Below are 57671 nucleotides of genomic sequence, written 5' to 3' on the forward strand. Positions count from 1 at the left end.
CCTGTGCGAAAGTAGGTCACCGCCAGGCACCTACCTCAAGCCCCTCCCGCTCCAACGCGGCAGGGGCTTTTTATTGCACACCACTTAGACCATACCCTTCACAGACCTCTCATCATAGCTCTGGCTCGCCGCCGCCATCGTTTTGCCTGAATCTCCTGCCTCAACACGCGCCGCGTTGGAACGTTTACAGCTGATCCGGACGACCGGGCTCGAAGGCCTCCAGTACGCTTATCGAGCCCAACGCGTAGAGGAAGGGACTACTGACGCTTCCCCGGGGCTCCTTCCTTTCTGGCAGTGCCGCTAGTTGTGGTTTCCCCGCGCGTATCGGCAATCTCGGCTTCGGCCTGCAGCCAGTCGATTAGTTCGGGACCCGTTACGCAGCCGCGGGAGTGGGCCTTGAAGTAAGCCAGCCTGGCAATGCGAACCCGGCAGAGTTCAGCATCGGGATCGCCACGCGCACGGAGTTGCTCTGCCAGTCCACTCAGAGCCCCTGTGTCGTGTGTCAGGGTATGTGCGTCAGTCATGTTCGGCAGCCTCGGCACGCAAGGGAATAAAAGGCTGATGTCGTGGACGGCAGGTACCGCTCGAACGTCGCATCGATGTCCCGGCCACATTCGTATCATGCACACGGTTGGCATCGTCTTGATATCCGTACGACTACCTGGGTATGCCCAAGGTTGGGATTCTCCCGCCGCGACGCGGGGTGTTACCATTCCCCGGACCCGCATCCAACAACAAGGGTGGCGGTCCTTGGCTGCGTCTAGCGGTCTTCATTTCTGACCAGCGGCGCACGGGGGGCGAGTTGACTTGCGGTGCGGCAGCGGTCAACTGTCACCAAGGGCGCTATGGGCGGAACCGCCGAGAATGACATGCGGCATGCGCTGTACTGCACCGATTCAACCGTCTATATCGTGGACGACGACGCGGGGGTTTGCGACGCGCTAAGTACTGTGTTGCGGGCTGAAGGCTTCAAGACGAGCTGCTTTCAGACCGGCTCGGCCTTTCTCGCGTCGTGTCACCCCGGAATGCGAGGTTGTCTGTTGCTCGATCTGTGTATGCCCGACTGTACGGGGTTGGAGATACAAAAGGCGCTTGCCCAACATGAGGTTCAAATCCCCGTCATTTTTCTGACGGGCTACGGCACCCTTCCGACCTCCTCCGAGGCCTTCCGCGCGGGTGCCCTCGACTTTTTGCAGAAGCCCGTCGAGCGCGACCTCCTCGTGACAAGGGTGTCTGAGGCTATCAACATGGATGTGAAGCACTGCGCTCACGGCTTGCAGGCCCTGTCGGTCAGGCAGCGCTATTCGCAACTGAGTGGCCGGGAGCGGGAGGTCCTTCGATTCGTTGTGAACGGCTTGTCTACCAAGGAAATGGCCCGGGAAATGGGTCTCAGCCACCGGACCGTGGACACGCACCGAGCTCACCTGATGCGGAAGATGGGCTGTTCTAACCTGTTGCAGCTGATGAGGGAGATCGGGCCTCTGCTGCAGGAAGACGGACTCTTTGAGTGATCCTCGGTCATGTCCGGGAAAAGTCCCAATCAGGAATGATGACTCCTGAAGGCGACGCAGGAGGCTCGGCGGGCATCAACCAGGGATGCAGCCGGCAGTCACTGGAGGCCTTGCTATGTGCGATCCCGCTGCGTCTGGGCCTGCTTGACCTTGAGCTTCGTTTTGTTTGGGTGGGGCCCGGTCTGGGGCGTGCCCTTGGATTTGACGCCGAGGACTGCCTCGGGCGCTCGATCCGGGAAGTCGCGCCGGCTCTCGCCGATTGGCTGGAACCGCTGATCGCCGAACTCCTGGCGACCGTGCCGGCTGTTGGTGCGCGCGCGTTCACGGTGGGGAATTGTCCCGGTGACGAATCCGATGATGCAGGCCGCGTCGAGTTGCGACTCGTGACTGCTGCCGGGGGTGGAATCATCGGAGTCGCCATCGTTGTTTCGCCCGCGGCCAGTGCGTTACTGGATGCAAGGAGGCTCGTCGCAACCCGCGAGTCTGCATGGTGTAAGTTCGTCGAGCGCTTCGCTCATGATCTCAGGAACCCCCTGACCCCGATTTTGGCGGCCGCACAGTTGCTGCGTCGGCATGGCGTAGCAAAGGCCGAGATCGTGGAATGGGCAGCGGTTGCGATCGAGCGACAGGTGCGGCAGTTGAATAGCCGCCTTGACGATGTAGTCGCCTTGGCGCAGGCAAAGCAGGGAGCGCTCGTGGTAACCGAGGGGGATCTGGATCTCGGAGCTATCCTCGAGCAGGTCATCGCCGAGTTTCTGCCTCTGGTGCAAGCGGGTGGGCTGATGCTGGAAACGGATTTTCCCCGGAGTGGCCTTCCGGTTCGTGGAGAAAAGGTGAGGCTTGAACGGATTCTAGGGGTTCTGTTGACGCGTGCCATCGACACCACACCGAGCGGTGGAAACATCAAAATCCAAGCGGTCAAAAAAAATGACCAGATCCTGGTGCGGGTCCACGATAGCGGTGTTGGCTTTGAAACCATGATGTCCGAGTCGGTGTTCGATCCATTCGGCCCTGAAGATCCCTCATCCCAAACGAGGCGGAACCATAATGACCATGTTGGACTGGCGCTGGCCCGGGCGCTCGTCAGGCGAATGCAAGGCAGCCTGACGGCGTTTAGTGCAGGCATGGGCCGCGGTGCCGAGTTCGTGCTGCGGCTACCGATCGCCGATACGTCCCACTTTGGGGAGGCTCTGCAAGATGCACCTCAGGGCAACCTCTCGAGCCGATGCTGAGCTTTGAACATTGAAGAGAGTACAGGCTTTTCCTCCGAATCCGGCGTGGTCGTACGCACCCACCTGACTGGTGTAGGTAGTCTTGCCCATAGACTCTTCGGGGTGGCACTGGCAACCTGCCACTGCAGCCGCGCTTGAATTCTCTCATGCCGGCCGAGTTTGTAGGGTGACAGGCAACGGCAGAAAATCGAATGACGATTAATCACGGTTTGCAGGATTGGCAGCTTGGCTTCAAATCTGCGGTGTCCGGATGGGCGGATATCCCACCCGCCGGAGTCGACAGCGCGCAGTGGCTATCCGGTTGGCGAGAAGGACGCCGGATGCGTCTGGAGACTGAGCGGCAGCGACCTGACGCCAGGCCGGAATGCTGCCCACGCCATCAGGTGCCGGTAAACTAAAGTGCGCTGCATAGGCTTTGCCGGGATCCCTGAGGGCCGAATCTCGAGAGCGTTTCGTGCCCGCGGGAGAGACTCGGTACGACTCGCAGCCAATCCGTTTCACCCCGCGACCTCGTCAGCTGGGGCTGACTGACCCGCCGCAGTTGCGCGGGATCAAGCGCGCATGCCCCCGTGCCGATGGGGATCGATAGCTCTGGGTCCCCCGGTATTGCTCCTCCGGCCTGTATGGGCACGCCCTCCTTCGCTGACAGACATCCTTGGTCTTACCGAGATCCAGCCTTACGATTTCGTCGTGGCTTCAGGTGTCCTGGCTCTGGATCGAATCTGTGACGCGTCTCTCAGAATAGTCCCTATGGAAATCTCGCGGCGGGCCGATGTCTAGCCCGAACGGAACAAAAAACTGTGACCGCCTCGGGAGAAACCTCAATGGACGCCGACCCCCGCTTCAGCACAACCGGCCCGGATGACCCCGACGGCGACCCGATGGTCTTCGAGGCGGCACCCGAGGAGTCGCACGTGGCGGTCGAGCGGGACGCTGGGGTGATCGGCGCCTTCTCCACGGAGAGCGTTGAGCGGGATCTGACGCAGACCTACTTCCATGAACTGGCCCACGCGCGGCGGTTGACCGCGGACGAGGAGAAGCACTATGGCGCGTTGGCGCGCGCGGGCGATGCCGCGGCGTTCCGGGTGATGGTGGAGTGTAATCTGCGCCTGGTAGTGAAGTTGGCGCGACGCCATCGCAACCGTGGTCTGCCGTTGTTGGACCTAATCGAGGAGGGCAATCTGGGATTGATACACGCGGTAGAGAAGTTCGAGCCGGAGCGGGGGTTTCGCTTTTCGACCTATGCGGGGTGGTGGATACGGCAGGAGATCGAGAAGGCGATCATGAACCAGTCGCGGACGATCCGGTTGCCGATTCATGTGGTGAAGGAGCTGAACAGCTATTTGCGCGCCTATCGGCAGTTGACGACGTGTCTGCCGCGGGACCCCGTGGTGCGGGATGTGGCGGCGCGGGTCGGGGCGCCGGCGGCGGTGGTGCAGTATGTGCTGCATCTGAACGAGCAGCCGGTCTCGCTGGACACACCGGTGAAGTTGGGTTCGGAGCAGCCGCTCGTGGACACGCTGGCGGACGAGGCGCAGGTGGACGTGACCGAGCGGTTGCACGCGGCGGCGGTCCGGCGGCAGCTACCGCTCTGGCTGGGGCAGTTGTTGCCGGTGCAGCAGGTGATTCTGCAGAGGCGCTTTGGGCTGGACGGTGGCGATGGGGCGACGCTGGAGCGGATTGGTGCCGACTTGGGCCTGCCGCGCGAGCGCGTTCGGCAGTTGCAGAACGCCGCCCTGAAAGACCTGAAGCAACGAGCCGAGCAACAAGGCTACGACGCCGACCTGCTGTTCCACTGAACCAAGATGTGAGATCGGAGCGAAGACAGAAGCTCAGTTTCCGGCATCCGGGAATGATAACAATCGAGGTGAGCACGAATGAACGCCAAGCCGCTTTTGTGCGCCGCGCTGTCGCTTATGGAATCGGTTGCGATGGCTGGCAGCTTCATTTCCGCTGGAGGACCTGCAGTTCAGGGCCAATACATCGTCAAGCTCAGAGACGACATGCCCAGCTTCCAGGCACGTGAGGCGCTTCTGCAAAACTTGGTGGAGACGCGAGAAGGCAGAATGCGGCGTGCGTTCGCCGCTGTGTTGAACGCCGGGGTCGTGACGCTGACCGAACCACAGGCCCGCGCGCTGGCGCGGCTGCCCATGGTCGACTATGTCGAGGAAGATGCCCTGATCTGGGCGAGTGAGATCCAAAGCCCAGCGACTTGGGGTATCGACCGCATCGATCAGCAGGAACTTCCGCTGAACAATAGTTATGGATACTCGGCCACTGGACGCGGGGTAACCGTATACGTGATCGACACGGGCATTCAACTTGATCACTTGGAATTCGGCGGGCGTGCACGGATCGGTACGGATGTCATCGGCGGGGACGGCAGGGACTGCAATGGTCACGGCACCCATGTCGCCGGCAGCAGTGGCGGGGCTGTCTATGGGATTGCGAAAGATGCTGCAATTGTGGCGGTGCGCGTGCTGGACTGCAACGGCGTGGGAACCATCAGCGGCGTGATCGCCGGGGTCGATTGGGTGACGGGGAATGCAGTGAAACCCTCCATCGCCAACATGAGCCTGAGCAGTGGAGCAAGCGCTTCGCTCGATACGGCCGTACGTAATTCACTCGCGACAGGAATCACTTATACCGTGGCCGCGGGTAATGCAGGTGCCAATGCCTGCTACTATTCGCCGGCGAGAGTCCCGGGTGCGATTACCGTCGGGGCAACCACTGCTAACGATGTACGAGCCTCGTACTCGAATTTCGGTAAATGCCTGGATTTGTTCGCGCCCGGTTCGTCTGTTAAGTCCGCCTGGGTTGGTAGTGAGTCGTCGACCAACACGATCAGTGGCACATCGATGGCCGCCCCGCACGCGGCTGGGGTCGCGGCGCAGTATCTGCAAACACATCCGGCCGCCGGGCCGACTGCCGTGCGCAACGCGCTCGTCGGGGCGGCAGCGTTAAACAAGCTGACACGTATTGGCTCGGGCTCGCCAAACGCGCTGATTCAAACCATCGTTCCCTGAATCTGGCCGAGTGCAGGAGAGTCGGCCCGCGCAGATGCAGGCCGACCTTCAAACGAGCGTACGAGAGTTACCAGGCCCAGACCGATGAAGGCGGCAGCTGATCGAAGACCTTTTCGGGAACCTCGCTCGCAAACCAGTCCACTGCGTTCTGCCCCCGGGATTCTACGAACTTGGTAAATGCGGGATACGCCGTCGTAATCTTTTCCTGTTCCAACGGCCAACGCCACTTCTCGCTAGGCATCAGCATGCCGAACGGGTTGCCATTCGCATCCTTGAAGTCTGGGTTAACTTCGAGCAACTGAATGTTTTTCCCGGTGTTGCGCACGTACAAATAAGGATCGAAGGGAGCTGCGCCGAGCGTCGAGGGGTCAGCCGGCTCAGCCAGAACGATCAGGAAAACACTGCGGGGACCCGTTACCGGGGGACGGCTCGAGTGGGTGTTCAGCATGGACGAAGCACCCTTCGGATCCGAGAAGATTTTCACGGTATCACCGAACATTGTGACGTCGATCGTGCCGCTGAATTCGCCCGGATTGCGGGCGCTGCAAGGGCCCTCATATTTCGGATGCTGTAGCGTGACGGTGCACGACAGTTTGCCCCTAATCGCGTCCGGGAGGGGCAGTCGCAGGTGCCAGTCGTGACTGTACATGGCTCCGCGCGCCAGGATATATGCCGACCCGCCGATGGCCACGACTTTATTGTCGGCATTCAGCCCGTGTTTCACCTGGTACGCGACGACCAAGTCATTGAAGTCGTAGTCACCCACGTTGGGGTAGAGGTCTTCGTAGGCCGCTATATAGAACGTATCGGCTGACGGGAAGTAGTTCCAGCTTTGAACGGTTGCAGCATCGAGCGGGGTTGTGGGGTTGCTTGGTACGCTGGGGTCGCCGATCGGCTGGGTCAACTCGACGATGGGTGCGTCGAGGCGGCCAGGTGCGACTTTGTTCAGATAGGCGGCGTCCTCGGGTACCAGGATGGCCAAGTCTTCAAAGCCGCCACTGAAGTCGTAGAAGGCTTCGGGATCACCCTGGGCACTGTCCGTGGTCAACAGTGTGACCGATAGTATCGCCGAGGTAACCCCCCGTATGTCGTCGGGTACCTTGATTCTGATCATGCTATCGAAGGTCGCTTGAATACGATTTGCTGCGGTGATCCGGCTCGATCCGCTGTCGCCAAGCAGCGTGTAATAGGGTCGTCGCTCGGGATCACCTTTCTCCATGACCCAGGACTGCGTCTCGGTGGAGACATGGCCGTCGGCGAGCGTATAGGCCTTACTGGCTCCGTCCTTGTAACCCAAAATCAATGCGATGTCCTTGATTGCAACGCCCTGGCTGGTCGATTTCTCCAGTCCCTTGCTGTTCTCGTTGATGTCGGCCGCCAGAACGATTTGGTTGTCGAACCGGTAGGTCTCGAGCTGCTCGGGCGTAACATCCTTCATCAGATCGATCTTCCCGATGCCTTGCTTGATGGTGTCGGTCAGCCGTAGGGACTCGATCGCGTTGGCGTTTACGCTGAAGAGGCTTGAGGCGCCTAACAGCAGTCCTGAGATGCGGGATAGGGTGTTCATGTCAAGAGTTCCGTGTTCGAGTGGGAGCGGGGCTCCGCAAGTGAATTGGGGGGGGGGTGAAGCGGCGTTCGTGTCAGAGAACGACAGGGATCGTGCCCGACGCATTCAGGCCTTGTCCGAACACTTCATACTGAATCGCCTGCGCCGTGGAAGGCAGGCTGAGCTTGATAGCCAGCTGCGCCACATCCGTGACGCGCCCCAAGAACAACAATTTCTGGCCCGAGGTCGAAGCTGCGTCGGCCACGTAGAGCTTAACGAATGTCGCCATGGCGACTAGGTCCCTCGTGAAGAGTTCCGGAAGGTGGTCCGCAGTAATGGTCATCTGGTTGCGGAAATTGCCGAAGCGGAACTGGCGTTTGAAGTCTAGGCCACGGATATCCTGGTCGCGGGTTTTGATGACGGCGTGGGTTGCAACGGCATTCCAGACGTATGTCTCGAACCGTTCATCGCGAATCTCGATAGCGTAAGCTCCCGGTTTGTTCATGCGGAAACGGTAGCGGCCTTGTCCGTTGCTGGCGTTTTGTCGCAGGCAGACTCGATCCGATCCGGGCACGGCCCCTGCGGGCAGCAGACAGACATTGACGCCCGATAGTGCCCGGCCGGACTCGTCGGACACCTTGCCGGCGATGATGCCAGCGTGCGCGGCCGGTGCGATAGAGAAAAGAAGGAAGATCGTTGTCGCGAGCAGAGTCAGAGCTTTCATACTGGTTCCGTTGGGAAGGTGGCCCGAAGACCGGTCAAAATGGCAGATCACGACCTGCATAGCGCACGGGCCGTGCCAACTTAAATAACCCTGAAAAACCAGTGACCTGAAAATATGTGCATTCTAGAAGACACTCATGAGACAGTTTGGAACTGTCTCATGAGTGTCTCGCGGATGTCTCGCAAGACAGGTATATCGAGGCCGGGCTGGCCCCGAAAGCACCTAACAGGCTAGTCTTCGACGTTGAGTTCGAGTTCTCGCAGCCGACGATAAAATGTCGCGCGGCTGATTCCTAGGCGTTTGGCCGCTTGACTGCGGTTGCCCCTTGAGGCGTTCAATGCCGCCAAAATGCGAGATCGTTCGTCGGTTTCATCCGCAAGTTGAGCAGGGAAGGGCTCCGTCGTGGCGCTGACGCACGCCTGCCGCAGCTCCGGTGGGAGTTCGTCGGGACGGACCCGGGGACCGGCGGCACAGATGACGGCGTAATCAACGCAGGACTTGAGCTCGCGGACATTACCGGGCCATTCGTAGCTGAGCAGAGATTGCAGGGTCTCGGGAGCAAGGCCTGAGAGGGACTTGCCAGCCTGACTGCACGCATCGCGGAGGAAGTGTTCAACCAGCAGCGGAATGTCGGTCCTCCGGTTCCGTAGCGGTGGGACGGTGATCCGGGCGACTCGGAGGCGAAACAGGAGGTCCTCGCGAAAACGCCCGGCCCTGACCTCGGCCGCCAAGTCCTTGTGGGACGCCGCGATGACTCGCACGTCCACAGGGCGGGGGCGGGTTTCGCCCAGTCGCGTGACCTCGCGCTCTTGCAGCACCCGCAGCAGGCTAGCCTGCATGGAAAGCGGCAGGTCGCCGATTTCGTCCAGGAACAAGGTGCCTCCGGAGGCGGCCTCGAAGTAGCCTTGCTGGTCGCTGGTGGCGCCGGTGAACGCACCCTTTCGGTGACCGAAAAGCTGGCTGGCCAACAGCGATTCGCTCAAGCCGGCGGAGTTAACGGCTACGAATGGGCCTTGCTTGCGAGGCCCCCCGTCATGAACGGCGCGCGCGACCAACTCTTTGCCGGAGCCGGTTTCGCCTTCGATCAATACGGTCCAGGCGCCGCGCGCGATGTCGGCAATCAGGCGATGCAGCCGCTGCATCGGTTCGCTGTCTCCGATCAGCGCGCCCCGGGTCCGCGCTTCGAGCCGCTGACGCAATCGATACAATTCCGTTACGTCATAGACCACTGCGATCCGACGGGAGGGGTCCCGGGGATCATCCTTGATGCTGCATTCGGTCCAATGCTCGGCGCCAGCGTCATCGGACCAGCCCAACTGCACCGACCTCCGGTTAACGGGAGGCGCACCGAGGTTATGCCACAGTTCGGCGACAGTCGATGCCGGTAATGGCAGCAGGTTGGGCAATATCTGGCCGGTTACCTGTGAAGGAGGCAGGGCCAATACGGTTTCACAAGAAGCGCTCGCGAACGTGATCATGCCATTGCCGTCGACGATCAGCGTCGCGCAGGCGAACTGATTCAGGATTGCGGTCAGGTCGTCCCTATTGCGGAGTAGTTCTAGACTCAACTGTTCCAGGCGCGAGACGGCTTCCCTGCGCTCGGAAATATCGGCCTGGATGGCCAAGTAGTGGGTTGGATGGCCGTCGTCGTCGAATACCGGCGTCAACGAGAGTTCAACCCAGAAGCGGGTGCCGTCCTTGCGAAACTGGGGCGCCTCCATCCGTGCTTCTCTACGCTCGGCGATCGCCGACTCGATCGCTGCTGCCGTTGCCGCATCATGATTCGCGGCATGCAGGAAATGCCAGCTCTGGCCCAGCACTTCCTCTGCGGTGTATCCGGTGAGGCGCTCGAATGCTGCGTTGACATACACCAGAGGCATGTTCGAGCGTCGAGCGTCGATGATGGCGATGCCGTTCAACACCGAATCCAGGGCGAGTATGCCAAGAGGTGCTGTTTCCAGGTGTTCGAGAAGACGGTCGCGTTGGACTGCCAGTGCCCGGAGTTCCTGTTCTCGTCGCGATACGTCGCGATGCAGAGCCACCAGATACACCGTCTCGCCGCCCTCGGCAGGTAAGCGTGCGAGGTAAAGCTCGTCGTCGAAAAGGGTTCCGTCGCGGCGCAGGCCGGTAGCGGCCAGACGCTGCGGTTGCCCATCGCGTAACGCGTCGCGGGCTGAGCCCAGAACCCGCTGGGCGTCAGTTTCGTCAAAGAACCGGAGGATGCTGTTGCCGTCGATTTCGGAACCGCTGAAACCGGTGAGTTCCTCGAAGGCATGGTTTACGAACACCACGGGGCAGGCCGGGTCGCTTGCGTCGAAAATGGTGATCGCCTCGGGTAGCATATGGCAGACCCGACGAAGATCAAACGGATCGGATCGACTCATTGCTGTCCACCGCAAGTCTGCGGCCTTCCAAGTCCGGCCGGGCACTCCCGGCATGATGGCCTTACAGCGAAAGGATGCCTCAGGCTCGGCACGTCCGCTTCGTGCCACAGTGTGAGGGTACGGCGCAGCGGGCGCAGCGTTGGTTCACTGTGCCGGTGGCAAAGGCTGTGCGTACTCCCCTGGACTGCAACCGGGGCGGCACAGCGGTAGCTCCGTTGCATTGTGACAATCGGATCCCACTTCAGTCTCATCCGCTGTGTCGAGCATGCAACGGCGGATCGCTTGCCGCGGAGAGGCGGAGATCCGGTGAGAGAAGGCGTCCGCGGCCGAGCGTGCAGCCAGAGTAGGGCGTCCTCTCCGACGGTCCGTTTTCCCGATGATGCGTGATCCAACAGCGCCGCAGGAACGCCGCACGATGGCGCTAGACCTGTTGGTCTGCAGAGCCGATGGTGGATTGTCCTTGATCCGAAGGTAATCACGGAGTATCCTTACTGGCTAAGTCTATCAGTGTGCGAGTCGAGACGTCGCCTCGCTACGCGGGTCGCGCAACTTGCGTTGCGGCGGTCAAAAGGCGATAATAATCACATGGCTACGTAGCTCAGTTGGTTAGAGCACGCGATTCATAATCGCGATGTCGGTGGTTCAAGTCCACCCGTAGCCACCACAGTCTAACCTCACTGCCATTTGCTGCCTATTTTTCTCCGGCGTGCCGCCGCGCGGCTACGCTCGTCGAGATTCGCGTAAAATTCGGGTTCAAGATCCGCCACAAGCGACCTGAGAGTTCCGTATCACACGCAAGGCTTCCTCCACGGTCCCGACCGGGTGCAGGAAATCCACGTCTTCAGCCGCTATCGTCCCTTCGCCGAACATCGTGTCGCGCATGAACACGCTTAAGTGATCCCAGAATTCCTCACCCATCGCTACGACCGGGAAACGCTCAAGTTTGCCGGTTTGCACCAGCGTGATCACCTCGAAGGCTTCGTCGAGTGTGCCAAAGCCTCCGGGCATCACCACGAAGGCACAAGAGTACTTGACGAGCATGACCTTGCGCACGAAAAAGTGCTCGAATTCGATGAAGCGGTCCAGATACGCATTCGGCTTCTGCTCGCGAGGGAGTTGGATGTTGCAGCCCAGGCTCAGCCCACCGCCCTCGCGCGCTCCGCGATTCGCGGCTTCCATGATACCTGGACCGCCGCCGGTCATAACCGCATAGCCGGCCCCCGCCAGCCCTTTTCCCAATGCCCGCGCCAACTCGTAATAGCGGTGCCCCTCGGCGAAGCGGGCTGAGCCGAATACGGTGACACAAGGTCCCTCGAACTCAAAGCTTTCGAAGCCTTTCAGGAATTCCAGAAAGAATTTGACGGCACTTTCCAGATCTTCACCACGCTTCTGCCGTCCGCGCAGAAAGAGCTTTTCCGCGCCCTGGATCTTCCCCAGCAAGGAGTAAGGGTCATTGTCGAAGGGCTGCACGCGATTTTCCCTCTTCCCCGAGTTGGGGCGGACATCGGAGCCTCACAGCAGGCCGCGCCCGGCCCTTTCCAATCCGCCAATCGAAAACCTTTAAAAGGACTTCTCCGCCGCCTTCAGATGCGTCACCGCGCCAAACGCTGCTTCTTCTGCGGCGCTGGCGTTGCCCTTCTTCCCCTCCGCAATGGCGGCGTCCAGATTCTTGATCGCCGCATCCAGGTGCGGGTTCGGGCGCTCTTGCTGTGCCGCTTCCGCATGGGTCTTGGCCGCTGCCGCGTGCTCAGCGACGGCGGCAGCATTTCCCTGCTTGCCGCTATCCAGCGCAGCCTGCGCCTGTTTCATGGCTTCCGCTTTGTGGTCCTCGGCCGCTGACGTGACGGCGAAACCGAGAGTGAGCACGGTAATGATTACCGGCAGGAGCCGCTTGAATCGGGTTTGCATGGAGATCTCCAAGTTTGTTTGTTCTATCGTCAGCCGTTCGCCACTTCAGCCACCGGAAGGAACGTAGAGGCTTCGGACAGCCCATCCGTCCGCTATCCGACACGGGATGGCGCGCCGTGTTCGCCGTGTCGCTCGTCTTCATCCGGCGGCAGCGACGGGCTGAGCAACTACACTTCAAGTCGGTTCAAAACACAATCCCTCACCGAATGGGACCTCGCAGAGTGCACCCGCTCCGCGTGGCGACTCAGGAAACGACGATGGACGGCTTGCTGATCGTGTCATTCGGGCTCCTTCAGATCGCGGATGGAGCCATCACCTATATCGGGCTCCACTGCTCCGAGATCGACGAAGCGAATCCCTTGGCGAGCTTTTGCTTCGAAACCTTCGGTCTCGGAACTTCGATCGCGACGATGAAACTCCTTGGGCTGGCCTTTCTCGCCTTCGTTTTCATTCGACGCCATCGGATACGCAGTGCCTGGGTTACCGGAACACTATGCGGTGTGGTCGCTGCCTATTGCTGGGTCGTCGCTCAGAATCTTTCTCTGGTCCTCGCGACCTAAACCTGTGCCGGTCTAGCCCTGGTCATGCGGTCCCGGCGTCCAGCGGAGCGACCGCGGTGCCTGGATCACAATACCCGGGTCACGCTCAGCCAGTCTCCGCCGAGTGCGGCGTTGGCCTGCTCGATCGCCTGGAGCGACCCAACGGCCACGACGTGTCCGTGGCTGGCCACGTCGTCGAGCACCCTCGCAAAATCGTGAAAGTGCCGTAGGTCCGTGGCCAGAACCTCATCCCTGATTTGCTGCCTCAGCGGATCGTTCAATGCGGCCAGATGATGTCGCAGCGCCGTATAACCCTTCGCATCGGGGAGCATGTAGCGGTCCAGGCTGCCGATCACGCCAATGATCGCGCGTTCGACTTCGGCGCGGTCAGGTGGTTGGGTGCGCAGGAATTCCGCTGTTCGATCGTAGATCTGCACGGTTTGGGCGAGATTGGGATCGCGGTAGGAGGAGTACATGAAGACCCCACTAAGCGGGTCGAAGCGACAGCTACCGCCATAGGCCCCGCCGCGGACACGAACACGTTCCCACAGATAGGTCGTCGAAAGCCAGTTCTGAACGACCAGCCAGGACCCATGCAAGGCATGGCCGAGCGCATAGACATCAGCCCCCTTGGCCACGAAGTTCACTTGTGCCGGAACGGTAAGTCCTTCGTTGTAAGCAGCCTCGGGAATTCGCGAAATGCCGGACATTCCGGCGGCACCGCTCGGTAGGAGATGAATGAAGGCCTCGAGTCGTGGCTGAATGGCCATTCGTGTAGCGGTATCGGCAGTCGCATTCATCGTCAGCCCAGCGGCTGTGATCAGGGTATCCCGGACACATTCCAAATCCCGGAGGACACCCTCCCAGTCGCCGTCGACCCGCGCGGCGAGCTGTCGCAGGAAGAACAGGTAGCTGATGCCGTCGGTCTGTTCGGCGACCCAGTCTGCGGCATTCAATCGGGCCCGCAGACGCAGTTCGGCAAAGGCGTTGCCGTGAGGAACCAACTCGCTTTCAATACCGGCCTTTTCCTCAAGGACGATCTGCCGGAACCGTTCCCGGTCGTCGAATCGCGCGGTCAGCAGGATCTCGCTCAGGAGGTCCAGCAGATCTTCCACATGGGTCGCGGTGCACTTGCTGCGAAGGACAAACAGCGATAGTCCGACGCGGGTATCGAGCCGCAGCGTATTGATCGCCGTCGCGCCGATGCCCCCGGTTTTGCCCCCGATGCTTTGGGTCAGCGTGACGAAGTCCTTTCTCTCGGTTCCCATCTCGAGCAGCGCAGAGCCGAACAGGCCCAGGTAGGGCGTGAGGCTTGTGGGGACGCCGCGGATATCAAACGCGAGATCCAGGTAGACGATTCCATGGGTTGGAAGCTCGTGGTAAAGAATGCTGGCGGTAGGGTGGATGTCGATCTCGGTCGGGATCGTCTTGATCAGCGGCTCAAGATCACCCGGCCTCAGCGTCGGTACCGTCGCCAGCGCATCCGGGGTGTCAGGCGTGGTCTGCAGTGCCTTCAGCGTTGCGGTGTCCGCGGCGAGCCGCTGCAACTCCTCGGCGCTGAGACTGGCAGCGACTTGTTCCAGTCGGCGTTGCTCCGCTTTCTCCCGTTGGGCCAGCCAAGTATCGTCGGGGAGCATCACAACGGTAGTGCGGTGCGTGTTCTCGACGAACATCTCACGGATTATTTGCCGAAAGGGGTCGTCGCTCGTCGCCAGCTTTTTCTTTAGGGCCAGAAGTGGGGCCTCGAAGGCAAGTGGTGCCAGAGGATCACCGTCGTATAGCCAGTATTGGAGGGACTGGATCAGGTAGGCGATGCCGCGTGGGAAGCCGCCAAAATTCGCCTCCCGCAGGTTGAACTCGACCGTGTTCAGCGACGCCTCGATGAGACCCGCTTCGAAGCCGGCCTCCGCCAAGTCCCGCAGGGTGTCCAAGATCAGCGCTTCCGTCGCCTCGACGTCGGCGGGGTCCACGCCCTTAAGCCCGATCGGGAAATAGGCTTCGCGGCAGTCACTGTCGACATAGCCGCCCGTGACATCCTCGCCGAGGCCGCTGTCGGTGAGGCGCTTGCGCAGCGGTGAAGCGGGCGTGCCGGCCAGCATGTGGGACAGGATCTCCAGCGTCAATGCGGTCTCGGGGTCACGCAATTCGCCCAGCAGCCAGTTGACCGAGACATAGGCCAGCGGCGCCTCCGCATCCTCACCGGGATCGTAGGCCTCAACTTGTCGCCGCGGTGCAGGCCAGCGGGGCTGCAGGGGCAGCTCCGGTGTTAACTCGATAGCCTGGAATCCGCTCAGCCACGCGTCCAGATAGCGCAGTCGCTCCTCGGGGTCGTCATCACCGTAGAAAAAAATACGGGCATTGGATGGATGGTAAAACGTGGCGTGAAAGGCTTTGAAGCGGTCGTAGGTGAGATCAGGGATCACGGCCGGATCGCCTCCGGAGTCGTGTCCATAAATGGTGTCCGGGAACAGTGAACGGCGCACATACTCGCCGAGCATCGAGTCAGGCGAGGAATAGTTCCCCTTCATTTCGTTGAAGACGACGCCCTTGAAGCGGAGTGCGTCCGACGGATCTTCGAGTTCGTAATGCCAACCCTCTTGCATGAGGGTCCACCGCGTCAGATTCGGGTAGAAGACCGCATCGAGGTACACGTCGATCAGGTTGTAAAGATCCTTGGCATGTTGCGAGGCGACTGGATAAACCGTGTGGTCGGGCCAGGTCATCGCATTGACGAAAGTATTGAGCGAGGCCTTGATCAGTTCCACGAACGGTTCTTTCAACGGATAGCGACGGGAGCCGCAAAGCACGCTGTGTTCCATGACATGCGCGATGCCCGTGCTGTCGTTCGATGGGGTCGCGAATGCAATACCAAACACCTTGTTTTCGTCGTCATTGATGAGGCTGACGAACTCGGTGCCGGTAACCGTATGCCGGTAGACACGGGCCAGGGCGCCGATCTCCGGGATCATTCTTTCTTCGCACAGCGCGAAGCGGTGATGGGTTGTTTTCATGGCCGGTAGCATACCATCGACCGTGCCCGGCGGCCCCGGATCGACGCTCTTGCCAGGGCCAGTAGGTGAGCCATGAGGCGTCAAGATTCTTTACAGTCCCCGATTCGGTGCAGTGGCAGTGTCACCTTGTATCGGGGAAGCTCTTGCGAAGCTTTTTGTTATCAATGACCTAGCGCGGGGGTAAAAGATATGGCGCGTATCGTGCTAAAGTATCTTGGACAGACGCGTTACAGTACCGGGTGGGGGGTAATTGTGAATGCTGAACATCGGCGTCAAGGCCGTGCGACGGAATGGCTGTCGTTTTCCGGGGGAATAATTAGAAATAGAAACCTCGAATGAAAGCCCTCTCATCATGGCTCGAATCCGGTATCCGTTTGCTTCAGTCGTTAGGCAGTTTAGGCGGCGCCTGCGTCACTCCACCGTTCGCCGCTCGGCCTCGGCTCCGCGGTTCGGCCTGGGGAATGCGGCAGGAGGCGCTTCGGCCAGATGCTTCGCAAATCGTGAGCGAGACGGGCAGCGAGCAGGTTGGCACCGATCCTGAACTGGACGGTGTCCTTTCCCCTCCTCGGGGGGATGGGCTCCATCGACTCGCCTGCTGGCTGTTACTGTTCGGGCTCGCCTGGTTCGGTTATTCGGTGAGCTTGCCCCCACGGTCCGAGGAACTTGCTCGCATCGAGGCGGCCTTCGGCATACGCGTTGAACGTCTCAAGCTGGCTGCAGGCGGGCATATTCTCGATTTCCGCTATCGGGTGCTGGACTCCAGCAAGTCAGCGGGTCTGCTGCAACCCGGTGCCAGTACCTATTTGATGCCGGACAAGGCACCGGTTCGCCTGGACCCAATACCCCTTGAGCCAGCCCCCGTACCCCCGCAGGCGCTCGATCGCAGCGGCGGCGAGAATGCGGCGCTCTTCGGGAATCCCGGGCGGTTGCTGCGGCGGGGCGACCGGGTGACACTCGTGCTCGGGGGATTCAGGGCAAGCGGATTGACCATTCAGTAGTGGTTGCGAGGGTACCTGGATCGCGCCGTGGTCAACGGCCGCCAGCCGCAACAGGGCGCTCCGGCTACATGGGGCGAGCAGCGCGTTATCATGAAGGACATGGGCGCAGTTCAACAGGTTGACATCGACCATCTCATCGAGCGATATGCCGTCATCCTCCTGGATGCCTATGGCGTATTGGTCAATGCCGAGGGGGCCTTGGCAGGTGCCGCCGGGTTACTGCGACGGCTCAACGAACTCGGCAAACACTATTTCGTACTGACGAACGACGCCACGAAGCCGCCGGAAGTCGCCTCGCGGCGCTACCGAGGGTTTGGTTTGCCGATCGAGGCGGACCAGATCATCTCGTCCGGTAGTCTGTTGACGCCGTACTTCGAAGAGCGCGGCCTCGCCGGCAAGGCGGTACGGGTGCTTGGGCCATCCGGGAGCCTCGCGTATGTGCGTGCTGCGGGGGGGATCGTTGCCGACGTGGACGAGCCATTCGAGGTACTCGTGGTCGCCGATCAAGAGGGGTTCCCGTTTCTGGAGACGGTGGATGCCACACTGACGGCATTGTTCGCGCGGGTCGATGCCGGCATGACGGTTGAATTGATTCTGCCGAATCCGGATCTGATTTTTCCGAGCGCGACCGGTTTCGGGATCACCTCAGGCAGTATCGCGCTGTTGCTGGAGTCTGCGCTGCGCTTACGCTACCCGGACCGTGATGACCTGAAATTCGCGGTGCTCGGCAAGCCGCAGCCCGGCCTCTTCCTGGCCGCGCAGCGCCGTTGTCCAGGGCAGGAAATGGTGATGATCGGGGATCAACTGGCGACGGACATCGCCGGAGCTAACGCTGCGGCCATTCCGTCGGCGCTGCTGTTGGGTGGTGTGTCGGCGATGTTATCCGACTTTCCGGCCGTCGGCCCGCGACCCGATTATGTCCTTGCCTCCATCCATCCCGCCGGTTGAGGCTCCGCAGCGGCCGGTTGGCGCCGTTGTAGACGCCGCTTTCCGGCGCTACATCGCGGAGTGCAGGGTTCGACTTGCTCCGTTTTGCGCACGTCATTTCTCGCTCCGGGGCGCATGGGAAATCCACCGCGGGGCCTGGGGGCACGACTTATGGAAAGTACCGGCCAACGCGCTATGGGCCGGACCTTATCTGCTGTCCCGCGGCGCCGCGGTGCTGCTCGTCCGTTTTGGATGCCGGGGCGCCGGCAGGCGCCTTGCACAGCTGCCGCCCGGATTCAGAACAGCGGTCTCTCGTGAACTGGAATGGCTGGTGTATACCGAGCTGCTCGAACTCCCAATTGTCCAGGGGGAGAGACGGTCGGAGCACGACGCCTTGTTGGAGGCCGTCGCTTCGGACGCCGTCATCGCTCAATTGGCCGGACCGGAGCTATCTGAAATGGAACATCTCGCTGCTAGCCCCGGGGCGCGTCGAAAGCTCGAGGATTTCCTGGTGGTCTATGCCCAAAGCCGGACGGCGGCAGCCGACCTGTCGGGTGCCTTGCTCAGTCTCGCGGCCGGAGCAGGCAGTCTGGGGCAATTCACGCCGGGCTCCGCGGCGCTGGGACAGGCTACCGCTGCAGCAGTGGCGCATCAGGTCGCTGTCGCCAATTTCGCGCTGGGTCCTACGCTGGGACAGCTCTACTACACCTTGTTTCCCGCTGCCGCATCAGCCACTTTGGTGATTGCGACGGTGGGTGGTTTGATGCTGGCCCTGGGCACCATTACTGCGCTGACCGGCATCGTGACGGATCCGGTGCAGCAGGCGCTAGGGCTCCATGAGCGGCGGCTGCATCGCCTGCTCGGTGCTCTGGAAAAGGAGTTGCTCGGGGAATACGGAACGCTGCAACTGCGCGATGCGTATGTGGCCCGATTGATCGATGTGATCGATCTGGTTCGAGCGAGCGTCAAGGCGATGCATGCGTGATCGGCCGTCGGGGGTAGGGCCCGTCGACGGACCGGCGATCCGGCCCGGAACGAAACCCCTTATGGCTTGCCAAACCCCTGTAGCGTCAGGAAAATACGGGATTATTAAAGGGCTGCCGAGCCTTTAACTATCGACCGAGGTATTTATCGATGGCGGCACGTAGATCGCTGATCCGGTGGGTTGCCGCTCTTGCGGCTGTGGTAGCGCTGGGCGTGACCGCCGTCCAGCTTGCGCAACAGCGGCTTGCGGCCTTCGGCGTTGCGATGAATCCCCCGGACCAAAGTCATGAGGTCGATCCGAGGGAACCGCTGAACTTCGAGCCCATTGGCGTGGGATCCACCCTCAGCGCTCTGACAATCATCGATGCCGATGGCAGGGCAGTGGCAACCCGAGGTGATGGGAGTCACCAGGAATCGGCGAATCCTCTGGCTTTCGGCATGCGTTATGACATCAGTGTCACCGTCGAAAGGCCGTGGCTGCGGCAACGCGCCGAACACCATTTTGTCATCCATACGGTGGCCCAACCCCGCCTCGAAGGTCGTGCCGAGCGGATGCTGGAGGCGGATGGTAGCGTGACGGTGAAGTTCGACCAGCCGGTCGGCAGTTTGGAGATCAAGGGGGACGTGCCATTTCGCGCACAGGCGGACGATGGGCGCCGGAGCTTTAAACTGTCAGCGGAAAGCTATCCGGCTGGGCAGACTTTCCCGCTCGAACTCAGCCTGACAACCGTCACGGGCGTTCCGGTCCCGCCCGTACAGCTGGCGATCACGACGGCCCCGCCATTGACAGCGAAGATTACGCCGCACGACATGTCGGATCTCGGTGTAGGGCTTCCAATCGAGGTAACTTTCAGTGAACCCGTCGCCGACCGCGGTGCCATCGGGCAGCATTTCGTCGTCCAGACCGCGGATGGCAAACCGGTTGCAGGTCGTTGGTTCTGGTATAACAGCACCCGGCTCAGATTCGCCCCTAGCCCGACGTGGCCGGCGCATGCCGCTATCGAAGTGAAGTTTGATACGGAGGGTGTCAAGTCGCAGCAAGGTGGCATGATTGCCGGCCCTCTGTCGGCCCGTTTCAGCACGGGCGCCGACAAGCGCATCTTCGTCTATCTCGATAAGCAACAAGTGGCTGCGGTCGAGAACGGTGAGGTCGTGCGAACGTTCAAGGTGAGTACGGGTAAGGCCAAAACGCCGACTGTCACGGGTTCGTTCTATATCTACGCACGCTTTCCGCTGAAGACCATGCGCAGCCGCGCGAAGCCGGGCCAGCCTGGGCATTATGTTGTCGAGAATGTGCCATTCGCGCAGTATTTCCACTCGGACTATGCCTTCCATGGCGCGTGGTGGCACAACGGCTTCGGACATCCCGCGAGCCACGGCTGCGTCAACATGTCCACCCGCAACCATAACCGCCGTTGGCCCGGCGTGCCAGAAGACGCGGGATGGCTCTACCGTTGGGCCGCGCTGGGCGTTCCGGTCACCGTGTTCCGCACATCGCCGACCCAAACTCAGGTAGCGTTGAACAAGTGACGCTGCCGGAGCGGCTCAGGTTGTTTCCGGCGGCCCCGCTCTGAGCGACGCGGCGAGTCCGCGCTCCAACTCGCCATACCGGAGTTTTATGCCGAGTTCGCCGAGCATCTTGCGGTTATCGAGTCGCCGCGACTCTTCCAGGAAGGACAGCATCGCGGGAGAGAGTCTTTCCCGGGCCTCGGTCATCGAAATCTCCGGCGGGTGCGGTAAACCCAGCGCATCGGCCGCTTTCAGGAAATAATCGGTCATCGTCGTCGGCTGACCGTCACTGGCGTTATAGACGCCGCAGGCCGATGGAACATGGCCCGCAGCTACACATATCGCTGCCAGGTCGTCGACGTGGATCCGATTGCTGAAGGGCGACTGATCGCGGCGCACGACGGGTACGCCTTGGCGCAGGCGATCCACCGGCAGGCGGCCCGGCCCATAGATTCCCGGCACGCGCAGGATAACCGCACGCGCCCCCCGTTCGGCGCACCAGATCTGCACGTTCTGTTCGGCTGACCACCGGCGCACCGCACGATCCGACTGCGGGTTTGCCGGGTGGCTTTCATCCACCCAGTTCCCATCACAATTGCCGTAAACGCCACTAGTACTGATGTAAACGACGCATTCCGGCGCTCGCTTCGCTGCCACTCGTTCCAGAAACGCGCGCAGACGGGGGTCGGCAATGCCACTATTCGGGGGCGGAGCAAAGTAATAGAGGATGTCCGGGCGGGATCCCTCTATGTCAATCGATGCTGGCACATCCAGGTCTGCCACCACTACGCGATAGCCCAGGTTGCGCAAACTATTGCAGGTATGTTCCGTCCGGCTCAGACAAATGACCGTGTTGCCCTGGGCGTGCTCGAGGGCAGCGACTCGTCGCCCGACATAGCCACAGCCTACAATCATCGTTTCGCTATTCGCCATTGGGGGTCGGATTCATCTCTCGCAAAGCAAGACCGGCTAAGTCAGGTTGGCTCGGCCTGCGAATGTCTAGAAGACCTCATGTCGTGGTCGACGGAAAGCGAATGGCCGAAAGCTCCTCCGGCGCTTTGGTCCTGGCCGGAACCCAAGGCCTGGCCAGAGCGACTCGTTCCAAACTTTCCGAACTTTGACCATCACCAGTTGCGGCAATGATGCGCCGAGTTCGACCGGGTGCCTGTTCAAAGCGCGCCCTCGACAAATGGCCGGTTTTTCATGCACGAAATGAGATGGCTCAATTGGCCCAGCGCCCGACGAAGGGCTAGCGAGGGCTTTGGTGGACGATTCGCGGGGGACTACGACTGGAATTTTTCGTGCGTGTCGGCATGCCGTCTTTCTTTAACTGGCGACCAGCAGCGAGCAAAGTACCCAGAGTGAGACTCATCAGGTACTGATCCTGACCGGCATTGATCAAGTGAGAGTTATGCAGGGAAAAGGGGATCAAAACCAGCGAGATGGCGGTCGCGGCGCGCAGCAGTTGGCGATCTTCCTCGTCACCCTGCCAGCGGTAGCGACGCACACCGAAAACCACCGCACCGAACAGAATGCCGAGATAACTCAGGCAACCGAACAGGCCTTGATCCCAAAGCAATTGGGCGATGGCTGTTGAGTTGATGGTCCAGGGGATGTAACGCTTCGCAACGTTGCCGATGGCAACGGTACTTTCGGCCCTACTGGCGCCTGGGCCATAGCCGAACAGTCGCTGCAATGGCGTGTAAAGACGGTCGCCCCACCAGATACTCAGCGAGGCGCCGCGGCCGACCTCGCCGCCGGGCTTGACATTGTTCGGATCGAAGAAGTATTCCAGTCTCTCGGTACCTTCCCGACTGCCGATCTTTTCCGCATCGTAATAGAGCGCATTGTAGGCTTTGTACATGGTGCCGAGCGCGACGGCCATCACCAGGGCGACAAGTACGAATCGCACCGGATTGCGCAGATGGGTGTCGAGGTCGAACAGGAGGAAGGCTGCAGGTAACAACACGAATGCGGACTTGTTCTCGGACAGAACGATGGCAAGAAAGGCCGCCACGATCACCGCCACCTGATACAGCGACGAAATCTTGTTGCTGCGACGCAGAGCGACAGCGGTCAACATTGCGCCAACCATGTAGAGCATCAAGGTGGAACTGTGTCCGCCCCCCTCGGGGTTGCCGCCAAAAGTTCCGACCACCGCATCGAATCGGGTCACCGCGTCAATCCTTCGCGCGGCAACGATGAAATGCTGGTACATGACAATCGGGAAGCAGATGATCGGAATCGCGATCAGCCACATCCAGAGTCGCTTGACGAAGCTCCAGGGCACGAAGCCGAAGCCGATCGCGATGAAGACCGCCCAGGATGGAAGCAGATTTTTCAAGCCGACGACCGACTGGAGTAGCGGCAAACGGTTCGCGAAGACCGCGATCGCCATCCCGACCAAATAGGCTATCAGTGCCATTACGAAAAACGGCATACCCGTCGAGGCCGACGGTTGTCGGCGGGCAGTAAGGTAGGTCAGAAGCACCTTCGCGCCGACCAGTAGCGCGGAGCCGAACGGTAGCCAATGGCCCTGTTGGATTCGCAGAAAGTACACGACACACCCGGCAATGATCGTCGCCGTGACGAAGTGGGCCGACATGAGAAATTCCAAGGGCAGCAGGAGCAGCACGAAGCCGACGATGGCAGTGAATGCCAGCGCATCCAGCGCATAGTTCCCAAGTCCGATGGCCATGCCGGCGACCAGCGCGACGAGCAGCGCGATAACCAGCATCAAGGCGTTGATGATTACAGGGCTCATGCGGGTTTCGGTCACGCTTCCGAGGCCGAAAGGGCGCGCACTGGTGATTCGCTCGTTCATATCGCAGGGAGGCCGTTCTGGCGGTTGGGCTAAGGTGCGAGGACAGTGTGAAAGTCCGCTGTCGCCTGGGCGAGAATACCACTGGACGGCCGGTAGCGCAGGCGCCGATGGAGGTCACTGCGTAGCGACTGCGAGCGGACATCGACAGCGCATCACGTCCCGAAGGTGCCTTCGGACCATGCTAGCGGTGGCTCTGGCATCCTCAGGGTTGGACGGGCTATATATAACATATGCGGGCGGAGGACACCCACGCTCCGAGCGAAGGCACGCCCGTTGCGGTGCGCGAGGTGAGTCGCAGCCAGTCAGTGACGACCTCGCTGACATGATGGGCTGTAGCGCAGGCGTTGAGGGTTGCATTGGTGTTAAGGTTGCCGTCCGCCGCCGCGGATAGGCGCCGGGCGCATGGAGTGTCAATGCTGCGACAGTAGGACAGGAGTAAGCGTAAGCAACCGAGAAGGCGATCAAATGAACGGAGCGACGAGCATTACCACTAGTCCACTGATCTGGGCACGCCTCTGGCATAGCGTCAAGAATCTGGCGGCCTCCGAGGTAGGCGGCAAGGCGAAGATGATGGCCGCCGCGCTGGTCCTCATGTCGCTGTCGATCAATGGTCTCAACGTGCTTGCCAGCTATGTGGGCCGCGATTTCATGACAGCGATCGCGGGGCGCCAGACCACCGAGTTCGTTTGGCTGGCACTGGCCTACGTCGGCGTATTCACTATCTTGACAATTGTCGCGGTGGTCTTCCGCTTTGCCGAGGAACGGCTCGGGCTGTTGTGGCGGGAATGGCTGACCCGGCGAATCGTTACCTTTTACCTCGATCACCGGGTCTACTATCGCCTGGACGAAGCGGGCGCATTGAGCAATCCCGACCAGCGCATTGCCGACGACGTTCGGACCTTCACCGTTACGACATTGTCGTTCACTTTGATGGTGCTGAACGGAACCTTCACGGTGATTGCGTTTTCGGGTGTGTTGTGGAGCATCAGTCCGCTGCTGTTTCTGGCTTCCGTTGCCTACGCCGCTGGCGGAACTTGGTTCGCGATCAAACTGGGTCGTCCGCTTGTGACATTGAATTATCGGCAATTGGACAGGGAGGCCAATTTCCGGTCGGATCTGATTCACATAAGGGAAAACGCCGAATCCGTAGCGATGCTGCACCGCGAGGCGAGTTTGCAGTCACGGCTGCAAGGACAAATTGACGCGCTGGTGTCGAACTTCAAGAGCATTATCGCCGTCAACCGTAACCTTGGCTTTTTCACAACCGGATACAACTATCTCATTCAGGTCATTCCAATCCTGTTCGTGGCGCCGATGTTCATGGCCGGCGAGGTCGAATTCGGCGTGGTGACACAAGCGGCGGTGGCCTTCACCGCATTGCTTGGTGCGTTCTCGCTCATCGTCAATCAGTTCCAGTCCATCTCTTCCTATGCCGCTGTCGCATCGCGGCTCAGCGATCTTGCCGAGGCCATCGAGCAGGCCGCACCGGAAGCAGTCCGCGGGAATATCGCTGCCGTATGCGCGATTTGCGCTCACCCCAGCGCCGCACGTTCTGATCTGAATCCGGCGGACAACATCGAAGTCATCGAAGAGCCGCAGCGGGTGGCGTTCGAGGCACTGACGCTGCGCTCGCCGCGCGACGGGCGAGTGCTGGTTGATAAGTTCACTGCAGAAATAGGTGCAGGCCGCCCGGTGCTGATCAAGGGCCCCGATCGCGCCAAGCTGGCGTTGTTTCGCGCTACTGCGGGCATCTGGGACGCTGGCGAGGGCCGGATCTTAAGGCCGGCCCTAGAGGATATTCTCTTCCTGCCCGAGCGTCCCTACCTGCCTCCGGGAAATCTGCGGGAGATCCTTTTGACGCAGGCAGCAGAAGGCACTACGAGGGATGAGGAGATCCTGAGGGTACTGGATTCAGTCCAGGCTACAGCGGTACTGAAGAGAGCAGGGGGGCTGGATAGAGAACAGGACTGGGATGATCTGTTGTCGCTCGGCGAGCAGCAGTCGCTGGCCTTCGCTCGCCTGTTGCTGGCACAACCGCGGTTTGCCCTGCTGGACCGTCCTGGTACGGCGCTCAGTGTGATGCAGGTGCGCCATATGTTACGCCTTTTGGCGCACCAGGATATCAGCTGGATCACCCTCGGTGACGGTGATGACCAACTGGCCGACTACGCGTTGCTGTTGGAGTTTGATGACTTGGGACAGGGTCGCTGGCAGGTGCTTCCGGAGCCGGATTACGACTCAGTTTGACTGAAGATCTCGTGGTGTGGTGATCACCTTGCTCAGTGCGCGGGAGCGGCTGGGGTTTCGGGTCGGGCTTTCGCTCGCGTGTGCAGCGTTTCAAACAGAGCCTCAACCGCATGCGTCGCCTCCTCGCATTGTGGTACCGCCTCAGGCAGGCCGCTCTCCGTCCAGAAGTCCGCATGCTGCGATACGGCTTCGAGAGAAGCGACCTCGTTCAGGCTGTCACAGGCTTCGTTCATTCGTTCTTCGGCATCCGATAGATTGTCCGTGTCTTCTTCCGATAGGGACAGGCTGGGAAGCTCCATGATCAGTTCGTTCGTGATCCGGTTGTGGTAGCGGAACACGCGTTCGAATTGGGCCGCAAACTGTGCCTGCGACATATTGACCTCGCCTTCTTCCAGGGTTCGCGTCCTGACCGAGTCGCAGGCCGCCAACGTCAGAACGAGCGCGGCGATAGCCACTCCGCGGGATGGTGCGAAAGGGTCGGCCGGAGCCGAGGGATGTCGGGTCGAAAACGGCTGTTCTCCGCGAAAGGCAGGGGGCTCCTCGGGGCAAGCCAGCGCAAGTTTCCTCCCTGGCGCTTGGTGATGCCTGCTCATGTCGTTCTCTTCGTTGTCTCCCGGTCGGTTCGGAAGATTGCAATGGCTCGCATGCAGGCATCACTGAGATTGCGTGAGGCATAACGACAACGCGGGAAGGCCGATCCCTTTTGCCGTGCTAACGCCGGGCGCACAGTTCCCGTTGAATGAAAGACCAGGGTCGCGGCGGCAGGCCGCGGCGCGTAGCGGCAGGAACACCTTTTCCTCGCCAGCGGGAAACGGTAGCAGCTCACGGGGTCTTGCGGTCAGGTCGACTATGGCGTTCGGCTGGGCCGGTCCAAGGTCGCTGCTTCCTCCGGCTTCGGCATGTCTACCCCGAGGCTGATGACAAAACTCGAGGCTTCTTCGATCGTCATCGACGATGGTATCACGCGCGATTCGTGCAGGATCACGGTGAAGCCGGACGTAGGGTTGGGTGAGGTTGGAACGTAGACGACACACCGGTCGCCGGTACGATTGGTCACAAAAGCCGGAACCCAGATTCCCTCGCGAGGGTATTCGACGTAGACGACGTCTCGCAGTCGGGTGTCCTCGTCGCCGCGGAACAGGCTGAGGATCTTTTTCGTGACGCGGTACAGTGTGCCGAGCACGGGGATACGATCCAGCAGTTTTTCGAGGTAGTAAAGCAGGTGGGCCTTGTCCTGCTTGAGCAAGTAGCCGAAGTACACCAGAAACGCTACCGAACCGGCGAACAACAGCACCGGCAGCAACGGCTTGTCCTCGTAACGGCCGTAAATGTTGACTACGAAGTCGCGCAGGAAACGCTCGACGTACAACACGACCTGCACCACGATCAGGACGGGCAATAGACCCAATACGCCGATCAGAAAATAGTCGAAGCTCCTTTGAAGCGAAAATTTCATTTTTTGTTCTCTCCGAGCCATAGGTTGCGTTCACGGGGCCGTGGTCTTGCCGACGCCCTGGATCAGGCGTGACTCGTGAACGAGCGTCTGACCTGACCCTGCGGTCGGCCCGAGTGCCCCACGGTGGGCAAGATGGTTAGCGAGTGCCCGCTCCGTTGCCAGCAGTACCCATCAGGGCGGCGGGTTCCAGGCGTACGATCCGCCCCGCATCGCCGCCGGCCAACAGGTAGGGCAACCCGTCGGGACCAATCCGCACATCGCGGATCCGCGCGAAGCGTCCGTCCAACAACCGCTCTTCATGCACGACGCGTCCGTCGAGGATCTCGAGCCGCACCAGTTGATCGAAGGCCAGGGAGCCGATCAGCGCATTCCCCTGCCATCGTTTGAACGGTTCTCCCATATAGAACGCGAAGCCGGAAGGCGCAATGGATGGTACCCAATAATGCACGGGCTGCGCCATGCCGGGCTTTTCAGAGCCTTCGCCGATCCGCGTGCCCGTTACATAATTCCTTCCGTAGGTGATCACCGGCCAGCCATAATTGCTTCCGGCCTGCAGCAGATTGAGCTCATCACCGCCCTGTGGGCCGTGCTCGTGCGCCCAGACCTTCCCGGTGCCCGGTTGCAGGGCGATGCCCTGCACATTACGGTGTCCGTATGAGTAGATTTCAGGGCGGGCGCCACCTTGGGTGATGAATGGATTGTCAGCAGGAATGCTGCCGTCCTCCTTTAGACGGATGATCTTGCCCAGATCGTTGGCCAGGTTCTGTGCCTGTTCGCGCTCCGTGTAGCGTTCGCCCAGTGTGATGAAGAGATTTCCATCGGGGGCAAACAGCAGACGAGAGCCGAAATGAGCGTTGCCGGGCAACTTGGGCGTGGCGCGAAAAATGACCTGCAAACCGGTCAGCGTGTTGCCCTCGAGCCGGCCACGCGCAACCTCGGTGCCGACGCCTTCGGCCGCCGGAGCGACGTAGGACAGATAAAGCAGGCGATTGGCGGCAAAATCGGGATGCAGCGCCACATCGAGCAAGCCACCCTGGCCGCCGGCGACGATGTCAGGCAGCCCGGCGACGGGTTCCGGCTGCAACGCACCTCTGACTACGCGGCGTAAACGCCCGGGTCGCTCTGTCACCAAGAGTTCACCATCCGGCAGGAAGGCCAATGACCACGGCTCAACCAGGCCTTGTACGAGCGTGATGGCACGCAGCGCGTAGTGCTCGCTGGCGATCAGCGTGCTGGTTGCCGCCGGGGGCGGTGTGCCGCATCCGGTCAGCAGCCCGCAGAGGATCAGCCAGCAGAAGGAGGACCGGCTTGGGAAACGGCTGGAGCCGTTCGGTGGGCGATACTTTCTCTTGGCAACGATCACGGCTTTAGGGCTTTCGGTAGGAGTGATTTTTCAGGGGGCATGCACTGCCTGTCCCCATGTCCACTGTTCGTGCTGTCGCGACGAGCGGATCTTCCGATCACGCTCAGGGCGCTGAGCCGTTGCTGTCGCGACAGTGGGCGCGAACGCGCTGAACCGCGATCAGTGGCAGTATCAGTCCGACCACGGACACAGTGATGAACAGCGCGCCGAGCTCACTGTAGTCGGCCGGCACCGTTATGGCACCCGAGGCATCCTTGACCTCGCGGTGCACCGTAAAGACCTGGTTCAGATACTTCGTCAGCAACTGCGACAGGGACAGGGCCAGATTGGTAAAAGCGGCCATCACGGCGAAAAACGTCGCCTTCAGTCGCGGTGGGGCGGAGTTTGCGATCCAGGCCAGCATGGGGATCATCGCGATCTGTCCCAGGGGCGACTCCAGCGCGGTATCGATCAATGCGATGAAGCGTTGGTCGACCAGCCCGCCGGTCAGCTTCGCCGTCCATTCGTGCAGCCCGTAGAACATCGCAACGTTGGGCAATGACAGCACAGCCCCGGCGATGGTCAACATCACAATCACGTCGGTTATCGGGCGTTCTGCCATGTAACGCCGGAACAGGAACATGCCCAGCAGGGCCAGCGTGCTGGCCAACAGCGACAGGCGGGAGAGGAAACTCTGGTCGAAGCCGAGGACGTCGATCATCCACCAGCTCGATCCGGCGCCCGGCCCGGGCATTGCCCGAAACACGAAGATTACGAGCGCCGTCGCCAGCAGATCGCGGCGCGCGGTCGGGCTCAGTTCACGGGTAAGCCGCAACATCAGAAAGAGCACGATGCCGATCGACCCGGCAAAGACGATTTCTTCATTGAAGGGAACCGCAGCCAGCCCCATGACTACCGAAAACAGCAGGAAGGCGAGCCCGCCGCCCAAAATCCACCAATTGACCGGGGGAGGCTCCTCAGCCCGAACGTCGATGAGTTGAGCGGCCTCGGCAGACGTGTAGCCCTGTGCTAGGAGCTGCTGCATGTGGCGTCGCCGCAAAAAGCCGGCCAGCAGGGATCCTCCGGCCGAAATGGCGGGGATGATCAGAGCAAGCTGATAGATGTCGAGATACACGGCTACTTTGCCGGCGGTATCGAGGGATTCTGCATCGGCGAACATCAGCACGTTCACTGCGGCGACCAGAATCGTTCCACCGATTATGGCGACCCGTCCGAGGGTCTGCATGGTCGTGTGCCCGAGGCGAATCGCCTCATCCGAAAGTGGCAGACCCTGCTCGTCCACCCTCGGTACGGCTTCAACCGTCATGGCGTCGGCGACGGTGTCCTGCAGGACATAGCCGAGTGGCGCGAGTAACGACGACAGCACGTACCATTTTTCTGCCGTCATGACATCGCCCATCATCCGGGGTTCGGCGAGGAGCCCGACCATGATCAACAAGCTCACGGCAACCAGGGTGGCCCCCAGGTAGATCAAACCTGCCTTGTGCTTCCAGACCAGATCCACGAGATGTCCCATGGGCATCTTCAGTGCCCAGGGCAGCATGGTCCAGAATCCGAGCGCCGCCAGAAATTCCGCCGACAGGCCGAGATACTCCTTGACGAAAAAGGTACCGACGATGGCGGTGAGCCCCGAGATGCCCGCGGCCAGATATACCATCAACGGAGGGAGGTATGACAGGCGCAACTCACGACCGAGTTCGAGGACGTTCCGGTCGAACCAGCGATGGAGCTGCAACAGAATATGAGGCGTGGTGCCGGAGGCGAAAGGGTCTTCGGCGCGTTTCATGGGTGATTCGAATCCAGCAGCTGAGGGTACGGTTTCCGCGCTCACGCCCCAGGCCAGTCCCGGGGCCAGACGCATCCAGACGCGTAGCATACAGCCAAATTCCATCCCGCTGCCCCCGCGGTGTTGCGAGGCGCTGATCTGCGCGCTGGCTGCGGAGCAAGGAACATTGGCCGGGAAGCCTGCGATCGCGGGCTCAAACGACGTGGGCGCGTGCGGCCGTGAGCCGGCCAGCGTTCCTGCTCGGAAGCGGCCACGAAGATGCTTACCTCAGTGAGCGGATCTGGCGCACTCCCTTGGTGTCAGTTGGGTAGACGTCCGGTCGCCTGCATCGAAGAGCCCTCGGGGACGGGTCCCGATGAGCGGTCATCTTCCCCCGTGCATAGCGTGAAATTCGCCCGCGTCCGGCAAACGACGGTGTGCCCCTTGTGTCCTCCTGCCGCTCGGACGCTCCCGCCGGGAAACAGTCCTGTCCAAAGGCTAGCCGTGCGACTTCATATCTCAGCAACATCCGCACGTTAGAATGTAAGCAACGCAGACGACACTTGTGACGCGGCGAAAAGCTGCCTTAGTGTCGTAACCTCAGCCTCCAGCCGATAGCAGGACCCACATGACCGACCTGACCATTGCTTCGACCAAGCCGCTAACTGCCGATCGCCTGCAGCAACTCCATGCCTTTTGGCGTGCCTGCAATTATCTGGCGGTGGGCATGATTTACCTGCGGGACAATCCGCTGCTTAAGGAGCCGCTGCAGGAAGCGCACCTCAAGAGCCGCCTGTTGGGGCACTGGGGTGCCAGTCCGGGCCTGTCCTTCATGTACACGCACACCAACCGGATCATTCTCGAGCACGGGCAGGAGGCGATCTTTCTGGCGGGGCCGGGGCACGGTGCACCGGGCGTCTTGGCGCCGGTCTATCTGGAAGGCACGTACTCGGAGATTTATCCCAACACCAGCGAGGACGCCGAGGGCCTGAAGGCGTTTTTCAAGCAATTTTCGTTTCCCGGCGGGATCGGCTCGCACTGCACCCCCGAGACCCCGGGCTCGATCCACGAGGGCGGCGAACTCGGCTACAGCCTGTCGCATGCGTTCGGCGCGGCCTTCGACAATCCCGAACTGTTGGTGGTGGTGGCGATCGGCGACGGGGAAGCGGAAACCGGCCCGCTGGCGACCTCGTGGCATTCGAGCAAGTTCCTGAATGCCGCGCGCGATGGCGCGGTGCTGCCGATCCTGCATTTGAACGGCTACAAGATCAACAACCCGACCCTGCTGTCGCGGATTCCGAACGACGAACTGGCGATGCTGCTGCAGGGCTATGGGTGGACCCCGCATTTTGTCGAAGGGAGCGACCCGCTGGAGATGCACCAGGCCATGGCGGCGACCATGGATGCGTGTTACGCGCAAATCCGCGCGTTCCAGAGCGAGGCACGGGCCAAGGGCGCCGCCCATGTGACCCGATATCGCTGGCCGATGATCGTGCTGCGCACGCCGAAGGGCTGGACCGGGCCCAAGGCCGTCGACGGCCGGAAGGTCGAAGGTTTCTGGCGTGCCCATCAGGTGCCACTGTCAGGTCTCCATAACAACCCGGCGCACCTGAAGCAGCTGGAAGACTGGATGAAGAGCTACCAGCCGGAGGAGTTGTTTGACGAGACCGGGAAATTGAAACCTGAAATCCGGGCCATGGCGCCGCAGGGGCGCCTGCGCATGAGTGCCAACCCGCATGCCAATGGCGGCTTGATCCGCCGCGCGCTGCGCCTGCCGGATTTCCGGGAGTATGCCTGCGCGGTCGAAAAGCCCGGCTTGATTCGCGCGATGAACACCAAGCCGCTGGGTGCCCTGTTGCGCGACGTGATGCGCGACAACCTGACCAACTTTCGCGTGTTCGGCCCGGACGAAAACACCTCCAACAAACTCGACGACGTTTACCAGGTCAGCCAGAAGCTCTGGCTGGCGGATTACTTGCCCGAAGACGCCGATGGCGGCGAGCTGAGCCCCGATGGCCGGGTGCTGGAGATGCTCTCCGAGCACACCCTCGAAGGCTGGTATGAAGGTTACGTGCTGACCGGACGGCACGGCTTCTTCGCCACCTACGAAGCCTTCGTGCACGTCATCGACTCGATGTACAACCAGCATGCCAAGTGGCTTTCCATCTGCAACGAGATTCCGTGGCGCGCGCCGATCGCCTCGATCAACCTGCTGATCACCTCGACCGTCTGGCGCCAGGACCATAACGGCTTCACCCATCAGGACCCGGGCTTTCTCGATGTCGTCGTCAACAAGAACCCCGAGGTGGCGCGGATCTACCTGCCGCCCGACGTCAACTGCCTGCTGTCGGTGGCCGATCACTGCCTCAGGAGCATCAACTACATCAACGTCATCGTCGCGGACAAGCAAAACCATCTGCAGTACCTCGGCATGGACGAGGCGATCAAACACTGTACCAAGGGCGTCGGCATCTGGGACTGGGCCAGCAATGACGACGGGTGTGAACCGGATGTCGTGATGGTCGGCTGCGGCGATATTCCGACCAAGGAGGCGCTGGCGGCGACGGCGCTGCTGCGCAAGGAATTTCCCGACATCAAGATCCGTTTCGTCAATGTCGTCGACCTGATGACCTTGCACCACGAGGGTCCGCATGCGCTTAGCGACCGCGACTTCGACAGCCTGTTCACCACCAACAAGCCGGTGATCTTCAACTTCCACGGCTACCCGTGGCTGATCCATCGCCTGACCTACCGCCATGCCAACCACAGCCAGTTCCATGTCCGTGGCTACAAGGAGAAGGGCAACATCAACACGCCGCTGGAACTGGCGATCCAGAACGAGATCGACCGCTTCAGCCTGGCCATCGACGTGATCGACCGCGTCCCGCGGCTGTCGGTGATCGGCGCGCATGCCAAGCAGCGTTTCCGCGACCTGCAGATCGAGGCGCAGAATTACGCCTACGAGCACGGCATCGACATGCCGGAGCATGACGACTGGACCTGGCCGCTCTAGGCAATAGCGGCCTTCTACGAGCTCCATGAGGGGATTAAATGAGCTTGAACCTATATCTGCTGCGCCATGGCGAAACCGAAGCCAGCTTCAAGGGTGGCTACTGCGGTCGCATGGACCCTGATCTGACGCCGATCGGTCATGAGATGGCCAAGGACTTCGCTCAGGCGTATCGCGATCATCCCTTCGAGGCCGTCTACGTGAGTCCGCTGTTGCGGACGCGCATGACGGCTCGCCCGCTGTGCGAACTCGCCGGCGTTGACATGCAATTGCGCGACGGCTTGCGAGAACTGGATTTCGGCGACTGGGAAGGCAAGTCGCCGGATCAGGTGAATCGCGAGCATCCGCTAGATTACGTTCGGTGGCTGGCCGATGCGGGCTGGAATGCGCCGACCGGCGGGGAGCGGGGTATCGACGTCGCACGGCGTGCACTTGCCGTTCTCGATGAAATCCAGCAAGAGCACACGAGTGGGGATGTCCTGGTGGTGTCCCACAAGGCGACGATCCGCATCCTGACCTGCGCGTTGCTGGGGATCGATATCGGCGGCTATCGGGACCGGATCGGCATCTCCGTCGCCTCGCTAGCGGTCATGGAGTTTCATGACAATGGCCCGCGCCTCGCGCGGCTTGGGGACCGCTCGCATCTGCGTGAGGAACTGCGGCATCGCCCCGGTTCCTGACGCGGCTCCGGCGGTCGATGGCCGATCGGCTTCACCGACATTCCGGGCCAGATGGACGACATCCAGGCGCAATGCGCACGGAGTGCAGTGATGGCAGAGGAAGCGAAGTCTCCTGGCGTGGAACACATTCGTACCGGACTGAGTGCGGAACGCCTCCGCGCGGCCTTCCAGGACAATCTTCACTATGTTCTAGGGCGTCCTCTGGAACTGTCGTCGACCGAACAGCGCTATCAGGCCTTGGCACTGTCGGTACGCGACCGGCTGATGCAACGCTGGGTCAAACAGGTCGAGTTGCAGAACCAGGCTGAAATTCGCGACGTGGCCTATCTGTCGGCCGAGTTTTTGGTCGGGCCCCATCTGGGCAACACCCTGCTCAATCTCGGCATCACCGAAAACGCCCGGGCCGCAATGGCCGAATTGGGTCTGGACCTCGACGCGCTGATCGGACACGAGGAGGAACCGGGGCTCGGCAATGGGGGGCTGGGCCGACTGGCGGCGTGTTATCTGGATTCATTGGCAACGCTCGGGTACCCCGCGACCGGCTATGGCATTCGCTACGAGTTCGGCATCTTCGATCAGATCATCCAGGATGGCTGGCAACGCGAGGTCACCGACAAGTGGCTGCGCCACGGCAATGTGTGGGAGATCGCGCGGCCGGAGTTCGCGCAAGTCGTCAAACTCGGCGGCCACACCGAGCCCTATACCAACGATGACGGCACGTACCGCGTGCGTTGGATACCGGGACGCGTCGTGGTCGGGATCCCTTACGATACCCCGATACTGGGCTATGGCGTCGACACCTGCGCGCTGCTGCGGCTGTGGAGCGCGGAGGCGGCCCAGTCCTTCGACTTCGAAGACTTCAATCGGGGCGATTATTACGGCGCGGTCGAAGACAAGATCGCGTCGGAGACCATCTCGAAAGTGCTTTATCCGAACGACGAGTTGTTCGAGGGCAAGCGGCTGCGGCTGGAACAGCAGTATTTCTTCGTGTGCTGCTCCATCAAGGACATGATCCGTCTGTGCCAGCGGCGCGGACTGCCCGTGGCGCGCTTCCACGAGATGCACCGGATCCAGTTGAACGACACTCACCCGTCCGTCGCCGTCGCCGAACTGATGCGGCAGTTGCTCGACAAGCACGGACTGGAGTGGGACCAGGCGTGGGAGATCACTCGCCAGGCGATGTCGTATACCAACCATACCTTGTTGCCGGAAGCGCTCGAGAAGTGGCCGCTGCCGCTGTTTGCCTCGGTGCTGCCGCGTCACACCGAGATCATCTTCGAGATCAACCGGCGGTTCCTGGACGAGGTCCGGCAGTGTTTTCCCGGCGATGACGGCAAGGTCGCGCGCCTGTCGATCATCGACGAATCCGGCGAGAGATACATCCGCATGGCCAATCTGGCGGTCGTGGGCAGCCACGCCGTAAACGGTGTCGCCGCGTTGCACTCGGAACTGGTCAAGTCACAACTGTTCAGCGATTTCCACCAGATGGACCCGCACCGGTTCACCAACGTCACCAATGGCGTGACCCCGCGGCGCTTCGTCGCGCTCAGCAATCCCGGTCTGGCGCGCCTGATCGATGACACCATAGGCCCGGGCTGGCTGGCGGACATGAGCCGACTGCGCGAGCTTGAAGGCCACGCCGGCGACGCGGCATTGCAAGAGGCGTGGCGGAGCGTCAAGCAGGACAACAAGAAGCGCCTGGCCCGGATCATCCAGGCGCGCACCGGCGTGACAGTCGACCCCGCCTCGCTGTTCGACATCCAGGTCAAGCGTATCCACGAATACAAGCGCCAACACCTGAATGTCCTGAACATCATCACGCTGTATCAGCGGCTCAAGCACGATGGCCAGGTGTCGATGATGCCGCGTACCTTCCTGTTCGGCGGCAAGGCCGCGCCCGGCTATTACATGGCCAAACTGATCATCAAGCTGATCAACTCGGTCGCCGAGGTCATCAATAACGATCCGGAGGTCCAGGGCCGGATCAAGGTCGTGTTCCTGCCGGATTACAACGTCAAGCATGCGCAGAATATTTACCCGGCCGCCGATCTGTCGGAACAGATTTCCACCGCCGGCAAGGAGGCTTCCGGGACCGGCAACATGAAGTTCTCGATGAATGGCGCGCTGACCATCGGCACGCTGGACGGCGCCAATGTCGAGATCCGGGAGGAAGTCGGTGCCGAAAACTTCTTCCTGTTCGGTCTGACGGCCGAGCAGGTGCAGCAGCTCAAGGCCTCCGGCTACAACCCGATGGACTACTACCACGGTGACCCCGAACTCAAGGGCGTGATCGACCTGATCAACAGCGGCCTGTTCTCCCATGGCGACACCCAGTTGTTCCGGCCGCTGACGGACCATCTGCTGCAGCATGACGACTATCTGCTGCTCGCCGACTATCGCGCTTATGTCGACTGCCAGCAACAGGTCGACCACGCCTTCCGTGACCCGGCCCACTGGACGCGCATGTCGATCCTGAACGTTGCCCGTATGGGCAAGTTCTCGTCGGACCGGGCGATTCGGGAATACGCCGATCGCATCTGGGGGATCCAGCCGCTGGATCGGCAGATCGGGGTACAATCGTAGCGGTGGTGTGCTTGGACGGTAGGCAGTTTTGCCCCGGGCCAGAGCAGATTTTCGGTCCGATTACGACGGAAGGGGGATGATGGGTGGTGGCCAAGCGGTCAGTCTCGAGCGGGGGTCACTACCGCATTGCGAAGGGGAGTCCGGAGTCAATTGGCACCCTGTGTAAAGAGCAGGGCGTCAATTTCTGTTTGTTCAGTCGCTATGCAAGCGCGGTCGAACTGCTGTTGTATCGGGCCGCGGATGATCCGGAGCCGTTTCAGATCGTCCCGTTGAATCCACCCGAGCACCGCACCTTTTTCTTGTGGCATGTATTCGTCGAGGCACTGCCAGTCGGCACGTTTTACACCTGGCGCGTGCATGGTCCGAACGACACCGCCGCCACCGGGCGGCGCTTCAACCCCAGAAAGGAACTCCTGAGCCCAGCTGCCGAGGCCGTGACCGATGTGCTGTGGGACCGCGTCCGAGCCCAGGATCCGGAGGACGAGAGCCGCACCTCCATGCGGGCCGTCGTCGCGGACCGCTCATTCGACTGGCAAGGGGATCGACGGCGCGGTGGCACCCTCGAAGGCGCGGTCATCTATGAAGTCCACGTCGGCGCGCTGACGCGGCACCCGTCTTCGGGAGTGCAACATCCCGGAACCTTTGCCGGACTGATCGAAAAAATTCCCTATCTGCAGGAACTTGGCATCACCCACGTCGAGCTGCTGCCCGTCATGGCGTTCGACGAACAGGACGCGCCGCCGAATGTGCTCGCGCGCGGCCTGCGCAATTTTTGGGGCTACAGCACCCACAGCTTCTATAGCCCGCACCCGCGCTATTGCGTAACCCCGCAACTCGGCACTCACCCGTCCGAGTTCAAGCTCTTGGTCCGCGAGCTGCACAAGGCCGGGATCGGCGTGATCCTTGACGTTGTATTCAATCATACGGCAGAAGGTGGAGCCGACGGTCCAACGATCAACTTCAAGGGATTGGCCAACGAACTGTTCTATCACCTCGATGCTGAAGACCGGAGCCGCTACCGCGACTACACCGGGTGTGGCAATACGGTCAACTGCAACCACCCGCTGGTCACCTGGTACATCGTCCGCTGCCTGGAGTACTGGGTCGAGGAAATGCACGTCGATGGATTCCGCTTCGACCTTGCCAGCGTCTTCACGCGCGGCGAGGATGGAGTGCCGATGGCGAATCCGCCATTGCCATGGAGCATCGCCTTCTCGCGGGTACTGGCCGATGTCCCGCTGATCGCCGAGGCCTGGGATGCCTCCGGTCTCTATCATGTCGGTTCGTTTCCGGGGATGCGCTGGGCCGAATGGAACGGTCGTTATCGCGACGTGATTCGCCGCTTTGTGCGGGGCGATCCGGGTTTGATCGGTGACGTGGCCAGCTGCGTCAGCGGCAGCAGCGACTTGTATGCCGATGACTTGAGACCGCCGGTCAGCGGTATCAACTTCGTGACCTGCCACGATGGCTTCACCCTGTATGATCTGGTTAGCTACAACGGCAAACACAACCTCGCCAACGGTGAAGACAATCGGGACGGCTGTGAGCATAACCTCAGCTGGAACTGCGGTATTGAGGGCGATACGGAAGATCCGGAAATCGTGTCGCTACGTCACCGGCAAGCGAAGAATTTCATTGGCATCCTGATGCTGAGCCTGGGAGTGCCGATGTTACTGTCGGGTGATGAGGTGCTGCGCAGCCAGAAAGGCAACAACAACGGCTGGTGTCAGAATAATGAGTTGTCCTGGTTCGACTGGCAGCGCGTCACGACGGAGCCGGGAATGCTGCGCTTCGTGAAACAGATCATACGGCTGCGGCGGCGTCATCGCAGTTTGACGCGAAACAGCTTTCTGACCGGTAAGCCGGTGGCCGGTCGTGATGTCCCTGACGTAGCCTGGCACGGCACGCGTCTCCAGGAGCCAGCCTGGGACGACCCCACGGCGCGGCTGCTGGCCTATACCCTGGCGGGGATTGGGGAACAGGAAGAAGACCTGCACATCATCTTCAACATGTGTGAGGCCCAGCGCGACGTTGAGTTGCCGGTCATCCCCGGGCGAGTTTGGCATCTTGCCGTCGACACGGCGCGGAATTCTCCGGATGACGTCTTGGAACCTTCGGTCCAAAAGCCTTACCGGAGGGCGGTTTATCCGGCCGGGCCACGCAGTGTGGTCGTGCTGGAAGCCCGCTGAGGGAGGCAGTAGCAATGCGAGCCGAGGAGGGCGATCAGGGCTCGGTGCTCGTCATCAACTGCGGTAGTTCGTCGATCAAGTACCAGTTGCTGCGGATGCCGCAAGGCGAATTTGTTGCCGGGGGAGTGGTCGAGCGGATCGGCGAGACGGCGCCGGTGATCAAGCATCGGAGCCTGTCTTCGGCAGCCGCTTCCGAAGCGCCGTGCATGGCAGAGATCGACGCCGCCGATCATCGTGAGGCGTTCCATCACATTGATATGGCGCTGCGTGCGTCGCCGGGCTTCGAGGGCGGCGAGGGAATCGTCGCAATTGCTCATCGCGTTGTGCATGGCGGTGAATCGTTTTCGGCGCCGACGCTGATCACGCCGACGGTGATTGGGTCGATCCGCGCTCTCAGTTCGCTCGCGCCGCTCCATAATCCACCGAATCTGGTTGGGATCCGAGTATGTCGGGAGCGGTTTCCGAAGCTTCCCCAGGTGGCAGTCTTCGATACCGCATTTCATCAGACGATGCCCCCGCATGCCTACCGCTACGCCGTTCCGGAGGATTGGTACGAACGCGATGGCATCCGGCGGTATGGTTTCCATGGCAGCTCACACCAGTATGTTGCCGAACAGGCGGCCGTTCACCTCGGGAGACCCATCGCGGAGCTGCGCCTGATTACGCTCCACCTTGGAAACGGCGCCAGTGCGGCAGCCATCGCAGGTGGCCGCTGCATCGATACGTCCATGGGTTTCACACCGTTGGAAGGGCTGGTCATGGGGACGCGTAGCGGTGACCTGGATCCCGCGATCGCACTCTATATGCAAAAAGTCCGGGAGCTACCGCCGGAGGACATTGATCGCATGCTGAATCGCGAATCCGGACTCCGCGGCTTATGCGGATCGAATGACATGCGTGACTTGTTGGCGCGCAGTGATGCTGGTGACGAAGACGCGCGGCTGGCGATCGACCTGTATTGCTACCGCGTAAAAAAATACATTGGTGCGTATGCGGCCGCGCTTGGGGGGATGGATGCGGTCGTGTTTACTGGAGGGGTCGGCGAGAACGCGCCGGCAATTCGTCTCCAGATCTGCGAGGGACTGGACATTCTGGGTCTCGGGCTCGATGTGCAACGGAACGATGCCGTGTCAGGCATCGTCTTTGAAATCGGCCGTAGCGAACTGACGGTTAGAGTCCTAGTCATCCGAACCAACGAGGAATTGCAGATAGCGCGGGAAGCGATGCGAGTGGTCGCGCCGACTGGGTCCTGACACGCGGACGAACGATCGACATCTGACGTCGCTGTCTCCGCCTGCCGCTGCTCGGCGGCATCCATCCCGGCTGCGCCGGCGCTCGGCGGGTACATCACTTCTGGCTGCGGGATGTCCTGGCTCTGTGCCGCAGCGAGTGGGTGCGACCGAACCGCCAGACCCGCGCGCCGCCGGTTCGCTTCGACCGACGTTACTGAGGGTCCGGCTTCACTGCCCTTCCCATGTCGATTGCCACCCTTAGTGTCGCCCCCAGGGGGTCAAAACAGCGCTTCGCAAGTCCCTGTTGCCGACCCTTGAGCCACCTTAAGATCGGGTGCGCCAAACGGACGCACGAGAGCCGGCGCTCGCGATCGAAGTTCCGGTAGGGTCAAGCGGCCCGAAGGCCGCGTGACAGAGCCTGCGCCACAAGCTTGGCGCAGCGTGGTCTCGCGCGCCAACCCCGTTTTGTGTCTTGGAGCCACAGGCTGGCGCCGATGTCGTTGACTGACGGTGTTCCTCGTCCCTGCAAACCGTAGGCTCTGGCCGAATAAGGGAGCGGAAACGACCGATAGGGGCCTCAAACGATGAGTCCACTGCAGTCGGATGGCTTCTGTTAGAATCCGTGCGGAGACGCTGGGCCGGGAGCGCACGCTAACGGGCGTCTTGTGGGATGGCGGTACCGGCGGTTCAATGTCGAGTAGGCTAGGGTCGCCGACGAACTTTGAGGATTCCTTGGGCACAGATCCGCTTTTCCGGCCGAGAGGACACTACGAGCGGTTACCGACGCGCACGGTCCTCATCCTGGAATATGGTAGTAATCCCAGCACGGATTACTATATCAAGCCGCGAATCGCCTCGTTCGATGCGGCTGCAGTCAAGACCGTGGATATGCAGGTTACGCGTCCCGGAGCGGTTACGATTCCCAATCAGACATTCGTTGTCATCGTGCGCTATCTGACGTCGAGTTGGGGCCGGCACTTGGAAAGAGCGAAATCCAAATTGACCGGTGTGGCCTATTTTCTCGATGACGATCTGATGTCCGTTTTGCAGATTCCCGGATTACCTCTGCGGTATCGGTACAAGATTCTGCGGCTATTCCAGGCGCAGCGAGGCCTGCTTTCATCCCTCTGCAGCCGGATCTGGGTGTCTACGATATACCTTGCCGAGAGATATGGTCTGCCTGCATCTTCGGTGCTTGATCCAAGACCTATCCTGAATAAGAGCGAGTGCAGCAAACCTATTACCTATTTCTATGCAGGTACTGCCGCGCATTGGAGGGAATTCGTTTGGTTGAAGGAACTTGTCAAGTCCCTTCAGGAGAGCTCCAATGAGTTGACTTTTGTAACTTTTGGGGGTGGAAAGATCCGCAAGCTGTTTCAGGAATTCCCAAGGGTTCTTTGCTTCCATCCGGTGCCATGGCCCACGTTTGTGGAGTCGCTTTCCATAGTCCAGTTCGATATTGGACTGGCGCCATTGATCGACAGCAAGTTCAATAGGGGGCGCTCGCACACGAAGTTCTATGACATTACCCGTTTGGGTGCGGTTGGCGTATATACCAACACGGCGCCCTACGCCAACTTTGTTCGCTCGGGAACGGATGGCCTTCTGGTAGATAACGAGTTAGATTCCTGGCGCCTTGCAATCCTGGATTTAGCCTCTTCCGGGGAACGGCGCACGTTAATGCGAGAGAATGCACGCGCCAGGGTGTCGGGGCTCGCCTCTGATGTTCAAAACCTCCTTACCTAAATTGCGGCAAGCTCTGATTGCCGCTGCCAATTCGTGAAAAAGGTCGACACACGGCGCGACGACTCGCTAAGCGCTTTGTCGCTTAGGGCTGACAAGCGTCGCCTGGAAGTGATAGATTATGGCGCATCGCTGAAATGGTCGAAGCCAATCACTCTTTATAGTTACGAGGTGCCCGTTTGCAACACAGAACCTCCTGGCAGATTCAGAAGGCCGTGTTGTCTGCTCTCTTGCTGCGTGAGCTAAAGTCCAGATTTGGGCGTCATCGGGTAGGGATTTTGCGTGTGCTCGTCGAGCCTCTGCTCCATTTGACGGGAATAATGCTAATTTTTTGGTTTATCAGGGATCGTGGCCAGATAATTATTGACGTTCCGGTGTTCCTATTGGTTGGGTTGGTTCCATTTCTTCTTTTCAAAAATACAGCCTTGCGTACCATGGATGGATTCAGGGCTGAGAAGGGGGTACTGGTTTATCGCCAAGTGAAGCCTCTCGACATTTTCTTGTCTCGTATCATCATCGAGTTTACGATCGCGATATGGTCTTACGTGACGATCTTGGTCGTTCTTGGATGGTGGGGCTACGATATTGTGCCGAACAATCCACTGGCGTTAATAGCCCTTTTGGTTGGCGTTATTCCGTTGGGCTTTGGTCTAGGTCTCCTGCTTCATGTTATGTGTCGGATAGCGCCGGAACTGCGAATTTTCGTCCGGCTGGCCTTCATGCCGCTTTATTTTCTTTCTGGAATTATACATCCTCTTTACATTGTGCCGAAGGCCGTCGCGGAATTTCTCTTATGGAACCCGATACTTCGGATTGTGGAGCTTTCTAGGCATAGTTTCTTTGAAAACTATCCCATGCCGTACACAGTAGGGAGTTTCTACGTGGTAATGGTAACAGTCGGAATTTTTTTTGTCGGCTTAAGAGCCTTTCGAGTGCGCACGCAGTCGCTTGAAGCATGATCGAGATCAGAAATGTCACCAAGTCCTATTTGACTAATGCTGGCCGCCATTTTGTTTTCCGCAACCTCAGCTTCACCTTTAATGGTGACAGGAACATAGCGCTGCTGGGCGCTAATGGAGCTGGAAAGTCAACCCTAATTCGAATGTTGGGTGGAGTCGAAGACCCGGATACGGGTTCGATCACAACGGGTGGCAAGCGTCTGTCTTGGCCGGTGAATTTTGCCAGCACCGCGCAGGCGACGCTTTCGGGCCGCGATACGGTTAAATTCGTCTGTCGTATCCTGGGGATCGAAGGCCGTCTGATGGACGAGAAGTTGTCGTTCGTCAATGACTTCGCGGCACTCGGAAAGGCTTTCGATAAAGCCGTGAAGACGTATTCTAGTGGAATGCGGTCTCGCTTAGTATTTGCCATGACGATGGCCTTCGACTTTGATTATTACCTGATCGATGAGGTGACTGCCGTTGGCGATACCGCTTTCAAAGAAAAGAGTCGCGCGATCCTCCGGGAGAAAATGAAGTACGCGAATATACTGCTCGTGTCTCACAACATGAAAATGGTCCGGGAGTTTTGCGACGAGGTGGTCGTTCTGAGTGATGGTGTCTTGGCCGCATACGTGAATCTTGAAGAGGGCATTCGCGCCTATCAAGGGCCGGGATATCGGCCCCCAAAAAGTCGCAATGCCTCATCCAACAGCCGCTCGGAAAAGGTCCCATACGGTACTGCGTCGCGCAAGACGGTGGGGGGGGGATCGGAAGTCGCGCTGCCGCCGGCATTCCGGTCGCCTGAACAGACAGCGTTTCCGTCGGAAGAAGGCCGTGAACACGCGGCAGAAGGGGAGTCGACTACAGCTAAGCGACGCGTGGAGCGGCGGCGGGCTAAGCGGACCGCACGGGCGAAGTCAGCGACGACCGCGCATTTGCAACGCGGCGAAGCGACTGACCCGGTTGTCGCGCCGGCAACAGGGCGCGCTGTACAGTCCCTTGGTCAACCAGGCGGGCTGTCAAGGCGCCGAGGTATAGGCAGGCGCGTTCGGGATCCGGGGTCGGCTACAGGAGAAGGAGACGCCGGCGGCGCCCGCCGTCGTGAAGGGCGCGCCGGTGTTCGGCGTAAGCAAGCTCAAGTCAGCGCCTCGAGCGCTCAGCAAGGGGGAACGAAATGCAATGGGAGCGATATCCCTTCCGGGGTGACAACCGCAGTCGGTCAGATGGACGATGCGAGCGGGACGACGGCTAAGGGAAAGCGCCGCCGGCCGCAGACGCGCACCGCCCTCTATGAAGATGGCCCGCAAGAGCGTCCGCGCGATCCCGATGCCGAGCGCGGGCGAAAGGCGCGAGCCGCAGAGAGGCAGTTTCGCGGTGACGTTCGTCGGCAGACTTCGGGTTCTGAGTCCCGCGCCCTGGCCAGGGTGTCCGCGGGAGAAGTCGGGGGGGCGGCGCAGCCGGACGGAGCCTCAGGGACCGCACCCGGAGCCACCTTGCGGAATCGGAGCCCTCGTCGCCGCCCGGAAGCGTCCGAGGCAAAGGCGGGATCTCCAGCCTCGTCTCTGGACGCGGGGTCGTTGCTGGCCGCGACGCGTCGTGGCAGGTCGGGCAGAGCCCGACAGGCGGGTACCAAAGACGCGACGAACCGGTTTGCCGGACGCCAGGCGAGCGACCTGGCAGGTCTTGTTGAGGTACCCCAAGGGCCGGCCAGCAAGCCAGCGCGGCGCAGAAGCGCGTCCAGAGGGAAAGCGGAAGGGGCGGGGGACGCGAGCAAGGAAGGCAGCGCGCGTCAAGCGCGGGACGCGAAGCCAGGCGCTGTTCGGCATGGCGAGCGTGCTGAGAAGCCCCGGCAGATCTCCAAGAGCGAAAATGCTGCTGCGGTGAAGCGCGAACATGTGGTTGCGAGGATGCGACTGCGAGAGAAGCGGGCTGAGGATGACGCTAAACGCCTGCGGCTTGCTGCGGTAAGCGAGGCCGTCGGGCTTCCAGAGGAGCGTGATCTGCAGCCGAAGTCGGATGTCGATGGCTCCCGGTCCCCGCGAACCCGAAAGAACCCGAGAGTCAAGGGGCTGCGGACGGGTGACGGACGCCAACCCTGAAGGCAGACAAAGAAGAACCGAGATTCGGATCGCACCTTATGCAACTGAAGTACCCCAGTCGCCTGGCTGCCCTACTCATTTGGCTGCCAATGTCCGCTGCTGCGATCTACTACGCATTCATTGCCGCAGACCGTTATGTCAGCGAGTCCATCATCACGGTACGCGAAGCGAAGGATAGCGCACCCTTGCCGCAGTCATTAGGGGTATCCCTAGCAGGTGTTTCGGCATCCTCCGCGAACGCCGAGGTTTTGTATCTGACGGAGTACATCCTGTCTCTCGATATGTTGAACCATTTGGACGAGAAGCTGGGGTTACGTCGTCTATATGAGCGCGATACATGGGATCTCCCATACAAGCTGTTCCCCGGTACGAGTCAGGAATGGTTTCTATGGTATTACCGCAACCGAGTGTCGGTGACGCTCGACAGTGTGACGTCGCTGCTCAATATTTCGGTTGAGGGCTTTACGGCACAGGATGCGCAGCGAATAAACCAAGAGCTTCTGGCGGAGAGCGAGCGGTTCGTCAACGAGATTTCACACCAGATGGCGCGTGAGGAAATGGAGTTTACCGAAACCCAGGTGGAGCGCGTGAGAGAGCGTTACTTTGCCGCGAAGCAGAAGCTGATCGAGTTCCAGAACCGCAATCGCCTGTTCGATCCGGTAGCGCAGGCGCAGGCAAAGGCGGGTCTGACGAACGAATTGGAGTCGATGCTGGCGAGGGATGAGGCCGAGTTGAAGAATGAGCTGACTTTCTTGAACGACAAGTCCTTTCAGGTCATCGCAAGAAAGAATCGCATCAAGGCGACCTCGGCCCAGTTGGATGAAGAGCGGCGGCGCCTTGCCTCGACCGAAGGCGAGCGCTTGGCCGGGTTGGCCGCGGACTTTCAGAATTTAACCCTGGACGCCGGGTTTGCCGAGGAGGCTTATCGGGCCAGTCTTCAGACCCTGGAGAAGGTCCGAATGGATACAAGCCAGGAGCTTAAGCATCTGATTGTTATCGCATCACCTACTCTGCCGCAGATAGCACAGTACCCCCGACGGGTGTATGATCTGGCGACGTTATTCGTAGTCTGCTTTGTCGTTTATGGGATTGCACGGCTGGTTGTTGCCTCCGTAGAGGATCATCATGATTGAACCGGGTTCGCTGATAATGCCGAAACATTTCCGATGCGTCCGTTTTCCATTCGGCATTCCAGCAGCCAGCCGTGCATGGAGTATGGCGCTGCTCGGGCTCGCCCTGGGGCTTTGGCTTCCGGGCATCTGGGCACAGGGCTCTCCAGTGCAGGCATCCCAGGCAATACAAAATCTCAGTTCGCAGGGGGGCGGTTCCTCGTCCGGCGGTGGCGCCGGCGCATTCTTGTCTCCAGAGGTTTCCACCGCGCCGTCGGCGACTCCATCGACATCGACCGCGCCGTCCGCTTTGTTCAGCCGGTTTCTGGGGCCGCTCGCGCCAATCAGTTCGCCCGAGCCTTCGGGCGGCTTGCCGCCGGCGGCGGCCGTACAGATGACCGCCCCGCTCGCGCGCCCACAAGTTTTCGGTAGCAATATGTTTAACGGCCGCTTCAAGGCCGAGCAGTTCACTGGTTTCAATCCCGAGTACCAGATGCACGTGGGCGATCAGATCGCCATCCGCATGTGGGGGGCGTTCACTTTCGAATCCACTGTCACGGTAGATCCCCAGGGCAATATCTTCATCCCGAATGTAGGGCCGGTGCATGTACTCGGCGTGCGGAACGCGGAATTGAACCGGCATGTGGAGGCCAACGTTCGCCGGGTGTATCGCGCCAATGTGGGTGTCTACGCATCGACGACGGCCGCCCAGCAGGTGAAGGTGTACGTGACTGGGTTCGTGACTCAACCGGGGTTGTATGCAGGGTTGTCATCCGATTCAGTATTGTATTTTTTGGATGCCGCCGGCGGGATCGATCTGGCGCGCGGTAGCTTCCACGACGTGAGGGTATTGCGCAGCGGAAGGGTGCGTGCGGCCTTTGATCTCTATGATTTTTTGCTCGATGGCAGGATAGATCCTTTGCAGCTGGTTGACGGCGACACCATCGTCGTTGGTCAGCGGAAGTACAGTATCAGTGTGTCGGGCGAAGTCATGAATCCGTTCCAGTTTGAACTAATCCGTCCCGAGATCAACGCGTCGTCTCTGTTGACGGTTGCCCGTCCGAAGCCCAGCGCGACTCATCTAAGCATCGTACGCAAGGAAGGCCCCAAGCTTCGCAGCGAATACCACGCGCTCGCGGATCTCGGCAATGTCGTGATACAGGACGGGGATGAGGTCAACTTCACATCGGATAAATACCCTGGAACTATCCTCGTTCGAATTGAAGGTGCGAACCTTGGGCAACACGCCCTGGTTCTGCCTTACGGCGCTCGTTTAAGAGATGCGTTTGCGAAAACGAAACCTGCCGCTCAGGCGAATGCGGCAGCGGTCCAGCTATTTCGCCGGTCGGTTGCAGTTCGACAGAAAGAAATGCTCGACAAGTCACTGCAAACGCTCCAAGCGATGGTACTGACTCCCCGTTCCTCGACACAGGAAGAGTCCGTGCTGCGCGAGAAGGACGCGCAGCTAGCACTGCAATACATTGCGCGGGCGAAAGATATCCAACCTATCGGCCAGATCGTTCTCGGGCCTAAGCAGGATGTGCCGAACGTTCTACTCGAGGATGGTGACATCATTCGGATTCCGGAAGCCACTAATCTCGTAATGGTGCACGGTGAGGTCGTCTTCCCCACCGCACTGGTCTTTGCCGCCAATACCTCAGTCGATGATTATGTCGAACAGGCAGGGGGGTACACGCAGAATGCCGATAACTCCCGCATTGTCGTCGTGCATCAGGATGGCACATTTTCGGAGGGAGACGGTAGCGATATTCGGGCAGGAGATGAAATCATGGTGCTGCCCAAGGTGGATACGAAAAACTGGGAGTTTGCACGCACCATCGCCCAGATTCTGTTTTACCTAGGCGTTGCAGCGCGTGTTGTGCTTTAGGTTAGTGCACCAAGGGACTCGGCTGGCAGCCATAGTATTCTCGCGCTGAGAAAGTGTGATTCGCTTGATTTTGGAGGGTCGATGAAAAACTGCGCCTCGACAATTGAGCCTGTAGCGAGGTTTCAGCGCATTCAATTAGGGCGCTGGTGATGTCGCCGCTGCATCGCAGACTTAAATCGGTTGGGGGACTGCTGGTTTACCTGGTCGTCGCCGGGTTGCGACGGCCATTAGGAATAATTGGGCTGCGGCGGCTCCACTTTTCCCTTGTCATCTCGGTGCTGAAGCGCCACGACTTATTCGACCGAGCGTACTACCTTGAGCAGAACGAGGATGTCGCTGCCGCCGGCGTGCCCCCATTGCGTCACTATGCGCAATATGGCGATTTCGAGGGGCGCTGGCCGATGCCGCTCTTTGATCCAATTTACTATGCGGAACATGCAGGTATCAAACAGTCTAGACGGACAAATCGTCTCCTGCATTACCTTTACGTAGGACGCTATCGAGGGATTTCTCCTAGTCCCTGGTTTGATCTTGGGTACTATTTGTCCAGAAACAAAGACGTTCTGCGCGCTGGAGTTGATCCGCTCGTTCACTTCGTTCGCTGGGGAGGGGGCGAGGGAAGATCGCCGTCCCCGAGGTTCGATGCGGCATTTTATCTCGATAGTAACCCGGAGCTGCGAGAATGGGCTATTAACCCGCTGATCCATTACCTTCGTCAGGGACAGTACGAGGGACGTCTTCCATTGCCCACGCTGGGTTCGACACTTTCTGAGTTGGATCAGCCGACACCGACTATGCCGTGGCTGGACGATTGGGATGTACTACCTAACGCGGTGGATCGCGACGCTGCCGTCGACGTTGTTGTGCCGGTTTATGCCGGTGCGGCAGTAACCTTGCGGTGCTTGCACAGTGTGCTGCGGGCTCGGCAGCAGACAAGGTTTGAATTGACGGTGATCAACGATGCCAGTCCTGACGAGGACTTGGTCGAAACCTTGACTACGCTTGCGGGCCGGGGTTTGTTTCGGCTGCTCCATAATGACGAGAACCTCGGATTCGTGCAGACCGCCAACCGCGGAATGCAGCTCAATAAGGAAAGAGACATCGTCCTTCTTAATTCGGATACCGAGGTCTACGGCGACTGGCTCGACCGTCTGCGTGCTGCTGCCTTTAGAAATGCCAATGTTGGTACGGTCACGCCGCTGTCGAATAACGCGACGATCTGCAGTTATCCTGTCTTCCTGCAGGATAATCCTTATCCGATAGAGATCGAATACGAGGAGCTGGATCGTTTGGCGAGTGAGGTCAATCGAGGTCGTGTGGTTGTGGCCCCTACGGGCGTCGGTTTTTGCATGTACATAGCGCGGGCCTGTCTAGATGACGTGGGTCTATTCGATGACGAGGCTTTCGGGCGGGGCTATGGCGAGGAAAACGATTTTTGTCAGCGCGCCATCCGTCATGGTTGGACGAATCTGGTGGCCTGTGACGTGTTCGTCCGGCATTGGGGAAGTGCTTCCTTCCAAGGCGAGCGGGCCAATCGCATCAAGCGAGCGATGGCCACGATGCGAAGGCGGCATCCAAACTATCACGCCGATGTCAAGCGCTTCATCAGTGTCGATCCGTTAGCCGGTGCCCGTTCCCGGCTTGATCTCGCGCGTTTGGGTCGCCTGAAAGCTGAGACCAACGTCCTTTTGGTAAACCACGCTCGAGGTGGAGGAACGGAACGCCATCTACTTGAGGACGCGGCGCGCCTCAGGGGCGAAAACAAGGGTATTTATCTCTTGCGCCCGTTGCCGGACGGCGAGCACGTCAGCGTAGTGCATCCCGATGTCCATTCCTTGCCAAATCTGAAGCACCTAGCGCTGCGGGATCGATCGGCCCTGTCGGAACTATTGACCAATCTCGGTATCACGGAAATCCACATCCATCATTTGATTGATTTCGGTCCTGAAGCAGGTAGAGTGCTCCTGGAAGTGGCCACGGAAATCAACGCTCGACTGAGAGTTATGGTTCATGACTATACGAGTGTCTGTCCGCGCGTGAATCTTGTCGACGCGACGGGGGTTTATTGTGGTGAGCCAGAGGAAAAAGTCTGTGATCGATGTATTGCGTTGAACGGTTCGGACTTTGGCAGAATGAAGATAAGGGAATGGCGGGCACTCTATAGAGAGCTTTATGCGGGTGCGTACTCGGTCGTGGTCCCAGACGAGGATGTGGCTAGACGCCTGACACGGCACTTTCGCGGATTGCGGGTGGATGTGCAGCCGCATGAGCCGCGAGAGACCTTTCCAGCCGACATCAGGCAACCTGCCTTGGCGGATGGGGCATCGCTACGCATTGTCGTGATAGGGGCCATTAGCAAAGTAAAAGGTTATGATGTGCTCTTGGCATGTGCGAGGGACATCAAGAAGAGAGGCCTGCCGCTGGAACTCGTGGTCTATGGCTATACGCTCAACGACCTTGCGCTCCGGCGAGAGGGAGTCACCATCACGGGGCGCTACCTCGATCAGTTTGCGGACGCCGGCTTGGCTGAGTTGGCGCCGCATTGCGTCTGGTTGCCCTACGTATGGCCTGAGACCTATAGCTACACGCTTTCGATCGCGTTGCGTTATTCGCACCCGGTTTTCGCATTCGATATAGGAGCAATCGCTTCACGGATGCATGCGCTCAGCGTCGATGACTATTTAATGCCGTTGACACTTGCGTGGAATCCGACCGAGATCAATCAGCGGTTTCTGTCCTTTCGGGAGAGTCTGCTACAGGGTGATCGGGTTCGTCATCTTACTGGAATGATTGGCAAGGATACGCTTGATGTCCGCGTCGGGAGTCAACTGTCTCACCCGATTCCTGAAATCGGCGCACCAGCCAACGGGAATCTAAGGTGAAGTTGACCTCCTCGCGACGTCTGGCTCCCGGGGGTGAAGTCAAGCGATGTCTAACCACGCAGAGATGAGCTTCACCGACGCTGTCTAGGCAAAACCCCCGTTTCACAGACGGCTTCGCTAGGCGTTCTGATCGCCGGCGGCGGTTCGTGTGGTCCTGTGAAGCAATTAGGCCCTAGGGCCCATCATGGGGCCACACCGAGGTGCAGCCGAGGCTTATCGCAAGCGGAACAGGGCACAGAGCGGCGCGGTACAGCAGTGCCTCGGCTTACCGACAGCCGGTCACTGCTTAGGTTTTGGAGGCAGTAGGGGCGCAAAAGAGTCGGCGGCGCCGCTTTCTCCTGCTCGCTCAACGGTAGCGTCGTGGCTTGATGCGGTCGTCTCCAAGCCCCGGCGATTTGGTGAGTGCCTCCGTCGTTTGGCAAACGAACGGAACGCGGCTGTGCCCGTCTCAACGAATATTTGGCCGAATGGGATGGGGCAGGGACGGGAAGACAGCTTTTTTAGTATTGACACTCGCGGTATGCATGAAGGGCAGGTGCGTTTTTCTGTCTTCCACGAGAACGCTTGGGTTTCGGTGCTCCCAAGGGCGGTATATCTTCACGCAATGGTTCGGTCAATGTTGGCGGGAAGCAGTAATGGGCTGTGCCAAGAAGGCTGAACTCGGTCGAGACGAGCAGTTCCGGTTGGCAACCCGTGCACGCAGGGTTCTCGATGGATGCCGGGAACAGGTTCTATGCCACAGCAACGTGAAGTCCTACGACCGTCTTTGTCGCCCACTTTTCGGCCAGGCCTCGTGCAGACATCCATGGAACCGGCGACATCGCCTCAACGCGGGTCAGGGTTAAGGTCTGGCTGCTGGGTTCTTTGTAATTTTTCACGTGCACACTTTGGTGCTTATTTCAGCCTCTGATTCCAAACAGGTCCGAGAAGAAAAACAGTCATGCTAGATCAAATTAGGCGAATCACGGAATTAGGATGGCGCAAGAGGGACGCACGAGGAGAAACCGATCCAATTCCAGATAGCCTCCGAAGGAATGTCCGCGGGACCTTCGTCGGCGCTCTCGAGCGAATGACTGGTGATTTAGCGCTGGAAGGTTGGGTCATTAATCTGAGCGATCCACCTAGGCCCGTGGATCTATGGGTCGTCATCAACGGCCGCAAGTCGCGAAAGGCGCGTACAGAACTCGCTCGTATCGACGTACAGAAGGTTATTGACGGCGCCGGGGCATGTGGATTTCGAGTATCGGTGTCGCACCATTTCGATTTGTCGAAACCGAATGAGCCAGTTACGCTTGCTGTCTTTTTGGATGAGTCGTTGGAGCTCGAATTGCCGGGCTCGCCCCTGAAGGTGGATCTGTCCTTGGCGCAGACGCCGGAGGGCTTGCTGGACAAACTTGGTGACTTGGCTCGAGAAGGTTTTCATCGCTTCTCACCGAGTAATCCTTTCGTGGGGTTCTTCCTCGCCTGTCTAACTTCACCTGATTCCGAACAGCGTCGGGCGCTGCTGAAGGAGTGTGCTCTCAGCGGCAACTTGATGGAGCTCATGTTGTTACATATCGTACAGCGTGGGTGGTATGACATTGCTCGCCGGATGCTGGAGGATTGTCGCGACCTCGATGGGGTTGAGGATGAAGGTCAGCTCAACCTCTTGTCGCGAGTGATCGTTTACAAGCAAGCCGTACACGCAGCCGAGCTTGCGCACCTAATCCGGCCAGACCTAAACGAGTTGACACTTCAGATCGGCCTTCTCGTTACTGCGCCTCTTTCAGAGCACACAAAGGATACTCTATGCTCTGACTATCTCCGGCTCGTTGAAGCAGCGCATGGACGAGGTTTCCTTGGACGCCAACAATGCCAATTTCTTGGTGCTCAGTTGGACAATTTGGCTACCAAGCATCGGCAGCTTGAGAAGAATGTTCAATACCTTTGTGTGAAAGCGAATCTGGCGCGCGATGCCGGTCAAAACAACCGAGCATACACGCTCTTTTCAGAGGCCTACAGGATTGATGAAGGGGCGGCTTTGTGGTTCGGGCCCAATTTTGCTGTCCTACTAAATGAAGTGGGCGAATACGGCTACGCCGCCAGCCTATTCAAGAAGCTCTCGGAGCGTCGCATTGCTTCTCCTGAACTAGTGTCCGCGGCCTTCAGTGGTGCAGTGACACTAGAGGATTACGAGGGTGTCCTGGGCGTAATCAGGAGATACTCGCGCCTCTTATTTAGTAGCCGCTCTGCGGCAAGTGTCCTCACCGCGATCGAGGTCTTGTGTCGCAACGAGAGATTCCGCGGCGCATTCTTTTCAGTCTACGGGGAAAGGGTCTTCGCGCTACTTGATCGTCAGAGATTGCTCGAAGAACTTGAGCTCTGTTTCGAGCGAACGGGGCCTGTGTTCGGTAAAGGTGGTGCGCTTTGGCCGGGGTTTTATAGGGAAAAGACTAAGGGGAGCTGCACCATCGCCCGAAGTCCCTCAGAGTCAATTCTTCGCCTTTTGCTGCTCGACGATCTCGACCTCCACCGATTGATCGGGGCGGTCGACGATCCAAACTGCGCCCCTGGCCACCTTCCACGATTTGGTGCCACGTCGTGTCGTGAGATGAGCCGGAAAAGCCAAGCTGCCGTCGCGACTACTTACTGGCCCGGAGCAGGAAAACCCGAGTTTTTACAAACGGAGGCGATGGGAGGTCAAGTCGCCGAAGCCTACAGCATGGTATTGATTGCTCCGTGTGGGATTGAACGGGAACCAGAGCTCAGGCGGTTTAGGTCTGGGGAGATGGGCGAGTTGCCTCCCGCGCGCTGTGTCCTAGTTTCCGACTACGGTCTAATCGAAGCGACGGACGGGCGTGAGCTGTTTCGATGGCCCGAACGGATCGACGCGGATGCATTAGTTCGGATCATGGAGGCGATAGAGGATCTTGGAACAAAAAAGTTTCTATTCGTCGATAAGGATCGATACATTCTGAATCACGCTGCCATAACGGGGCTGGTAAGACAACTGGACGAATTCCCGATCGAGTTGGAAGGCAGCACCACAGATAGCCCGGCCCCCGATAGTTCCTTATTGTTGCCCGTCGAGACGCTGCGAGAGATTCGCGCCCACTTCGCTTCACCAATGTTTCGCGATGAACGCGAAGGGTCGACGCAACATCTGTGGCACGGCAACGCAGAGGAGTTCCTATCAACGCTAGTTTGTTTTGCCAGAAGGCTTGGGGCAAGGCGCATATCCCGAACCGTCACTACCACCTATATACGAGATTGCGAGGCCCCGGCTGAGATGACACGGGAGATGGACAAGCTGCGTTGCGATATGACGTTGCACAATGTCCACCTCCCTTTTGCTGACATTCCGAGAAACGCGGAACATTCCTTGGTTTCATTCAGTCTGGGCAGGTTCTCTAAGGCGGAGGTGCTGAATGTTCGCGGCGTAGGCTTGCTTCGACTAAAGGTGGCCAAGGTTGAGATCGAGAAAGGTGAGCCCGTATGCTTTATCGTCGAGAGAAATGAACTGCTACGTCTTCCGTATCTTTTGACATTTTATCGGGAGCGCGGTATTCGGCGATTTGTCGTCATCGATAACTACTCAACACCGGAGACTTTAGACTTCCTAGCTTCGCATGACGATGTTGAATTGTGGGTGACGCAGCATCCTTATGGATTAAGCCGATGGGGCGTTGACTGGGTTGAAGCGGTGATCGAGACCTTTTACGCCGGGCATTGGTGTTTGGTCATTGACGCCGACGAGTTGCTCTACACAGCAGGCGATAGCCACTCGATCCCGGCGCTGTGTGTTGCTTTGGAACGTGAAGGGGCGTCTGGCTTATATTGCTTGTTCCTTGACACATACTCGGATCGTTCTATCGCAGAGACCGTATATCAGTCGGGTACCAGCTTTCTGGATTGTTGTAATTACATCGATCGAAAATTCTACACTTATTATGAGCCGAACGGGGGGCCGGAAAAGAATTCTCCCACCTATTCTGGCGGAGTGAGAGAGCGTGTGTTCGGGATCTCTACAGTTATACTGAACAAGGTCCCACTCTTCAAGTACAGTCGGCACCTAAGGCTTTACGAGGGCCTACATTGGATCGGGGGCGTAAAACTTAGTAGCCAGCGGGGTGCTCTTCTGCACTTCAAGTATTTTAGTACCTTTCACGAATATGTAGCGCAAGAGTCGTTGCGCGGGGAACATTGGAACGAGGGGTCCGAGTATAAGATTTATCAACAGGTCATCGCGCGCAACCGGGCCCTCACCCTACATGACCCCCGAATCTCGGCAAGGGTGACCGGCGTGTCCGATTTGCGGGCGCTTCATCTGATAAAATGACATTCTTCGCGTGGCCTGCGAGGCGACCTAGAGATTGAGCGCCAAGGTGCAGTTCGACGGTCGTGCCTCCTGATTCGTATGTGCCTTCCGGCGTTGCTGCGAGAACGTGTTCTGTGTGCATGGACTTAGCGCGGATTGTGCATGAGCAATCTATTGGCCGCCACCTTGACAGGTTGTGATTCGATTGGGTGCTCAGCGCTGCACACGTCTCGACGGGGCGTGGGATCTTAAGGCCCTCAGCGGTTCGCGTACGCCGCAGGTCTCGAATCGACATGGGTTGGTCCCTGTGGCTATCGGGAATTCCTGTGGGAACAGTGCACGGGTCCTTTGAAGTGGAAGCTCTTAGGTTTTTGCTATGGGTGAGTATGAGTCCAATCTCCAGTCGGCTGTCGAATGCGCGAACGTCGGCGACCATGAAAATGCGATAAGTTATTATCTCAAAGCCATCGAGAGACGATGGTGGTGTCACCATGCTTTAATGGGCTTAGCCGGTTCATACACTTGGCTTGGCCGATTTCGTGACGCTATCCAGGTTTTCATTCGTTCAGCAGCTTGTTTTCCTCAGGAATTGCCCGATTACTTCGTTTTGAAAAACCGTGTTCGGACTCATATTCTTGGCAGCAAGGATATGGCTCTGCTCAACTATATGATTCATGCGCTCTGGGTGATTAATCGTACCTTGAAGTATAATTTCTACGCCAGTGATTTCCTTTCCGATATGTTGATGCTGAAGGGGGACGTCGCGAATGCCCTGGAAAAAAAATATTACGCCTCGATTTGTCATGCCGCGTTCTCAAAAGCTGAGGATCTATCCCGCTTCCACAAAGCCCGTGGCAAGCTTCCAGATTTTTTCGTAATTGGGCCCCAGAAGACTGCGACGACAGCACTATACGCGTTTCTGTCGCGAAGTCCGAGTATCTATCCCGCGATCAATAAAGAACTATTTTTTTTCAATGGTCCCATGTTCAAGTACGGTGAAGAGTGGTATCGCTGCAATTTTCCCGCGCCAGCGGAGGGGTCTTCCTTTTTGACAGGGGAGGCTACTGCTACCTATTTCCACTCGCCGGTCGCGCCGGCGCGCATTCGTGCGATGGTGCCGGATGCAAAACTGATCGTAACCCTACGAGACCCTGCAGAGAGAGCGATTTCGAGCTTTTATATGGAGAAGCGGCAAGGACGCGAGCCACGGGGGCTGTTTGAAGCGATGAGCGCCGAGATCGAATTTATTGAGTCTAATGAACTTCCCCCAGGGGGGCATCCGAAAGGGATGTTCGCTCGCGACAGAGTGGGGCAGGGCGGATACGTACTCTTCAGCTTTTACGAACATTTTCTTCGATCCTACCGTAAGCTTTTCCCCCAAGAGCGCCTCTTGGTGGTCAACGCGGAGGAACTGCGGGATTCTGCCTCCTGCGGGGATCGAATCCTTCAATTTCTAGGCGCCGATCCACCCAAAGGCGGAAATCGGGATGTCGTCAGTACGCGCAATGTTGGCGAGTACGAACGAGGCGATGAGTACCTAAGGACTCTTGCGCTGCTTCGTGAGTATTTCGATGCGAAGCGGGCCTATGTCTTTGGTTGAGGTTCTGAGTCGGTATACGCCTGTTGCCGCAGGTCTTCGGCCCTGGTTCCTCTCAGCGCTTCGGAACATTGTGGTAGGTTTTGGTCGCAAGTTGTCCTCTGCTCCGCTTTATCTCATTCGGTGAGGCGGTTGGGCGAGACGAGCGCCGGAGTTGGTCCGTCGAGTTTACGTGTCCACTGTTGGGAAAAACTGGCAGTATGATAGGCTGTTAGCCGTTGGGTGGCGTTCCAGATGAATAGTGGGAGCCCAGGCGGGGCGAGCGGTAGGACGGTGGGTCAGTTACCTATTCGCCGCCAGAAGACGGTCCTAGTACATAGCGAATTGTCATCTTCACTCAGGGGTAGGTGCCCGGTCTGGCATCGGATAGGTGCGCTGCGGGCTAGCCTTTTAGCTTTGGCAAGAGGCTTGCGGCGAGGGTTAGCTCCAGTCGGAGAAGCTGGGAGGAACTCTTGCTGCGCAATGGACATTTCAGTTCTTGTTCACAGTCAGCGATGTTGTCGCAATGGAACGAATCAGCTTTTCCGATTTCTTGGATGCTCACCCAGGTGAGCCTGCGGGAGGCCTGTTACAGGCGTTTCTCGACGCCATCGCCTCTTGTCCGCGTTCCCGTACAAGGCTTAGTGCCGGCGCAAAGTTCTACACGCAGGCATTTGCGACGGTCGATTTAGGTGGTTACGTTTTCGTAGTCGACATGCCTATTCGACTGCATGGGCTACATGGCATGGTACTGACCAGCGGCCTGATAGAGCCCTCGCCGCGCTTCCCGGAGGGAGAATACCTATTAGATGTCAGGGACGTAAATACACTTAAAATCGAAAACATGGGGCTGGAATGCCGAAAGCGAGCGAATGGGATTTTCGCTCATCGCTTTTTAAGGCTCAGGATTGAGGACTGCACGATTGTTCACCAGCGCGATTATGGGATCTACGCTAATGAAAAGGGGTATAACCATGAGTTGGAGGTTGTAAAATGCAATATTGTGGAATACCTTTGGGGCGACGGAACGGGGGCAGAGCATCGAGGCGAGATCCCTAACTTTCGAGAGGCCACGAACCGAACGTCGACTGGGATCTTCCTGGGTCAGGCCGACAATGTCGTCTCTGACTGCAACATAAACCTGTGTCGCGTTGGGATCGAGGTCGGAATGCGGGCCAATCGGATCCAGGGAAACCACATTACGGCGGGTGGTACCGTCGAGAACGCGCTGTTTGATGGCATCTTACTGAACGCCCATATCAAGTCCTCATGTCTAATTGTTAACAACTATATCGACAATTGTCGCTTAGTCATTCGTGTAGATGACAAGGCGGTCAACCGGCGGAATTATGTGACAATCACGGATAATTTATTCTACCGAGGATATAATCACCCTAAGGAAGGTCCCGCGTTTAGTCACATTCAGATTCAAGCGTTAAAGCCCAAGTCGATTTTGCAGAACATCATAATTTCCGACAATCAGTTCTA

General features: G+C 59.4%; 38 protein-coding genes and 1 tRNA gene (1 of these 39 running past the window's edge). 25 read left to right on the top strand and 14 right to left on the bottom strand.

Annotated features, from left to right (window positions below; all coding sequences use genetic code 11):
* Positions 1-257: 257 nt before the first annotated feature.
* Positions 258-524 (bottom strand): DUF2934 domain-containing protein, encoded by a 267-nt coding sequence (locus ACW73L_RS20140; RefSeq protein ID WP_498924356.1) that lies wholly within the window; start codon positions 522-524, stop codon positions 258-260.
* A 345-nt stretch (positions 525-869) separates the two neighbouring features.
* Between ACW73L_RS20140 and ACW73L_RS20145 the strand changes: the two genes are divergently transcribed.
* The 4 genes from ACW73L_RS20145 (at position 870) to ACW73L_RS20160 (ending at position 5769) form a co-directional block, all read left to right on the top strand.
* Entirely contained in the window at positions 870-1511 is a 642-nt protein-coding gene (locus tag ACW73L_RS20145) for a response regulator transcription factor (protein ID WP_498924357.1), read from the top strand.
* A 38-nt stretch (positions 1512-1549) separates the two neighbouring features.
* A complete protein-coding gene (locus tag ACW73L_RS20150; protein WP_498924358.1) occupies positions 1550-2743 on the top strand; it encodes a sensor histidine kinase in 1194 nt (397 codons plus the stop codon).
* Between the two features lie 824 nt (positions 2744-3567).
* On the top strand, positions 3568-4542 hold the full coding sequence (locus tag ACW73L_RS20155) for a sigma-70 family RNA polymerase sigma factor (RefSeq protein WP_498924359.1): 975 nt from the start codon (positions 3568-3570) through the stop codon (positions 4540-4542).
* A 78-nt stretch (positions 4543-4620) separates the two neighbouring features.
* The gene (locus tag ACW73L_RS20160) at positions 4621-5769 is read left to right on the top strand and encodes a S8 family peptidase (protein WP_498924360.1); all 1149 of its coding nucleotides are present in this window, start codon (positions 4621-4623) and stop codon (positions 5767-5769) included.
* Positions 5770-5836: 67 nt separating this feature from the next.
* Here the strand turns inward: ACW73L_RS20160 and ACW73L_RS20165 are convergent, their stop codons facing one another.
* The 3 genes from ACW73L_RS20165 to ACW73L_RS20175 form a co-directional block, all read right to left on the bottom strand.
* A complete protein-coding gene (locus ACW73L_RS20165) occupies positions 5837-7336 on the bottom strand; it encodes an LruC domain-containing protein (protein ID WP_498924361.1) in 1500 nt (499 codons plus the stop codon).
* Between the two features lie 73 nt (positions 7337-7409).
* Positions 7410-8099 carry a carboxypeptidase-like regulatory domain-containing protein gene (locus tag ACW73L_RS20170; RefSeq protein WP_498924362.1) on the bottom strand — a complete coding sequence of 230 codons (690 nt, stop codon included), beginning with the start codon at positions 8097-8099 and terminating at the stop codon, positions 7410-7412.
* Between the two features lie 170 nt (positions 8100-8269).
* Positions 8270-10423: a sigma 54-interacting transcriptional regulator gene (locus ACW73L_RS20175; RefSeq protein ID WP_498924363.1), complete on the bottom strand. Its 2154-nt coding sequence runs from the start codon at positions 10421-10423 to the stop codon at positions 8270-8272.
* A 587-nt stretch (positions 10424-11010) separates the two neighbouring features.
* Between ACW73L_RS20175 and ACW73L_RS20180 the strand changes: the two genes are divergently transcribed.
* Positions 11011-11087: transfer RNA gene (locus tag ACW73L_RS20180), tRNA-Met, on the top strand.
* A gap of 89 nt (positions 11088-11176) precedes the next feature.
* On the opposite strand, the gene ACW73L_RS20185 is transcribed toward ACW73L_RS20180, so the two are convergent.
* Positions 11177-11893: an LOG family protein gene (locus ACW73L_RS20185; protein WP_498924364.1), complete on the bottom strand. Its 717-nt coding sequence runs from the start codon at positions 11891-11893 to the stop codon at positions 11177-11179.
* A 90-nt stretch (positions 11894-11983) separates the two neighbouring features.
* A complete protein-coding gene (smbP, locus tag ACW73L_RS20190; protein ID WP_498924365.1) occupies positions 11984-12331 on the bottom strand; it encodes a small metal-binding protein SmbP in 348 nt (115 codons plus the stop codon).
* 257 nt (positions 12332-12588) lie between these two features.
* Here smbP and ACW73L_RS20195 point away from each other — a divergent pair, with 257 nt between their 5' ends.
* On the top strand, positions 12589-12891 hold the full coding sequence (locus ACW73L_RS20195) for a DUF5658 family protein (RefSeq protein WP_498924366.1): 303 nt from the start codon (positions 12589-12591) through the stop codon (positions 12889-12891).
* A gap of 65 nt (positions 12892-12956) precedes the next feature.
* Here the strand turns inward: ACW73L_RS20195 and ACW73L_RS20200 are convergent, their stop codons facing one another.
* A complete protein-coding gene (locus ACW73L_RS20200; RefSeq protein WP_498924367.1) occupies positions 12957-15881 on the bottom strand; it encodes an insulinase family protein in 2925 nt (974 codons plus the stop codon).
* Between the two features lie 500 nt (positions 15882-16381).
* On the opposite strand from ACW73L_RS20200, the gene ACW73L_RS20205 reads away from it, so the two are divergent.
* The 3 genes from ACW73L_RS20205 to ACW73L_RS20215 all read left to right on the top strand — a co-directional run bounded on the left by ACW73L_RS20205 (position 16382) and on the right by ACW73L_RS20215 (position 18791).
* Positions 16382-16879: a hypothetical protein gene (locus tag ACW73L_RS20205; protein WP_498924368.1), complete on the top strand. Its 498-nt coding sequence runs from the start codon at positions 16382-16384 to the stop codon at positions 16877-16879.
* Between the two features lie 27 nt (positions 16880-16906).
* The gene (locus tag ACW73L_RS20210) at positions 16907-17827 is read left to right on the top strand and encodes an HAD-IIA family hydrolase (protein ID WP_498924369.1); all 921 of its coding nucleotides are present in this window, start codon (positions 16907-16909) and stop codon (positions 17825-17827) included.
* 310 nt (positions 17828-18137) lie between these two features.
* Complete coding sequence (locus tag ACW73L_RS20215; protein ID WP_498924370.1) at positions 18138-18791, top strand: DUF6635 family protein; 654 nt, start codon at positions 18138-18140, stop codon at positions 18789-18791.
* A gap of 143 nt (positions 18792-18934) precedes the next feature.
* Here ACW73L_RS20215 and ACW73L_RS20220 read toward each other — a convergent pair whose 3' ends face one another.
* The gene (locus tag ACW73L_RS20220; RefSeq protein WP_498924371.1) at positions 18935-19078 is read right to left on the bottom strand and encodes a hypothetical protein; all 144 of its coding nucleotides are present in this window, start codon (positions 19076-19078) and stop codon (positions 18935-18937) included.
* A gap of 150 nt (positions 19079-19228) precedes the next feature.
* Here ACW73L_RS20220 and ACW73L_RS20225 point away from each other — a divergent pair, with 150 nt between their 5' ends.
* Positions 19229-20320 (top strand): L,D-transpeptidase, encoded by a 1092-nt coding sequence (locus tag ACW73L_RS20225; RefSeq protein ID WP_498924372.1) that lies wholly within the window; start codon positions 19229-19231, stop codon positions 20318-20320.
* Positions 20321-20335: 15 nt separating this feature from the next.
* On the opposite strand, the gene ACW73L_RS20230 is transcribed toward ACW73L_RS20225, so the two are convergent.
* Both ACW73L_RS20230 and ACW73L_RS20235 read right to left on the bottom strand, forming a co-directional pair.
* Positions 20336-21232: an SDR family oxidoreductase gene (locus tag ACW73L_RS20230; RefSeq protein ID WP_498924373.1), complete on the bottom strand. Its 897-nt coding sequence runs from the start codon at positions 21230-21232 to the stop codon at positions 20336-20338.
* 316 nt (positions 21233-21548) lie between these two features.
* On the bottom strand, positions 21549-23063 hold the full coding sequence (locus ACW73L_RS20235; protein WP_498924374.1) for a hypothetical protein: 1515 nt from the start codon (positions 23061-23063) through the stop codon (positions 21549-21551).
* A gap of 525 nt (positions 23064-23588) precedes the next feature.
* Between ACW73L_RS20235 and ACW73L_RS20240 the strand changes: the two genes are divergently transcribed.
* On the top strand, positions 23589-25370 hold the full coding sequence (locus ACW73L_RS20240) for an ABC transporter ATP-binding protein/permease (protein WP_498924375.1): 1782 nt from the start codon (positions 23589-23591) through the stop codon (positions 25368-25370).
* Between the two features lie 32 nt (positions 25371-25402).
* Here ACW73L_RS20240 and ACW73L_RS20245 read toward each other — a convergent pair whose 3' ends face one another.
* The 4 genes from ACW73L_RS20245 to ACW73L_RS20260 all read right to left on the bottom strand — a co-directional run bounded on the left by ACW73L_RS20245 (position 25403) and on the right by ACW73L_RS20260 (position 29975).
* Positions 25403-25963, bottom strand: a complete 561-nt coding sequence (locus tag ACW73L_RS20245; protein ID WP_498924376.1) for a hypothetical protein — start codon at positions 25961-25963, stop codon at positions 25403-25405.
* Between the two features lie 254 nt (positions 25964-26217).
* Entirely contained in the window at positions 26218-26826 is a 609-nt protein-coding gene (locus ACW73L_RS20250) for a DUF502 domain-containing protein (RefSeq protein WP_498924377.1), read from the bottom strand.
* Positions 26827-26962: 136 nt separating this feature from the next.
* On the bottom strand, positions 26963-28189 hold the full coding sequence (locus ACW73L_RS20255; protein ID WP_498924378.1) for a PQQ-dependent sugar dehydrogenase: 1227 nt from the start codon (positions 28187-28189) through the stop codon (positions 26963-26965).
* Positions 28190-28292: 103 nt separating this feature from the next.
* Entirely contained in the window at positions 28293-29975 is a 1683-nt protein-coding gene (locus ACW73L_RS20260) for an MFS transporter (RefSeq protein WP_498924379.1), read from the bottom strand.
* Between the two features lie 607 nt (positions 29976-30582).
* Between ACW73L_RS20260 and ACW73L_RS20265 the strand changes: the two genes are divergently transcribed.
* The 14 genes from ACW73L_RS20265 to ACW73L_RS20330 all read left to right on the top strand — a co-directional run.
* Positions 30583-32967 (top strand): phosphoketolase family protein, encoded by a 2385-nt coding sequence (locus tag ACW73L_RS20265; protein ID WP_498924380.1) that lies wholly within the window; start codon positions 30583-30585, stop codon positions 32965-32967.
* A gap of 38 nt (positions 32968-33005) precedes the next feature.
* A complete protein-coding gene (locus tag ACW73L_RS20270) occupies positions 33006-33644 on the top strand; it encodes a histidine phosphatase family protein (protein WP_498924381.1) in 639 nt (212 codons plus the stop codon).
* Between the two features lie 90 nt (positions 33645-33734).
* Positions 33735-36227, top strand: a complete 2493-nt coding sequence (locus ACW73L_RS20275) for a glycogen/starch/alpha-glucan phosphorylase (RefSeq protein WP_498924382.1) — start codon at positions 33735-33737, stop codon at positions 36225-36227.
* A gap of 86 nt (positions 36228-36313) precedes the next feature.
* Complete coding sequence (gene glgX, locus ACW73L_RS20280; RefSeq protein WP_498924383.1) at positions 36314-38416, top strand: glycogen debranching protein GlgX; 2103 nt, start codon at positions 36314-36316, stop codon at positions 38414-38416.
* A gap of 14 nt (positions 38417-38430) precedes the next feature.
* Positions 38431-39669, top strand: a complete 1239-nt coding sequence (locus ACW73L_RS20285) for an acetate/propionate family kinase (RefSeq protein WP_498924384.1) — start codon at positions 38431-38433, stop codon at positions 39667-39669.
* A gap of 711 nt (positions 39670-40380) precedes the next feature.
* Positions 40381-41394: a glycosyltransferase family protein gene (locus ACW73L_RS20290; protein ID WP_498924385.1), complete on the top strand. Its 1014-nt coding sequence runs from the start codon at positions 40381-40383 to the stop codon at positions 41392-41394.
* A 176-nt stretch (positions 41395-41570) separates the two neighbouring features.
* A complete protein-coding gene (locus tag ACW73L_RS20295; protein ID WP_498924386.1) occupies positions 41571-42350 on the top strand; it encodes an ABC transporter permease in 780 nt (259 codons plus the stop codon).
* A complete protein-coding gene (locus ACW73L_RS20300; protein WP_498924387.1) occupies positions 42347-44431 on the top strand; it encodes an ABC transporter ATP-binding protein in 2085 nt (694 codons plus the stop codon). The genes ACW73L_RS20295 and ACW73L_RS20300 overlap by 4 nt, the downstream gene beginning before the upstream one ends.
* 38 nt (positions 44432-44469) lie before the next feature.
* Entirely contained in the window at positions 44470-45564 is a 1095-nt protein-coding gene (locus tag ACW73L_RS20305) for a KpsE/RkpR family capsule polysaccharide export protein (RefSeq protein ID WP_498924388.1), read from the top strand.
* Positions 45557-47428, top strand: coding sequence for a polysaccharide biosynthesis/export family protein (locus ACW73L_RS20310; RefSeq protein ID WP_498924389.1), 1872 nt, complete (start codon positions 45557-45559; stop codon positions 47426-47428). Before ACW73L_RS20305 ends, ACW73L_RS20310 begins: the two co-directional genes overlap by 8 nt.
* Positions 47429-47577: 149 nt before the next feature.
* The gene (locus ACW73L_RS20315) at positions 47578-50310 is read left to right on the top strand and encodes a glycosyltransferase (RefSeq protein ID WP_498924390.1); all 2733 of its coding nucleotides are present in this window, start codon (positions 47578-47580) and stop codon (positions 50308-50310) included.
* Positions 50311-51379: 1069 nt separating this feature from the next.
* Positions 51380-54628 carry a glycosyltransferase family 2 protein gene (locus ACW73L_RS20320; RefSeq protein WP_498924391.1) on the top strand — a complete coding sequence of 1083 codons (3249 nt, stop codon included), beginning with the start codon at positions 51380-51382 and terminating at the stop codon, positions 54626-54628.
* 355 nt (positions 54629-54983) lie between these two features.
* Positions 54984-56207 carry a sulfotransferase family protein gene (locus ACW73L_RS20325; RefSeq protein ID WP_498924392.1) on the top strand — a complete coding sequence of 408 codons (1224 nt, stop codon included), beginning with the start codon at positions 54984-54986 and terminating at the stop codon, positions 56205-56207.
* 502 nt (positions 56208-56709) lie between these two features.
* Positions 56710-57671, top strand: partial view of a right-handed parallel beta-helix repeat-containing protein gene (locus ACW73L_RS20330; protein ID WP_498924393.1) — the 5' portion only. It continues 454 nt past the right edge of the window; the window shows 962 of its 1416 coding nt (coding positions 1-962); it begins with the start codon at positions 56710-56712; its stop codon lies beyond the right edge, outside the window.

Source organism: Methylolobus aquaticus (genome assembly GCF_054172105.1).

Bases quoted from the DNA above. Each gene is read 5' to 3' on its own strand.
- ACW73L_RS20195 (WP_498924366.1), top strand. From the start codon at position 12,589: ATGGACGGCTTGCTGATCGTGTCATTCGGGCTCCTTCAGATCGCGGAT.
- ACW73L_RS20325 (WP_498924392.1), top strand. From the start codon at position 54,984: ATGGGTGAGTATGAGTCCAATCTCCAGTCGGCTGTCGAATGCGCGAAC.
- ACW73L_RS20230 (WP_498924373.1), bottom strand. From the start codon at position 21,232: ATGGCGAATAGCGAAACGATGATTGTAGGCTGTGGCTATGTCGGGCGA.
- ACW73L_RS20155 (WP_498924359.1), top strand. From the start codon at position 3,568: ATGGACGCCGACCCCCGCTTCAGCACAACCGGCCCGGATGACCCCGAC.
- ACW73L_RS20320 (WP_498924391.1), top strand. From the start codon at position 51,380: ATGACTGGTGATTTAGCGCTGGAAGGTTGGGTCATTAATCTGAGCGAT.
- ACW73L_RS20220 (WP_498924371.1), bottom strand. From the start codon at position 19,078: ATGACTTTGGTCCGGGGGATTCATCGCAACGCCGAAGGCCGCAAGCCG.
- ACW73L_RS20300 (WP_498924387.1), top strand. From the start codon at position 42,347: ATGATCGAGATCAGAAATGTCACCAAGTCCTATTTGACTAATGCTGGC.
- ACW73L_RS20145 (WP_498924357.1), top strand. From the start codon at position 870: ATGCGGCATGCGCTGTACTGCACCGATTCAACCGTCTATATCGTGGAC.
- ACW73L_RS20200 (WP_498924367.1), bottom strand. From the start codon at position 15,881: ATGAAAACAACCCATCACCGCTTCGCGCTGTGCGAAGAAAGAATGATC.
- ACW73L_RS20165 (WP_498924361.1), bottom strand. From the start codon at position 7,336: ATGAACACCCTATCCCGCATCTCAGGACTGCTGTTAGGCGCCTCAAGC.
- ACW73L_RS20240 (WP_498924375.1), top strand. From the start codon at position 23,589: ATGAACGGAGCGACGAGCATTACCACTAGTCCACTGATCTGGGCACGC.
- ACW73L_RS20265 (WP_498924380.1), top strand. From the start codon at position 30,583: ATGACCGACCTGACCATTGCTTCGACCAAGCCGCTAACTGCCGATCGC.
- ACW73L_RS20170 (WP_498924362.1), bottom strand. From the start codon at position 8,099: ATGCAGGTCGTGATCTGCCATTTTGACCGGTCTTCGGGCCACCTTCCC.
- ACW73L_RS20260 (WP_498924379.1), bottom strand. From the start codon at position 29,975: ATGAAACGCGCCGAAGACCCTTTCGCCTCCGGCACCACGCCTCATATT.
- ACW73L_RS20175 (WP_498924363.1), bottom strand. From the start codon at position 10,423: ATGAGTCGATCCGATCCGTTTGATCTTCGTCGGGTCTGCCATATGCTA.
- ACW73L_RS20275 (WP_498924382.1), top strand. From the start codon at position 33,735: ATGGCAGAGGAAGCGAAGTCTCCTGGCGTGGAACACATTCGTACCGGA.
- ACW73L_RS20315 (WP_498924390.1), top strand. From the start codon at position 47,578: ATGTCGCCGCTGCATCGCAGACTTAAATCGGTTGGGGGACTGCTGGTT.
- ACW73L_RS20305 (WP_498924388.1), top strand. From the start codon at position 44,470: ATGCAACTGAAGTACCCCAGTCGCCTGGCTGCCCTACTCATTTGGCTG.
- ACW73L_RS20225 (WP_498924372.1), top strand. From the start codon at position 19,229: ATGCGTTATGACATCAGTGTCACCGTCGAAAGGCCGTGGCTGCGGCAA.
- ACW73L_RS20140 (WP_498924356.1), bottom strand. From the start codon at position 524: ATGACTGACGCACATACCCTGACACACGACACAGGGGCTCTGAGTGGA.
- ACW73L_RS20250 (WP_498924377.1), bottom strand. From the start codon at position 26,826: ATGAAATTTTCGCTTCAAAGGAGCTTCGACTATTTTCTGATCGGCGTA.
- smbP (WP_498924365.1), bottom strand. From the start codon at position 12,331: ATGCAAACCCGATTCAAGCGGCTCCTGCCGGTAATCATTACCGTGCTC.
- ACW73L_RS20310 (WP_498924389.1), top strand. From the start codon at position 45,557: ATGATTGAACCGGGTTCGCTGATAATGCCGAAACATTTCCGATGCGTC.
- ACW73L_RS20235 (WP_498924374.1), bottom strand. From the start codon at position 23,063: ATGAGCCCTGTAATCATCAACGCCTTGATGCTGGTTATCGCGCTGCTC.
- ACW73L_RS20160 (WP_498924360.1), top strand. From the start codon at position 4,621: ATGAACGCCAAGCCGCTTTTGTGCGCCGCGCTGTCGCTTATGGAATCG.
- ACW73L_RS20285 (WP_498924384.1), top strand. From the start codon at position 38,431: ATGCGAGCCGAGGAGGGCGATCAGGGCTCGGTGCTCGTCATCAACTGC.
- ACW73L_RS20245 (WP_498924376.1), bottom strand. From the start codon at position 25,963: ATGAGCAGGCATCACCAAGCGCCAGGGAGGAAACTTGCGCTGGCTTGC.
- ACW73L_RS20150 (WP_498924358.1), top strand. From the start codon at position 1,550: ATGACTCCTGAAGGCGACGCAGGAGGCTCGGCGGGCATCAACCAGGGA.
- ACW73L_RS20270 (WP_498924381.1), top strand. From the start codon at position 33,006: ATGAGCTTGAACCTATATCTGCTGCGCCATGGCGAAACCGAAGCCAGC.